The organism is Cysteiniphilum litorale, assembly GCF_003428165.1.
In the GTDB taxonomy this organism is placed as follows: Bacteria; Pseudomonadota; Gammaproteobacteria; order Francisellales; family Francisellaceae; genus Caedibacter; species Caedibacter litoralis.
On sequence record NZ_QLIQ01000010.1, the window covers coordinates 1 to 57,671 of the forward strand.

Sequence of the window (57,671 nt, forward strand, 5' to 3'; positions counted from 1 at the left end):
TTCAGAAGATCCATGAAGAAATCCCTATTTATGGTGCGCTGAAGGTTCATCAGCAATTACTTGAGGATGGATTTAGTGTCAGCGTGAATACGGTGCAGAAATACCGTCAGGAAATGGGCTTAAAAGCGGTGTTGGCTGTCAGGTTTCCTAATTTGTCCGAGCCTTGTAAACAGCATGTTAAATACACTTATAAACTGCGTGGTATTGATATTTGTCGCGTTAACCAAGTGTGGTCTACTGATATCACGTATGTGAAGCTTAAGGGTGGTATGGTTTATCTTGCTGCGATAATTGATTGGTATTCAAAAGCCGTATTAAGTTGGCGTATATCGAATACGATGGATAGTAGCCTGGTAATGAGTGTTTTGCATGAAGCCCTTGATCGCTTTGGCAACCCTGAGATTTTTAACACTGACCAAGGCAGTCAATATACCTCGCATATACATACTGAGGCATTATCCAGTAGAGGTATTACTATTTCAATGGATGGCAAGGGGCGAGCTACTGATAACATTTGTATTGAGCGTTTTTGGCGCAGTGCAAAATGCGAGCGAATTTATCTTAATGAATATGGTTCTTTACCTGAGCTTAGGACTGATCTTGCTGATTATATTGATTTTTATAATAACCGTAGATTTCATGAAAGTTTGGGATACAAAAAACCAATGAACGTGTACAAAGAAGGTGCTATTGACTTTAAAAGTCAGGCGCAAAAAACATTGCAGGTTGCATGACATGTATAGGAATAAGAATTTTTAAAAAACTGTATTGACACTTTGGGGTAGAATAAAACTCACCTGCCTTTTTACCAGAGCCTGCTGCGAATTGACCAATCAGATACTCATAGGCATCGCCAAGGGTGTCACTATCGGTTGAGAATCCTGAAATTTCTTCTGCAATTTTGCTAATGATCGTGCAAAGTTTGGCATTGCGAAGTTTATAGTCTCTGCCTAGCTTCTCAGAATCCAGATTGACCTCTGAGAACAAGCCCTGAAAGCTATTTTCAAAAGATTTAGTTTCAATGTACTTAAAGCCTTGCTGTAATGTAATTAACAAATCATTATGCTGCGTTCTGGCAAGCTCAGCGACATTGCCCCATAAATAAGTAGGCTCAATCACATAATGCACTTTACGCCGCATTTGCTTCTCAAATTCAGTAATATCATCCTTGTTTTGTTCATACCACACACATAATGGAGTGCTCTTATCGTCTTGCTCTAACGTTGGATAATCTGCTCCTAGCTCTTTTTTTGCCGCTGTCTCATAATTGTCAGACAGATAGCGTAAGAACAGGAATGACAGCATATAATCACGAAAATCATCAGCGTTCATTGCACCACGTAAATTATCGGCAATACTCCAAAGGGTTTTACCCAGATCTTTTAATTGTTGTTCGGTCATGATTTTGCCCTTTTTGTACTTTCACTAAATATTTCTGGTAGCTCAAATTGAAAGCTATTGATGAATTTTTCAAGAATTTTCCGAAATAAGTCTTGATTATCTTCACCCATTGGCGTTGGCTCATGAATAGCATATTTTCCATGACTCAGAAGATTAAGAGCACGGTTAAACAAAGCACTATTCTCATCGCCATCGATAGCCTTAAGACAAAAATTAATATCTGAGTGACCAAAGAAAGCTGCAGTTTTCTCCATAATGCTACGCAAGGCGTTGAAATGAAATGTATAAAGCATCCCACTATCGGGCTCTGCTGCTTTTTGTAGCTCCGACAGTGTGGCAACATGGTGAAAATATGGCGTATCTTCAGTAGCGCGAAGCGTATAAAGATTATCACTCTTGGCACGATGGAGAAAATAACGTTTATGCCTTACTTTTGGCTCATTTTCTTTTGTTCTACCAATCTCATTGCACATGACATTAAAGAATAGCGAATGGTGTGAAGAAACTACAATTTTCATCGGATTAGAAGCGCCGCCATCATTCTTACGATTCGCTGCGCGACGGAGAAGTTTAGCCAAATCACAGGCGACTGAGATTGCATTGTTATCGTCAAGTGACGAAACAGGATCATCAATGTAAATATATTTCACCCACTGATAAGATTCCTGACCATCAAGTACTCGCTCACAAATTGCCATAAATATGCACCAAATAAAAATACTTTCTTCACCTCGAGAAATTTTAATATTTTCTTGCCCTTCTTTACTGAATCTTACAAAGTAAGGCTTAGTAAATGATTCACTCCCTTGCCTAATTTCTTTATATTCAAAATCAAAGCCAAAGTCAGCATAGCGACTAAGATAATCATCAATTGTCGGCTCAAGCCCCAAATTAGTAAATCCATCAAAAAATTTGGAGAATTGATTCACTTTTAGCCCGCGAGCAGCGTCATTTTCCAAATCGTTATCCCACGTAAACAAATCCTCGGTAAAAGCATTAAAATAAAGCGTGTCGGGTTTTCCTGAGTTCTTTCTTTTTCCTTGATCTTTAAAATCCATCGACAATCGAGTTTTGCCTGTACGATTATATGCATATAAAAGAACAAGTTCCTTATCATTTAAATCATCACGCAGGCGAGTGACCAGTCTGTTTAAATTCTGATAGGTTTGTATTTTACTCATACACCCATCCCTCCCGTGCTAGGAAAAATCTGCTGCATTAAACCTTTTTCATCGGATTTTAGGCATTTTATATCGTTCTGTTTATTCATCACGTGTTGCCTCTCTTATTAAACGCTTCTCGCGAGCAATTTCAGCAGTTAACTCTTCTTCAGTAGGAAGTATACGCTGATACTTGGAAGCAAAAAGCTGCTGACTTTCCTTGATCACGGAGTATTTAACTGGCTGCCTTGACTGAACATGGGCAGATTGCGATGATAGCAAGCGCTGATAGCTTAGGCTTTTAATATTTCGCTCTAGTTGTCGAACACTCCATTGCTGGCTGATAACTTCTTTTAGATAATAATTTCGCGCTTCATAGTTATCAACACGCATGATCAAACGATTATGGCTCCAACTCAATTTGCTACACAATGTGTAGCAAATCTCCTGATCTGGATAGGTTAAGTAGAATTGTCGAAAATTACGCAGATTGGCATAAGAAAAACCCTTGCCAAATATCGCCGAAAGCTCAACCGAAAGGTTCTCTAATAAACGCTGACCATATTTCGCCTTTACATCTCCTTGTTGCTCTTCCTCAACGATACGCTGACCAATTAACCAATATGCCTCCACCATAGCAGAGTTTATTGCCGAGCGCGTTTTGCTACGCGCTCGCTCAAGAATAGACTTAATATCCTGATGGAATACGGTTAATCCCTTCATCTCCCCTAGTCCTCCACTGTTGGAAAAAGATGCTGCATTAAACCTTTTTTATGTACTTTTAGCGCTTCAATCTTTTGCGCCTGTGCTGTGATCAGGTTATCAACGGAAGACAAACAATCAGCGATTTTTTGTTGCTCTTCCATTCTTGGTACGATTAAAGGTAATTTTTTGAGATCGTCAAGACCTATACGCTTTCTAGTTGAACCGGTGGCAGTCTTTTCTACCAACCCCCTAAACCAATTTGAATTAATCAAAGTAAAAATAAAATATTTATTATGTTCCATCTCATCAACAACAAGTCTTATTCCATCAGAACACATCACATAACGAGAGTGAGTATTAGGTATCAAACATGCCCTACCCACAGGGTCACCCATCTTAGATAAAATAATATCTCCGGGATAGATATTATTGCTTAACAGCTCATTTGCCTTTTCTTCTGATGTGAATATCTTGTAATCATCCATGAATTCAGCATCACCAATATTCTGGAGTTGAATAATTCTTACACCATCTGAAACATAGTCAGACGATTTTAGGTTTGAGCCAAAAGGCCCACCGACGAAGCTCCACTTAACATTCTTATCCGCAGTACTAATAAGTTTTGTTCTAGTCCATCTTTCAGATTTCGCAAACTCAGAAAATCGCAATGCTGGAACAGTTTCACCTTCAGCGGGAAAAAGGTTTTGCATTAAGCCTTTTTTATAGGATTGCAGTGCTTCGTGCTTTTGGATATGCGCACTAATCAGTTCGTCAAGGGAAGATAGACAATCAGCGATTTTTTGTTGTTCTGGGAATTGGGGAAGCCTTACAGTAAAATCACTTAACACCTCTTTTGTAATAGTTTTTATTATCCCACCAGGGGCTCTTTCTTTTTCAAGTTCAAATAAATTCTGAATGATATAGGCAAAAAATAATTTTTCTGTTGGTTTATGGAACTCTTCAAAAATCAATATAGTTCTATCTACATAAGCGTCATATTGAGTAATCGCAACCCTACCAATTGAGCCCTGCAATGTGACAACCAATGTTCCTTTAAGAATAAAAACACTTTGCTCTGCCGCAAGTTTACTAATTCTTCTTTTTGTGGTTGGTTTTAATTGTAAATTGTTGTTGACGTCAAACACTTGAATGAATGGCATTCCATTCTCATCGTTAAACCATTTAGACAATCCATAAGGCTGAGGAAAACTGCCTCGGCGAAATTTTGCCAACTGAATTAGAGAAAGCTCCTCCCAACCCCCTATACCTTTAAACTCAGGAAACCGCAACTCAGGCACCAAGCCTTTTTTATCTTGCTTACTCATACGCCGCCAATCCTGAAATCTCTTGTCCTTGGGCAAATTTATTGAGTAATGGCACTAGTTCATCCATTAATGCAAGCTCTGCCTGCGTACGCGCCTTCCATCCTAAATCTAGCGGTTGCAATAAATCGCTAAGCTTTTCACCATCGAATATCATTCGATCTAAAATACTGTCAACAAAAGCCTGCAAAGCCTCTCGTGCAATACGATGCTTATCTGCTATTACGGCGAGTTCCTTGGCGGACTTTTTAGCTTTAAACTGTTGATAGCCTTCACGAATAGCCTTTTCATTCAAACTTTGATTCATAGGCAAGCTATTGATGTAGCCCACAATATCATCTCGCTCATCCATTAGATTAGCGCTTGAGCTGATTAAGTCGATCAACTGTTGACGACTCATCTTGTGTTTATTCGATTTATTGTTGTCCGTAGATTTGGCGATTAAGTTCATAATATAGTCGTAATCAATCACGCTTGATGCAAACAGCACCAACTCAAATTCTAATTGTTGCACAGGGTCATTTGGATCACCATCACCCTTACCTTGCTGCACTTTCAAGCGCTGTGCTGTTTCTAGATACATGCTTTTAAAGCCACGCAACTGCTCCTCGGGTAATAAAGCATTGACACTTGCTAACTGTGCTTCATTCAGGTCAGTATACTGATCAAGTTGGGTTTTTAAGCGCTGAACTTCTTTGAAACGGTTAATAAACTCGCTTCTAGCAGCATCTCCTTTTAGGTTATTAACGTTTTCAGGGCTACAGGCAAATCCTTGTGAATCCATGAACTTCTCTAGATCATTCATTGCACTATCTAACTTCTGAATCACTTCAGGCGCAGGATCAACTAGCCAGATTTCTTTGGCTCGACGCTTATCCTGCCCTGAAAAACGGGCAATTGCCGTATTAACAGCATCTTCTTGATGTCGAAAATCCAAGATATTACCATAGGGTTTTGTGTCATTAAGCACACGATTTGTGCGCGAAAAAGCTTGAATTAATCCATGATATTTTAGATTCTTATCAACGTATAAGGTATTGAGATATTTCGAATCAAAGCCTGTGAGTAGCATATCCACCACAATAATAATATCAATTTTGTTTTTATGCGGGTAATCCCTATTCGTATATTTCTGATCTTTAATGCGCTGCTGTACATCTTGATAATACAGATCGAATTCACTGATCGCGTGATTGGTATTATATTGCACATTGTAATCAGCAATGATGGTTTTCAATGCTGCTTTCTTTTCATCAGGCGCTTCTTGGTTATCCTCCTTTTCTTGGGGCAAATCTTCTTGTATTTGCTGAACATCTTTATTGCCTTCAGCGGGGGGTGAGAATACACAGGCGATATTCAACGGTGTATAACTCTCATCATCAAGTAGTTTTGCAGATTGCGCTTGCTTAAATAACTCGTAGTATGTAATAGCATTATTAATAGAAGCCGTTGCTAGTATGGCATTAAAACGACGCTGATTAGTTGCCGCATCATGCTTTTTAAGTATTTCATTAACAACAGACTCCGGTGATGGCAACTTAGGTTTTGACGTTTTCTTTTGATCATTTTTATCATCTTTAAGCTTTTCACCGAAATAATCGATATGAAAACGCAACACATTGCGATCATCAATAGCATTAGTAATGGTATAGGCATGTAGCTGTTTTTCAAAAATATCTTCAGTGGTTTTGTATGAACCAATGGTACCATCAATCTTCTTATAGGTTGCATTATCTTCAAAAATAGGTGTACCCGTGAAGCCAAATAATTGCGCTTTAGGAAAAAACGCTTTAATCGCCTGATGATTATCACCAAATTGAGAACGATGACATTCATCAAAAATGAATACAATTCTTTGGTTGCGTAATGGCTCAAGGCGTTCTTTATACGTTTGTTTGCCATTTCTTCTATGCTGCTGATTACGTTTACTGTTCTCATCTAGCGCAAGCCCAAGTTTTTGAATCGTAGTTACAATGACCTTATTAGCATAATCATCCGATAACATACGTCGAACCAAAGCTTCGGTATTAGTATTTTCCTCAACACAGCCTTCTTGAAACTTATTGAATTCCTCACGAGTTTGGCGGTCAAGGTCTTTACGATCTACAACAAAAAGGCATTTATCAACATCTGGATTGTCTTTTAACAATGTAGAAGCCTTAAATGACGTGAGCGTTTTACCACTTCCTGTGGTATGCCAGATATACCCATTGCCACGATTTTGATGAATACAATCGACAATCGCCTTAACTGCATAGATCTGATAAGGACGCATGATCATCAGTTTTTGCTCGCTAGCCACTAACACCATATAACGGCTAATCATTTGACCTAAGGTGCATTTAGCTAAGAAATTATCAGCAAAATCATTAAGATGGCTTATTTTTGTATTATCTTCTTTGGCAAGCTGATAAATAGGTAAAAAGCGTTCATCCGCATTAAAGCTAAAATGCTGATTGTGATTATTAGCAAAATAGAGCGTATTACTATAATTACTCACAATAAAAAGCTGCATGAAGCACAACAGTGTATTAGAGTACCCATTACCTATATCATTTTTATACTCGACGATTTTCTCCATAGCACGCCGTGGTGAAAGACCAAGTGTTTTCAGCTCAATTTGCACCACAGGAACACCATTGATCAGCAAAATGACATCGTAACGATGATGACTGTTATCGGTATTGATACGCAACTGATTAATAACCTCAAACTCGTTTTTACACCAATCCTTGATATTAACCAAGGTATAGTGCAATGGTGTACCGTCTTCACGCTGAAACGTGTTGCGTTCACGCAGCGTTTTAGCGGCAACAAAGACATCTGGATTAACGATCTCATCACGCAGACGGGAAAATTCAGCATCAGTCAATCTAACATAATTGAGCGCTTCAAATTTTTTGCGGAAATTTTGTTCAAGGGTATCTTTATCGCATATATCTTCGCGATAGGTGTATTTAAGATCTTGTAGCTTAGAAATTAAAGCATCTTCGATGTGTTGTTCTTTTGTCATATATCCGCCCCGCATTTACTCGAAAATTAAAATACATTTATCCACAATAAATCTTACGGCGATTAGATATTAACCATCCTTACTAAAATTAATCGCCACGAGTCATTATTCATAATTACAAACCAGTTTAAAACAACCCATAGATCGGTGAAATAAGCGTTACTAACAACGCAGGGAAAATACCAAGTAATAAAATAAGTGCCGCATTGATGCTTAAGCCAAACAAGGTCACTTTATTGGCGTAAACTGGCGTTTGATTTTTCGGTAGATCAAAGTACATAGACTTGATCACACGTAGATAATAGTAACAAGCAATCACTGACATAATTAAGGCATAGATACCTAATCCTAAGTGCCCTGTATCAATCAAGCCCATAATCACAAATAGCTTAGCGGTGAATCCTGATAATGGTGGGATACCTGCCATTGAGAACATCACGATTAACATAATAAAGGCAATCCATGGATTACGACGATTAAGACCCGCAAAATCCGCCAAGTTCTCAACTTCATTGCCGCGAACACTTAATACGATCAACACACCAAAGCCAGCTGCCGACATCAATACATAGATAATGACATAGAAAAGCGCTGTCGATACGGCAAAAGCCGCAGGGTTTAATATCAACGCTAATAACACAAAACCAATATGTGAGATCGTTGAATAACCAAGCATACGTTTGACATTTTTCTGTGCTAACGCCAGTAAGTTACCAAAGAAGATTGATAAAACGGCTAGTACGGTGAGTACCTTACTCCATGCAAAAGCTTGCGCTGGCATGCCAATCATTAGGATATTAACAAGCATCGCGAAAGCCGCAACCTTGGGCACTGAGGCTAAAAATGCCGTAACTGCATTAGGAGACCCTTCATAAACATCCGGCACCCACATATGAAAGGGTACCGCACCCAATTTGAAAGTCGCTGTTGCAATCATCAATACCATGGCAATTAATACGATTTGCGAATGTGCCATCTCTGGATTGGCGAGATATCTACCGATTTCCGTTAAATCCAAGCTACCGGTGACACCATAGATAAAAGACATGCCATATAACAATAAACCTGAGGCAATCGCACCTAATACAAAGTACTTAATTGCTGCTTCTGCGCCTGTGGCAAAACCGCGACGAATGGCAAGCAATGCATACAATGGCAAAGATAACAACTCTAAGCCAATATAGATGGTCAACAAGCTATGTGCTGATGTTAGAACCAGTGCACCTAGAATAGACAAGAGGGATAAGACATAAAACTCGCCTTGTGGCAGCTTTCTATCTTCAATATATTCTTTGCAGTATATAAAAACGAAAAATGCGACAAGTATGATGACTTCTTGCAAGATAAAGGTCAGCTCGTTTGATAGTGTCTGCCCTTCAAAACCAACATGAATATGTGAATTAAGTGATTTTAATAAAATCCACGCCGCAATAATCAAAAAGACTTGTGTCAGAATATAGGCAATATTTTTGACTTTCTTGCCAAAGAATAAATCCGCTAGCATCACAACCAATGCGGCAATGCCTAACGTAATTTCAGGAAGTATGGTGATAATATTTGCTAACATCATTTCTCTTTACCCTATCGTTACCGCATGCGCAGCTTGAATGATATGTGTCGAAGCTGCTGAAGAAAGTTGTAGAATTGGTTCTGGATAAACACCAAACCAGATAGTAGGAATCGCTAATAATACAAAGACAAAGATCTCAAGACCGCTAATGTCTTTTAAGTTAGCCACCTGGGTTGTGATCACCTTACCAAAGAACACGCGCTTGTACATCCACAGCGTATAGGCAGGCGCAATAACAAGTGTTAAGCCAGCAAGTAATGCCACCCATGGTGAGTATTTAAATACCGCCAAGATAATCAAGAATTCGCCGACAAAGCCACTGGTACCAGGAAGTCCGACGTTTGCCAAACAAAACAACATAAAGAATGTCGCAAATATTGGCATTGAACGGGCAACCCCTTGGAAATCGGCAATATTGCGACTTTGCATACGTAAATATAGATAGCCACAACCAATAAACATACCCCCCGATGAGAATGCATGCGCGATCATTTGAAAGACTGCACCTTGAATTGCAAGTTGCGCATCTGCCATACCTAATACTTGATCAGGATTGTTCTTCACCAATAAGAAGATAGAGAACATTGCCAACGTTACTAAGCCCATATGGGAAATTGATGAATAAGCGATAAGGCGTTTAAAATCAGTTTGCGCAATCGCAACAACACCAACATAAACAATGGCAATCAATGAAATAGCAATAAGTAACCAATCAAGGACTGCTGCAATACTCGGAATCAATGGCAATACAAAACGTAAAAAACCATAAGCACCCAACTTTAACATCAATGCAGCAAGTACAACCGAACCACCAGCTGGTGCCTCAGAATGCGCATCTGGCAACCATGAATGAAATGGCCACATCGGAATCTTAACGGCAAACGCCAAGAAGAATGCACCAAACAATAGCCATTGAGCTGTTAGCGTGATATTGACTAACTGTCCCATATCATTTGCTTGAGTTGCCCAGAAAATAAAGTTCTGAATAGAGAACGTACCACTGTCAACTAAGCTTGCACTTGGTAGACTTGCCACTTGTTGCTGGATATACAAAAACGCAACTAACAAGAAAATAGAACCGGCAAAAGTATATAAGAAATATTTAATCGCGGCATAGGCTTTCTTCTTGCCACCCCAAATCCCGATACCTAATGTGGTTGGAATTAATAGCGCTTCCCAGAAAACATAAAACAGCATCGTATCCTGCGCCATAAACACTGCATTGGTTAAACCGGTGGTAATCAGGAAAATCGCCATATATTGTCTTAAGCGCACTTTGATACTACGCCAAGCCGCAAGCACAATCACCACATTGGTGAAGCTTGTTAAGATAATAAATAGCACGGAGAATCCGTCAACGCCAAGATAGTAGTAAACCGCATCATTATTATTGAATAAACTAAACCAACGCACACGCTCAACAAACTGCATGCTAGCACTGGTTGGATCAAACTCAAGGTATAAAGGAACACACAATAAAAGCGTTAATATGGCAACCGCCAGCGCCGTCCAGCGTGCCGCTTCTTTTTTGCCATCTGGCGATTTCGCTGCTAATACAATAAAGCCACCGATAATCGGCACCCAGATTAGCAAGCTTAATAAATAGTGAGTTATAAACATAGTATTAACTTTCCTTTAACCAAAGCCTTAGTTTACCCAAAAAATTAGCCATGCGATCAATGCTAAAACACCAATCAACATCACCAGAGCGTAGTCAAACAAAAACCCACGTTGCACACGTGTCATCTTCTTGCCCGCAAAATAAATCAAATCCGCACTGCCTTGAACAGCCACCTTATCAATCATAAAGATATCAATCACCACCCATAACACTTTACTTAGCAGCACGACTCCTTTGACAAACACAAGATCATACAAGCCATCGATAAAATATTTTTTGACAAGGATATAATGCAAAACACCAAATCCTGAGCGCACATCGGCTAACGCCTTAGGAATGCTTGGCACCAACACATAGAAGATATATGCCAAAATAAGTGCTGAAATTGCCAACCAGAATGCCGGTGTATGCACAGAATGCATAATGAAATCCCACGGCGTTTTAGTGGCTGCTTCTTGCGCTAAAGTTGCGACAACCGTCATATTACCTAAAGCAGGTTCATAGTATTGCGCAATCGTATTACCAAAGAAACCGTGTGCATTGGCAAGGTTTGGTGTTAATGTCGGTTCAAAGAACAGCATCCCCGCAAATACCGATGGAATCGCTAATAAAATCAATGGAATCAAAATCGTTAATGGTGATTCTTTAACATGCGCCTTGGTGTGCGCATCCATTCGTGTTGGACCATGGAATGTCATAAAGATCATTCTAAAGGTATAGAAAGACGTAACAAACGCACAAGCCAGTACTAAATAATAAGCAAATTCATGCCCTGGCAAAGTTGTGGTTGCTGCCGCATCAATAATCAAGTCTTTTGAGAAGAAGCCAGCAAACGGTGGAATTGCAGCTAATGCCCAACCCCCAATAATCATACAGATATAGGTAATCGGCATGTATTTTCTTAAACCACCCATCTTGCGCATGTCTTGCTCGTGATGTAACGCGACAATCACCGAACCGGCTGCTAAGAATAGTAACGCTTTAAACATCGCATGTGTCATTAAATGAAACATGCCAATGGAAAAACCTGAGGCGCCTTGAGCAACCATCATATAACCTAATTGTGACAAGGTACAATAAGCGATAACGCGCTTAATATCCATTTGCACAATGGCAATGAGCCCCATAAATAAACAAGTGATGGCGCCAATAATCATCACAAAGCTTAACGCTGTTGCGGAATGGACAAACATCGGTGATAAGCGCGCAATCATAAAGACACCTGCAGTCACCATCGTTGCGGCATGGATCAATGCTGAGATCGGCGTTGGGCCCTCCATCGAGCCTTCTAACCAAGTATGTAGCGGAAATTGCGCTGATTTACCCATCGCACCGATAAACAGCAGCACACACATCAACGTGATTGGGCTAAATTGCATACCTAAGAACGAAATCATTTGGCTGTTATCAAGATTACTCACTGCAGTAAATACCGTGCTATAATCGATTGAATTACAATAGTAAATGACTGCAGCAATCCCTAATAAGAAGCCTAAATCACCGACACGGTTAACAATAAAAGCGCGTAAGCTTGCTTCATTGGCTGAGTCTTTATCAAAGTAATAACCGATTAAGAGATATGAAAATAAACCTACCCCTTCCCAACCAAAGAAGAGTAATAAGAAATTATTAGCCATAACCAAACAAAGCATGGCAAAGGTGAAGCCCGAGATATACGCAAAAAAGCGCGCGTAACCATCTTCGCCCTTCATATAACCTATTGAGTAGACATGCACCAAGGTGGATACAAATGTCACGATCAGCATCATAAAGACAGATAGTTTATCGACAGTGAAGCTGACCGTCATGCCTAAAGATGGGAACAATGCCCAGTTGAAGTAGGTTACGGTATAAACCTCATTGTGCAAATAAACGCCTAATGCCAGAACAACACTCAAAATAAAGGATAAAAGTACCAAGCCAATCGTAATGCAGTTAACACCGGTTAATTGCACCTTTTTTGAAAAAAAGCCGGCAACGATTGCACCTAATGCTGGCGCCAAGATAATAATGGCAATAATAAAATCAATTCCCATCGCCTTAGCCCTTTAATGTATTTAATTGACCGACATCGATTGTTTTGCGCGTTCTAAATAACACAACCACAATCGCCAAACCGATGGCAGCTTCAGCAGCAGCAACCGTTAGAATAAAGAAGACAAACACATCACCTGTGTTTTGTTTCAGCATGCTTGAGAAAGCAATAAAGTTCGTATTGACTGCTAGGAGCATCAACTCTATCGACATCAATAAAATCAATAGATTACGACGGTTCATAATAATACCGGCAATGCTTAACGAAAATATAATCGCACTAAAAATCAAATAATGCGTAATGGGTACCGGAATACTAGTCATTCTTAGGTTCTCCCTGATCAGAATCATCTTGTGATTTTTCTTTATTTGCTATTTTTTCTCTTTCAGAAGCGCTTTTTTCTGCTTTCATCTTAACCATTGTCAAACGATCTTTCGCCTGTGTTTGAATTTGCAGACTTGGATTAATCGATTTGTTGCCTGGTTTTTTACCACGGAAAGTCAAGGTAATAGCAGATACCATCGCCGCTAATAAGACCATACCGGCAAGCTCAAACGCATAGAGATATTTATTTGAGAACATCTCGCGCCCTAGATTTTCAACCGTGCCTAAACCACCGGTCATTGTTCTATCAGCAAAGGTATGACTAACCACAATTGAAATAAGTACGGCCAAGCACGCACATAATAAGATCACGATCGGCCAGTAGAATACTAATTTCTTCTGTTTGATGACGATATCGATATCTAGCATCATCACCACAAACAAGAACATCACCAAAACCGCGCCAACATAAACAACGATCAAAAGTAACGCCAGATACTCTTGCTGCATGGTAAGCCAAACACCAGCTGCAGCAAAGAAAGTAAAGACTTTTGCAATAACTGCACGTACTGGGTTTTTTGCACTGATCACCAATAGCGCGCCTAGCACCGTTAGTGCGGCAAATACATAAAAGATAATATTTACACTCATCGATCCCTACCTAAATGCTCTGTCTGCTTCACGATCTTTCGCGATCTCATCTTCATACTTATCACCAACCGCCAAAAGCTTTGCTTTGGTCATGATATTCTCACCACGTTTTTCAAAGTGGTATTCAAACACACGTGTTTCAACAATCGAATCCACCGGACATGACTCTTCACAAAAACCACAAAAGATACATTTGAATAAATCAATTTCATATTTTGTCGTACGTCTTGAACCATCTTCACGTGGCTCTGCTTCAATAGTAATCGCCAAGGCTGGACAAACCGCTTCACATAATTTACACGCGATACAACGCTCTTCACCATTCTCATAACGGCGCAGCGCATGCAGCCCACGAAAACGACCCGATTGCGGCGTTTTTTCATCCGGATATTGCACGGTTACTTTTCGTGTGAAAAAGTGCTTACCGGTAATTTTGAGACCTTTTAATAATTCCCATAGCAAAAAGGTCTGACAATAGCGTTTAATTGCTTTAAACATCAATAAATCTCCTACCACCAAGGACCTAAGCCAAGTTTAACCATAAATGCAACCACAATAACCCATACTAAAGTCACTGGAATAAAGATCTTCCAGCCCAATCGCATTAATTGGTCATAGCGATATCTTGGGAAAGTTGCACGAATCCATAAATACATAAACATGAAAATACCAGTTTTTAAGAACAACCAGATCATGCCTGGCACAAAGCTAAAGAACTGATCAAGCACAGGAATGTTTTCAAATGGCGAAATCCAACCACCTAAAAAGAAAACGGCAGTTAGCAAACTGATCAAAATCATATTGGCATATTCTGCTAAGAAGAATAACGCAAAGCGCGCACCGGAATACTCAACATGATGTCCGGCAATAATCTCAGATTCACCTTCGATCACATCAAATGGTGCACGTCCCGTCTCAGCAACACCTGAGATAAAATAAATAACAAACAAGGGAAATAGCGGGATAAAATACCAATGCCAAATACCACCTTGTTGTGTTTCGACAATCATGCTTAGATTAAGTGAACCTGCGGCAATTAATACACCGATGATGGCAAAACCCATTGCTAACTCATAGGATACAACCTGAGCTGCTGCACGCAATGCACCAAACATTGCATATTTCGAGTTAGATGCCCAACCAGCAATAATCACACCATATACTGCAATTGAAGTCATTGCCAAAATATACAACACACCGGCATTGATATCCGCTAAGACGATACCCTTGCCAAATGGCACAACTGCCCATGCAGTATAAGCAGGGGCGAAAGCGAGCATCGGTGCGATAAAAAACAAATAGCGGTTTGATTTCGCTGGAATAATAATTTCTTTGAGTAACAACTTAACCGCGTCAACGATGGGTTGTAGTAAACCAAAAGAACCCACACGATTTGGACCAATACGATCCTGCATATAACCAATCACTTTACGCTCTGCATAGGTGTAATAAGCTACAACCAAAATCAAAGGGATAACGATTAATAAGACTTTTAGAACAATCCAGATAATATCTAAAATCATGCGTTTACCACCGTCTGTTTAATTGGCGTGATTGTAACATTGCCCCAAGCTTTGCCACAAGTCGGCATAAGCTGAAACGGCACGATTATCGTGTCTTTGGCTAATGTTCCATCAACGATAAGATCAATCTCGTACTCTTCGCCATCAAGCTTGGCAATCACACGACCCGATGCGTTTATCTCATGCGCTACGGCATACTGAGCTGACACACGCAAGCTTTGCGCATAACAGGCATCTTTTGTTGCTTGCAATGGTTTAGCACGTCTTAATAACGCATTTGTACAATACATCGATATAGATGGCGTGACATGATAGCCCTCAGTCAATGCTGTTAAGCCTTTTTTAAATAATCCATCAACATCGACTTTTAACTCAGCTTGTTCATGTGTTGTGAACTCCTGATAAACCTCATCAACTGTCTGGTAATCAAAACCATCTAAACTTAATAGGTTTGCTAATACACGCAATACTTTCCACAAAGGTTTACTGTCTTCATATGGTTGGATAACCGCTTTAAAATGCTGTGTTTGTCCAGCGATATTAATAAAGGAGCCATCTTCTTCAAAATGTGTAGTAATCGGCAATATGATATCCGCATATTCAAACATCTCAGCAGTTGCATAGCTTGTAAATGCTGCCACGATATCAATCTCTTGTAGCTTTTGTAAGGCTTCTTGACCTAACACTGAATCAAGCTCAGGCTCAAGTGAAAAGTTCAATAGTAATTTGGTTTTATTACTCAATATCGCTTGTGTGTTCATGCCTTGTTGTAAGTTTTCATTAGCGCCTGGCAGATACTCACTCGCTGCTCCTGCAAGTAATGCACCCTTGGCATTAGCGCCAAAACTAAGTACTCCACCTTTGGCAGAGAGTAAGGTTTTAAGTTCAGCAAACAATGCGTAAATTTCAGCAAAATCTTTATTTAAGATCGCATCAAAACCTAAAATCATCACTGGTTTTTCAGAAGATACCAACGCTGTTGCCAAAGCTTCAATTTCAGGCAAAATTTCTAGTGTTTCAATAGTCTTATTAACTATCTCTGATGATATTGGTTGTGAGCTTTTTTGTGCTACGGCTTTCACTAAATTTGCCAGCGCATAAACCATCTCATTGGCTTCAACTTGTGTCGTCTGAAGTGCATAATTGAAGTCATATTCTTGGCTATTAAGCGCCAAAACCCTCGCGCCATTTTTCACTGCCTTATGCACGCGGTGATTAATCAATGGCACTTCTTTTCGCAAATAGCTACCAATAAGTAATGCAACATCGGCATTTTCAATCTCAGCTAATTCACAATCAAACCCGATACCGGTGTGTAATGTTAAGGCGTGTGCTGCTTGCATTAAGCGCGTATCAATGTTGTTTGAGCCAACTTGACGCATCAGTTTTTGGATAAGGTATAAACTCTCTGTTGTTAATGAATCTGAGGCAAGACTCGATATAGCATTAACACCGTCTTGCGCTTTGGTCTGCTCGATGGCTACTTTGACAAAATCTAATGCTTCCTCCCACGATACATCAACCCAAGCACCTGCTTTTTTAATCATCGGCTGTGTAACACGATCTTCGGCATAAACACCGGTATAAGCAAAACGATCCTTATCGGCAATCCACGTTTCATTAATGCTTTCATTTTCTTTTGGCACAACACGCATTAGTTGATTGCGACGCGTGTGCGCATAGATGTTTGCACCAACGCAATCAGCGCCTGAAATCGTTGCATATTGCATAAGCTCCCAAGCACGTGCGTGGAATCTAAACGGTTTAGACGTTAACGCACCCACTGGGCATAAATCAATAATATTACCGGATAATTCCGAATTGACGGTTTTAGCAACATAAGTACCGATTTGCGTGTGATCTCCTCTGCCCATCGCACCAAGCTCTTTATCACCGCTAATTTCCTCACCAAAACGCACACAACGCGTACATTGAATACAACGCGTCATATCAGTTGCCACTAATGGTCCTAAGGTTGGGTCATCAAATACGCGCTTAGTTTCATTATATTTAGAAACGTCACTGCCATAACCCATCGCGACATCCTGCAGCTCACATTCGCCACCTTGGTCGCAAATAGGACAATCAAGCGGATGGTTAATCAGTAAAAACTCCATGACTTTCTTTTGATAAGAAAGTGTCGTTGGCGATTTTGTAAAAACCTTCATGCCATCCATAATCGGTGTCGCGCAGGCTGGAGATGGCTTTCTTGCCCCTTCAACTTCGACAAGACACATTCTGCAGTTGGCTGCTATCGAGAGTTTCTTATGGTAACAAAAGCGCGGGATATAAATACCATGCCTATCAGCGATTTGAATAATCATCTCACCGGGCTTCGCCGCATATGGCTGACCATTGATCTCGATATTAAGTTGTTTTGTTGCTTCTTTTTCTGACACGGGAGTCACCCTTCATCAATTACGTTTATTTTTAACCCTACGCTTAAATCAGCAATAGGGTTTCACTATTTATTAAGCACCGACAATACTGCGCTTATGTTCAATCATATATTCAAATTCATGTCTGAATTTCTTAATATAGCTTTGTACTGGCCATGCCGCAGCATCACCCAAACCACAAATGGTATTGCCTTCAATATTTGAAGCAACACGCGCTAAATTATCAATATCCTCTGGCTTACCTTCACCATGCAAAATACGCTCTAAGGTTCTTGCTAACCAGCCAGTTCCTTCGCGACACGGTGTGCATTGCCCACAGGACTCTTCATAATAAAACTCAGCTAAGCGCGCTAGTAACTCAACCATACACGTATCTTCATCAAGCACAACAACAGCACCTGAGCCTAACATTGAGCCTGCTTGACCAATAGCTTCATAGTCCATGGTTAAAGATAGCATCTCATCACCAGTTAGGATCTTACATGAGCTGCCACCTGGAATCACTGCTTTGATTTTTTTATTCTCACGCACGCCACCTGCCATCGCTAGCAAGTCTTTAAATGGCGTGCCAAGACCAATCTCAAACACACCAGGAGTATTAACATGCCCTGAAACACAAAAAAGTTTAGTACCACCACTTTTCTCTGTGCCCATTTTCTGAAACCATTCACCACCGTGCTCTAGTATTGGCGGCACGGAAGCATAGGTCTCAGTATTATTAATATTAGTAGGGCAACCATATAGGCCTTTATTGGCTGGAAACGGTGGCTTAAATCGCGGTTGACCTTTACGTCCTTCAAGCGAATTTAATAATGCGGTTTCTTCACCACAGATATAAGCACCTGCGCCGATTGAGCAATATAAATTAAAATCAACACCTGAACTACGCAGATTAAAGCCGATCAAACCCATGGCACGGGCTTCATTTAAGGCAGCCTCAAAACGTGCAATCGGTTCATAAAACTCGCCACGGATATAGTTATAACCGACGGTTGCACCGGTGACATAACCGGCAATTGCCATGCCTTCGATTAATTGATGTGGATTATTGCGTAAAATCTCGCGATCTTTACAAGTACCTGGTTCACCTTCATCGGAATTGCATACAACATACTTCTGTCCTGGCAAGTTGCGCGGCATGAAGCTCCACTTAAGACCTGTAGGGAAGCCCGCACCACCACGACCACGTAGACCTGATTTTTTAAGCTCTTCAATAATAACTTCAGGTGGAATCTTCTCATCAAGAATTCTTTTCCAATAAGAGTAGCCCCCGATTGACTCGTAAGACTTCAATGACCACGGTCGCTCAAGGTGCAGGGTTCTAAAACACACTTCATTCGCCATCTGCTACTCCAAAGAATCAATAATTTGATCGACTTTTGCAATGGTTAAGTTTTCATAAAAAACCTTATCCACTTCCAACATTGGCGCACCACAGCATGCACCCTGACACTCGACAGACTTTAACGTAATTCTACCATCAGCCGTTGTTTGCCCCGCTTTAATATCAAGCTTATTTTCAATGTGCGTCATGATTTTCTTGGCACCATTTAACATACATGAAAGATTAGTACATACATTTAGCTTATGCCTGCCTACTTTTTTAAGATCATACATGCTGTAGAAAGTTGCCACTTCATAGACTGAAGCTGCTGGCACATCCAAATAAAGTGCTAATTTATCCATTAATTCTTCAGTTAAATAGCCGTTGTTATAGTCTTGCAAAACATGCAAGCCTGGGATGATGACAGAGCGCTTTTGATTAGCAGGATAGCGCTTTTCCCAATTTTCTAGCAACTCAGTGACTTGAGGTGAAAAGATTTCTTTTTTATCTAACTTATTCTCTAACATAGACAAACCTTACTTATCTATCTACATCGCCAAACACAATATCTTGTGTCGCAATAATTGCCGGAGCATCGGATAACATATGCCCGCTTAACATTTCATTCATCGCACTTAAATGGGTAAAGCCTGGCGCTCTAATCTTTAGACGATACGGTTTATTGGCACCATCTGATACCAAGTAAATTCCAAATTCACCTTTTGGATGCTCTGTTCCCACATATACTTCACCTTCAGGCACACAATAGCCCTCAGAGAATAGCTTAAAGTGATGAATCAAGGCTTCCATACTGTTTTTCATCTCATCACGCTTAGGCGGAGTCACTTTGTGATTTGGCGCCATAATAGGACCTTCGTTGTGACGTAACCACTCAACGCATTGACGGATGATTTTATTGGATTCGCGCATTTCTGCCATACGTACCAAATAGCGATCATAGCAATCACCATGGCTACCAACAGGAATATCAAAATCAAGTTTGCTATAGACATCATACGGTTGTTTTTTGCGAAGATCCCAAGCAACGCCTGAGCCTCTTAACATTGGACCACCAAAGCCTAATGCCTTAGCACGCTCTGGCGTTACCACACCAATACCAACGGTACGTTGTTTCCAGATACGGTTATTGGTTAATAGATTTTCATACTCATCAACACATTTTGGAAAACGCTCAGTAAAATCCCAAATAAAATCAAGCAGTGAACCTTGGCGATTTTTGTTAATGGCTTTTAATTTACGCTTTGATGTGAAACGAGATTTTTCATATTTTGGCATCGTCAATGGTAGATCGCGCGCAACACCACCTGGACGGAAATAAGTTGCATGCATTCGCGCCCCTGAAACCGCTTCATAGCAATCAAACAGATCTTCACGCTCACGAAACGCGTAAAGAAACATCGTCATTGCACCTAAGTCCAAACTATTAGCTGCTGTCCATAATAAGTGATTCAAAATACGCGTAATTTCAGCAAACATCACACGGATGTATTGCGCACGTTTTGGCACTTCAATCTCAAGCAACTTTTCAATCGCCAAGACATAAGCATGCTCATTACACATCATCGATACGTAATCTAAGCGATCCATATAACCAATGCTTTGGTTATATGGTTTAGATTCAGCCAATTTCTCAGTACCGCGATGCAAAAGCCCAATATGTGGATCAGCACGAACAACGACCTCACCGTCAAGTTCTAACACCAAACGCAACACCCCATGAGCCGCCGGATGCACCGGGCCAAAGTTCATTGTATAGTTTTTAAATTCTGCCATAGCATTCTCAATTACTGTTCGTCTAAGTAACGGTTATCTTGACGAATAACCTTGGGCGCATTCACACGCGGATCAATTTCTACTGGTTCGTAAACCACACGTTTTTGCGTTTCATCATAACGCATCTCAACATAACCACTTTGCGGGAAATCTTTTCTAAATGGATGCCCTACGAAGCCATAATCAGTCAATATTCGGCGCAAGTCAGGGTGCCCTGTAAAAATAAAACCAAACATATCAAAAGCTTCACGCTCGCTCCAGTTTGCCGCAGGCCAAATATCAACAACGCTTGGCAACATCAGATCAAATTCATCTAAATAAACCTTAACACGCAAACGAATATTAAGCGCCAAACTCATTAAGTGATAAACCACCGCAAAGCGTTTCTTACCCTTATTGGGTTCTTTATGCAATAACTCACCTTGCACAACACCGCGCGAAAAGCCACTACTCGTGGCACTTTGCGTTTTCCACTGATCTTCACCAAAGTTTAAGTAGTCAACGCCACTAATATCAACAAGTTGTTCAAACTTAAATACTTTTTTTAAGCGGGTCATCACTTTAATGAGATTATCTTTGGCAATTTCAACGGTAAGCTCATCGTGTTGAAAAGTTGTTGCGATAAACTGACTGTTAAAGTCATTTTTTAAATCATCGATAAATTCTTGCGTTAACGACATCGTCATTTCCTCGCAATTGTATTAGTGCGTTTGATTTTATTCTGAAGCTGAATAATGCCATAGATAAGCGCTTCAGCCGTCGGCGGACAACCCGGCACATAAATATCCACTGGCATAATGCGATCGCAGCCTCTAACTACGGAATAAGAATAATGATAATAGCCACCACCATTGGCACATGACCCCATGGAAATCACCCATTTTGGATCAGGCATCTGATCATAGACTTTACGCAAAGCAGGTGCCATCTTATTACACAAAGTACCGGCAACAATCAATACATCTGATTGACGCGGACTTGGACGAAATACAATACCAAAACGATCCAGGTCATAACGAGCAGCCCCTGCATGCATCATCTCAACGGCGCAACAGGCAAGACCAAAGGTTACCGGCCACAAAGATCCTGTACGCACCCAATTTACTAAAGAATCAGCGCTGGCAGTGATAAAGCCTTTATTATTGTTAATGCCTTCTTCTACTCCCATTCTAGCGCCCCTTTCTTCCACTCATAGATAAATCCAATTAGTAAGATGAACAAGAATATCATCATCGCAATGAAAGCTGCCCATGAAATACCACCTGCACCGCTATCGCGTACCAGCACACCCCAAGGAATCATAAAAGCAACTTCAAGATCAAAAACCAAAAATAAAATGGCAACCAAATAAAAACGCACATCGAACTTGATGCGCGCATCTTCAAATTCAGCAAATCCGCACTCAAATGGTGCGTTTTTTTCAGGGTTCGGGTTATGCACCCCAACAATAATTGATAGCATTTTGCCGCCAATCGCCATTGCTGATGCGATAGCAATCGCCACAATGAGAAAAATCAAAATCGGCAAAAACTCATGATATACACTATATTGCAACATGCCTATATCCTCGTTTTTGGTGCCAAAGGCGGGACTCGAACCCGCACGAGCTGTGCTCACCACCCCCTCAAGATGGCGTGTCTACCAATTCCACCACTTTGGCAAAATAAACTTAACCTTACTAAAACAGCCTTTGACAAATCACTACAAGCCCATAAGCATCATAGCTTTAACAATCAAAAACTCTACTTTAGCTATTTAGTTGACGCTGGTACTGCTTCTTTTTCTTTAGTTGTTGCATTCTTCACATCAACTGCCTGCTTTGACTTGTCATCAGCATTTTCAGCATTTGATGTTGTCGCTGCTGGAGTTTTTAGAAGATTGCTCACCGGAAGTGTTACTGTACCTTTGTTTTCTTTTGCATCAGTTGCTTTAGCCTGTTCAATCAAAGCCTGCTGAGCTGCTTGCTGCTTTTGGTAATCAGCTTGCGACACACCGCTTGATGCTTGAGCCTCGGCACCCTTGTTTGCATTTTGCTTGCCAATATAGCTTAAACCTATGCTTGTGACAAAAAAAACAGCGACTAAAAAAGCTGTAAACTTAAACATAAATGGCGCCGCTCCTCGGCTACCAAATACGGTTTGAGATGCGCCTGACCCAAATGAGGCGCCCATGTTTGCTCCTTTGCCTTGTTGCAACAATATCAATCCAACAATCAATACCGCAACAATAATATGTACAGTGATAACTAACGCTAACATCTACTCGTTTTGCCTATTTTACATGCTTGGCATTTTTAACCGCTTTTGCATGTTTAACAATTTCACCAAAGTCCTTCCCACAAAGAGAAGCACCCCCTATCAAACCACCATCGACATCTGCCAACTTCAATATCTCATCAGCATTCGATGGCTTAAGGCTGCCACCATATATAATTTTGATATTTTTAGCAAGCTCAACATGGAAGTTTGTGACGATCGAGCGTAAGTAAGCATGGACTTCCTGAACCTGTGATGCCGTTGCCGCAAGCCCTGTACCAATCGCCCATACTGGCTCATACGCAATGATAACATTTCTCAATTGATTTAGAGTCAGCTCATTTAATACCGTGCTAAGCTGAGTTTTTAATACTTCCTCCAATTTACCTGAAGTTCTTTCTTCTAATGTCTCACCAACACAAACAATGGCACAAAGCCCTGCTTCAGTTGCTTTTTTAGCTTTCAATGCAACATCGATATTACTTTCACCAAATAGCGCGCGACGCTCAGAATGTCCAACAATAGCGTATTGACAATTAAAATCCTTAAGCATGCTCACACTAATTTCGCCCGTGTAAGCACCATCATCATATTGGCTAACATTTTGCACACCAAGAGCAACACCTTTGATATTGTCGCTAACATAGGACAAATAAACATTAGGCACACACACTGCCATATCGGCAGAAAGCGACTCTGTTGATAATTTATTTAATGACTCACATAGACTTTTAATCGATAATAGTGAGCCATTCATCTTCCAGTTGCCAATAATAATTTGCTTTCTCATCGTTACTCCATATTAAGCATTTAACTTTTCTTTAACTTTTTCAACCAAATAATCTACCCACTTTTTGGTTAGATCAACTGTTTTTGCCTCAACCATTACACGCAATACGGGTTCGGTACCTGAGGGGCGCAATACCACACGACCATCATCACCTAAGGTTTTCTCGACAAAGCTAACATCTTCAATCAATAGACTCATATCATTCGCATCAAGTTTCTTTGTCAACGGCACATTGATCATCAACTGCGGCATTTTTTGACTATCAACCAGCATTGACAAAGGTTTATTTGCTTTTGTTAATAATGCCAAAATTTGCAATGCTGCCATTAATCCATCTCCGGTTGAATTATAACGAAGATCAATAATGTGCCCCGAAGATTCACCACCAAGCGCCCAATCATTCTCAAGCAACAACTCCATCACATAGCGATCCCCCACTTTAGCACGCTTAAATGGTAAATTAAGCTTTGAAAATTCCTGCTCAATCGCAAGATTCGTCATCACCGTACCGACCACACCGGGTATGTTTTCATTGTGTTTTGCTAAAGCCAATAAAATATCATCGCCATCAACCACACATCCTGTTTCATCAACAAGCATAATCCGATCACCATCACCATCAAAGGCAATACCTAAATCAGCGTTTTGATTGATAACTGCGGTTTTTAATGCATCTAGATGTACTGCACCACAATTTTCATTAATATTTAAACCATCCGGAGTTGATGCAATGTTAACAGTGTTCAAATTCAAGCGCGAAAATACTTCTTTGGCAACACGAAATAGCGCGCCATTAGCACAATCAACAATGATTTTTTTGTCACTCAAATCAATCTGATCCGCAAATGACGTCAGACAATGCTTGATATAAGGCTGAACTTCATTGATTTGACTATAAATCTCACCAAACTCACCTTCTGGCTGATAGTAAAACTCTTCATCAATATAGCGTTCGATCTGATATTCAACATCATCAGGCAACTTATGTCCTGCAGATGAGAATAGCTTAATCCCATTATCATAAAACGGGTTGTGTGACGCACTTAAAACAACGCCGGCGCCAGCTTTAAAAATTGGTACCATAAAAGCAACAACGGGTGTCGGCACCATCCCTAAATTAATCACATTGACACCAACTGCAGTGATCCCTGCAATAAACCCCGCCTTTAACATATCTGAGGAGCGTCTAGTATCCTGACCAATCACGACGACAAGTGGTAAGCACTTTTCGCGCAGCGCTTGCCCCACCGCATTACCCATCTTCATTGCAAACTCAGGTGTGATCGGATTAACACCTACTTTCCCGCGCACACCATCGGTGCCAAAATATTTCCTTGCCATGTATTTAGTGCTTTTTGCTTTTTAGATTTAAAACGCTCTACATTATGCGCTACTAAATAGAAATCGTTAAGTGATTTTCTTGGCGAAAGTCGTATTTTCGCTGTGATGGGGCTTTAAAAACACTTATCCACAGATTATCCACCACAAAAAACAAGGCAAATAGCAATTGCTGTTATTTTTCACTCTATTGCTCACGTTCGTTTCACTTGAGTCTATAAGGGTAACACGATAAGATTGCTGATAATTTTTTAAAAAGCCAGTATAGATCACATGAAAAAACTTCCAATTGGTATCTCAGGGATAGAAAAAATTATCAATGGCAATTACTTGTATGTTGATAAAACAAAGCTTATCAACACTCTCATAAATAATGGCGGTGGGTTTTACTTCCTATCACGACCACGACGCTTCGGGAAATCGCTACTTATCGACACCATCAGACAACTTTTTCTAGGCAATAAAAAATTATTTACAGGTCTACATATAGAAAAACACTGGGACTGGCAAGTGCAACACCCTGTACTGCACTTTACCTTTGGCGAAGGCAATGCCGCCTCAACAGAAGAGTTAGATGCTAAAATCATGCGCTTTTTAGATGAATATTACCAAAGTTATGAAATAGACAATGTCTACAGCGAAATCAGCAGTCGCTTTGCTTATTTGATTGAACAACTTGCCAAAAATCACCGTAAAGTTGTCATTCTTGTTGATGAATATGACAAACCAGTACTGGATAATATCGACAATACCGAAATGGCAAAAGCGATGCGCCAACGCCTTAGAAACTTCTATAGCGTGATCAAATCTCAGGATGTTAATATTCAATTTGCAATGTTAACCGGCGTATCACGCTTTACTAAAATCAGTATTTTTAGTGAACTCAATAATTTAAAAGATATTACTCTTGATCCACGTTATGCAGATATCTGTGGCTACAATCAATCTGAGTTAGAACATTCTTTTAAAGACTATTTAACCGCTGGCAATGTCGATCTAGACCAGCTTAAAAAATGGTACAACGGCTATAACTTTGCTGGTGACAAGACGCAAAGAGTTTACAACCCTTTTGATATTCTACTATTCATTGATGGTGGCTATCGTTACCAAAGCTATTGGTTTGAAACGGCGACACCCGCTTTTTTGGTTAAGATGATCCAACAAAATCGCTACTTTATCCCTAATTTAGAAGATCTTGTTGTCAGTGAGACCATGTTGTCGAAGTTTGATATTAACGATATGCCGATCGCCACTTTACTCTTTCAAACGGGTTATTTAACCATCAAAGAAATAACAGCACGCGGCAATCGCATGGCATATCGCTTGGGTTATCCCAACTATGAAGTAAAATCAAGCCTAAATGAATCTCTTGCCAATATTGGCACAACCACAGATAACAAAGACTTTATACTTGGTCGCTTGGTTAGCAGTTTTGAAGAAGGCAATTTTGACGACTTAAAGATGATTTTAAGCAGTCATTTTTCCTCTATTCCACATGATTGGTATCGCAACAACCAGATCGATCAATATGAAGGGTTTTATGCCAGCATTGTCTATAGTTTCTTAAGCGCTTTAGGCTATGACACAATACCAGAGGACGTTACTAACCATGGTAAACTCGATTTAACGATAATAATGGATGACAAAATTATCATTATCGAGTTTAAACTCGCCAAACTAGGTGACGCTAAGACCGCAATAGAACAGATCAAATCAAGGAAATACCCTGAAAAATATCTTGCTCTGGCTAAGCCTATTTATCTTGTTGGCATAAGCTTTGATACCGAAGAACGCAACGTTGCTGAATTAGAGGCTGAGCTGTACCAATCGTAAATTATTTGCAGATGAGATAAACAAGTGACATTCTCCACTAGCTGCGCCACAACGTTGTTAGATCGAACTCATAATTTGTTAGCCTGATTTCCCGAAAACACATACCCTTTTAACCCCACAATTGTTACAATACTGGCGATTTTCAACAAGCACTGGATTCTTTGTAATCATTTTGGCAGTGCATATACAAACTAAGGGATAGAATAATGGATCGTAATTTAGCATTAGAAACCGTTCGCGTTACCGAAGCTGCTGCTTTGTCTGCTTGGCGCCAAATGGGTCGAGGAGATGAAAAAGCAGCTGATCAAGTTGCTGTTGATGCTATGCGTCGCGCTTTAAATGGTCTAGATATCGATGGCACTGTCGTCATTGGTGAAGGTGAGCGAGATGAGGCGCCAATGCTTTATATTGGAGAGAAAGTCGGCAAAGGCGGTCCCAAGGTTGACATCGCACTTGATCCACTAGAAGGGACAACCATCACAGCTAAAGGTGGACCTAACGCCTTAGCAGTCATCGCCATGGCAGAAGATGGTGGATTTTTAAATGCCCCTGATGTTTATATGGAGAAAATTGCCGTGGGTGGACATGGCATGCCGGCAGATATTATCGACATCAATGCGACACCTGCTGAGAATTTGAAAAACCTGGCTCAATTTAAAAAAGTCCCTATTGAAGCGCTAGTTGTCTGTATTTTAGATCGCCCACGCCATGAAGAGATTATCCGTCAAGTCAGAGAAGCCGGTGCACGCATTGCTCTTATTGGCGACGGTGATGTTTCCGCAGTCATTGCTACCGCACAAGAAGATACTGGCATTGATATGTACATGGGCACAGGAGGGGCACCCGAAGGTGTTCTTGCTGCTGCCGCGCTTCGTTGTTTAGGTGGACAAATGCAAGGTCGCCTTATTTTCAGAAATGATGATGAAAAAGCACGTGCTAAGAAATGGGGCATTGATGATTTAAATAAAATCTATCATCTAAATGACCTAGCTTCTGGCAATGTGTTGTTTGCTGCAACAGGTGTCACCGATGGACAGATGCTCAAAGGTGTCAAGCGCAAAGGTCAATTTGCACAAACACACAGCCTTGTCATGCGTTCATTGTCAGGCACAGTAAGACATATTGAAGCCGAGCACAATTTCAACTTCAAGAAAGGCTTTGAGTACTTATAACCGAAATTAGGTAAAATATGCTTTCACACAAACAATTACTGATCTTTGCTGCCATTGCCAAACATGGCAGCATTACCAAGGCATCGGAGAGCTTAAGTCTCACGCAACCGGCATTAAGCACGGCACTATCATCACTTGAGACACAGCTTGGTGTTAAGCTCTTTGATCGCATTGATCGCAAAATCGTGCTTAATCATCATGGGCAACAGCTTTACCCCAAAGCAATGGCACTTTTAGAAGCTACTGATAAGATTGAGCATTTCTTCAAATACACACAAGCATTAATTGGTAGTTTGCATATTGCCGCAAGTAACACGATTGGTAATTATATCTTGCCGACACTTATGTCTTCCTTTAAACAACAGCACCCTGAAGTGGAGCTATCTCTTAACATTGGCAATAGTGAACAAGTTATTGAATCGGTGATTTCCCATCAAGCAGATTTGGGATTCATTGAAAGTGCTAGCTTAAGTAATCAGACCAACTGTTTTGCTTTTGCTAAAGATAAATTGAAACTTTTTGTGCATAAAGATCATCCTTTAGCCAAAGAAAAAACGGTCGATATTAAAACACTGAAAAAACACCCATTTATTCTCAGAGAAAAAGGCTCAGGCAGTCGCACGCTGATCGAGCAGACCATGCTGCCATTATTTGATTATCAATTGAATTTATTCTTGGAGCTTGGTAGTAGTGAGGCCATTATTCTTGCGGTATTAAATAGCAATGCCATTGGCTGTGTTTCAATATCTGCCTTACACAATCAATCAAACATTCACATCCTTGAATGCCCTGAAATGAAACTTGAAAGAGACTTGCTCATTGTACAAAACAAGCGCGCGCACATCTCAGAGCTTACCGAAGAGTGGCTCGATTGGGTCACTAATAAATAATTTAAATCCATCCCATAAAATTTAAAAAATTTTATTTATATAAGAGTCAACATAAACTAACACCATAACAATATTCATAAAGGTGTTTATCATGACTCAGAAATTACATGGCTTTTTAGAAAAAGTCCCTACCCCAATGGCTGGTTTAGCTCTTGGTATTTCAGGTTTGGGCTGGTGTGCTGAAAACGCATTACCAGCTAACCATAGCTTACAAATCGCTTCAGCAATTATTGCTGGCATTTTATTATTATTTGTTGCTGCTAAATTTATTGTTTGGCCACAAAAGCTGCGTCAAGACCTTGCCCACCCTGTTGTTGGCAGTGTGGTACCTACTTTTGCCATGGCTTTAATGATTATCTCCAACAGCATTAATTACGTAAGTCATCTTGCTGCTGAACTTGTATGGGTTTTTGCGGTGACTATTCATTTGCTCTTTTTAGCGGCATTTATTTATCATCGCATGCGTGAATTTAAACTACACCATATGGTGCCATCGTGGTTTGTGCCACCTGTTGGTATTATCGTTGCCGATGTTGCTTTCCCTGGTGGTGTACTACAACCATTGGCAAGTGCACTATTGTATTTCGGCTTAATCAGTTATGCCATCTTATTACCATTAATGCTATATCGCGTGATGTTTACGCATGAGATTCCTGATGCAGCCAAACCAACCATTGCGATTTTTGCAGCCCCTGCCAGCTTATCATTAGCAGGATACTTAACCGTTACCCAGGATCCATCACCTGTTATTGTGATGCTACTATTTGGTATCGCCATATTAATGACTGCAATGATCTATTTAAGCTTCGTTAAATTAATGAGCTTAAGCTTCTCTCCTGGGTTTGCGGCATTTACTTTCCCGATGGCTATCGGTTCAACCGCCTTATTTAAAACCGCTTACTGGGCAGAGCATACCTTAAACCTTGCACCGCAATATGTTAGCCAAATCCATTACTTGGCAGTATTTGAACTCATTATTGCTGCACTCGTTATTGGTTATGTTGCATGGAAATACTTCTATCACCTTGTCATTGAGAACCTATTTGTTGCTCAAACTGTTTCTTCTACTAACTAGCATCCAACATCCAGCATCCAGCATCCAGCATCCAGCATCCAGCATCCAGCATCCAGCATCCAGCATCCAGCATCCAGCATCCAGCATCCAATCAATTATTTCTGAAAAAACATAAAAACCAACTATATTAAATAGCACAGCATAAAACGGAGTTTAAGCGTGCACATTAAAAATAACAGTCGCCTTACCACTACATTGGCTTGATTATTTTGTTGATATTGTCGTGAAGATTTCACTCACCACAGCTGCTATTCAACTAATGCTTGCGGCAGTTATGTGGTATATATTAAGAAAAAGATGATTATTTACTGGTGTTACGCACTTTAGAAAAAACTATGATTTTATAAACACCCCGTCAGCCTACGGCTGCCACCCCTCTTGAAAAGAGGGGAATTGGGTAACGGTGATTTTAATTCCCCTCTTTTCAAGAGGGGTGCTTAAGCTTGCGAGGCGGGGTGTTGAAATAGAAACAGTGCGTAACCTCAGTTATTTATCTGAATCGTTATAGTAGGCGTTAACACCTTTAAGAATTTTAAGCGCTTTTAAGCGTGCTTCAGCTTCCGCCAGCATTTGACGCGCTTCTTCGACTTCTACTTTGTCACTATCACGCGCTTTCTTTAATGCTTCTTCGGCTTGTTGGCGCGCCTTTTCAGCAGCAGCTTCATTAAGATCCTTAGCACGTTCCATCACATCAGAGAGAATAATCACTTGATGTGGCTGAACTTCTAAGATGCCACCAGAGATATAAAGCGTATCTTTTTCATTATTTTCACGTTCAATGCGGACAACACCAGGCGGCAAGGTCGATAAGAGTTGTGTATGACCAAAGGCAATACCCATCTCCCCTTCCGTGCCTCTGAGGCTTACCATTTTGGCACGCGCCTCATAGACTGAACCTTCTTGGCTAACCACATTGACTTTCAGTAGTTTATCAGACATTACTGATACCTCTTAGATTGACTTTGCTTTTTCAATCGCTTCTTCGATGGTTCCAACCATATAGAAAGCCTGTTCAGGCAAGTGATCATACTCACCTGCAACAATCGCCTTAAAGCTTGCAATCGTATCTTTCAATGGCACGTATTTACCAGGGTTTCCGGTAAAGACTTCCGCCACGTGGAATGGTTGTGATAAGAAACGTTGGATTTTACGCGCACGTGATACGATCAATTTATCTTCTTCAGATAATTCATCCATACCTAAAATCGCAATAATATCTTTTAGCTCTTTATAACGTTGTAGCGTTTGTTGAACACTGCGCGCTACTTCGTAATGCTCTTGACCAACCACTAATGGATCCAACTGACGAGATGTTGAGTCTAATGGGTCAACCGCAGGGTAAATACCTAACTCAGCAATTTGACGTGACAATACGATCGTTGCATCCAAATGCGAGAAAGTTGTTGCAGGTGATGGATCTGTTAAGTCATCCGCAGGTACGTATACGGCTTGAACAGAGGTAATTGAGCCTGTTTTTGTTGAGGTAATACGCTCTTGCAATACACCCATTTCATAGGCAAGTGTTGGCTGATATCCTACAGCTGATGGCATACGTCCTAAAAGTGCAGATACTTCTGTACCTGCTAATGTGTAGCGATAAATGTTATCGATAAACATCAATACATCACGATTCTCATCACGGAAGCTCTCAGCAATTGTCAAACCTGTTAATGCCACACGTAAACGGTTTCCTGGTGGCTCATTCATTTGCCCGTAAACCAATGATACTTTATCTAGTACGTTAGAGTCTTTCATCTCATGATAAAAGTCATTACCTTCACGTGTACGCTCACCAACACCCGCAAACACAGAGAAACCACTATGCTCTTTAGCGATGTTATTGATAAGCTCCATCATAGTAACGGTTTTACCAACACCAGCACCACCAAACAAGCCAACCTTACCACCTTTTGCAAATGGACAAATAAGGTCGATTACTTTAATCCCTGTTTCAAGGATTTCAGCACTTAACGCTTGATCTTCAAATGCAGGGGCTTTTTTGTGAATTGGTTGTCTTTCATCACACTTCACAGGACCGCATTCATCAATTGGATTACCCAATACATCCATAATGCGCCCCAAAGTGCCATGCCCTACAGGCACTGAAATTGGCGCATTGGTGTTTTTGACTTCTAAACCACGCTTTAAACCATCAGATGAGCCCATCGCGATACAACGCACGACACCGTCACCGATTTCTTGTTGCACTTCTAACGTTAAACCTGTTTCGTTAACAATCAGTGCATCATAAACTTTTGGTACATTATCGCGCGGGAAAGTTACGTCAATCACCGCGCCGATAATTTGGCTAATTTTACCCATACTCATTTTTATGTCCTCTTAAATTTAAACTGCCGCAGCACCGGAGACAATCTCCGCGAGCTCTTGCGTAATCATTGCTTGACGTGCTTTGTTATATTGCAACTTCAGTGAGTTAATAATATCACCAGCATTATCAGTTGCATTTTTCATCGCGAGCATTCTGGCTGCTTGCTCACATGCGAGATTCTCAACCACACCACAGTAAACTTGCGACTCGATATAACGCACTAACAACACATCTAATACGCGCTTAGCACCTGGCTCATACAGATAATCCCAATGTCCTGTAATCGATTTATCTTCTTTTACAGCGCCCTCTTTCGGTTTAAGGATTGGTAATAACTGCTCTTTAGTCGGCTGCTGCTTGATGGTGTTGACAAACTTATTGCTAAACAGCATTAAGTTATCAATTGTATTCTCATCAAACGCCTTAACCATTACCGATACTGCACCGGTAATTGAGCTTACTGTATCACCATCGTGAAAGTTGGCGACAGAGACGATATTGACCTTACGTAAGCGCTTAAAAAAGCTCTCAGCTTTAGAACCAATCAAACATAGATCAACTTCAACTTTTTGCTCTTGGTAATGCTTAATTGACTTTAACACTTCTTTAAACAAGTTAATATTCAAGCCACCGCATAAACCGCGATCCGTCGAAACAATCACCATACCGACACGCTTAACTTCACGCGCCTGGAAGTATGGATGTGTATACTCCATACTGGCTCGCACAACGTGATGAATAATATCAAGCGCATAATGAGCGTAAGGTCTTGCTTCTTCCATACGATCACGTGCTTTGCGCATCTTACTAGCGGCAACTAACTCCATCGCACGCGTAATTTTCTGGGTATTCTTAACGCTGTTAATTTTAGTACGTATTTCACGACTACCAGACATGATACCCTCCTATTACCAAGATTGCGTTTCTTTGCACTCTTTGATCACTTTTTCAAGTTGAGCGGCAATCTCATCGTTGTAGTTGCATGTCTTATTGATTTCATCCATCAATGCCTTGTGCTGACTTTCAGCAAAAGCATGCAAGGCTGCTTCAAATGATCCAACTTTACTTAGTTCAATCTCATCTAAGTGACCTTTATCAACTGCATATAGTGATAATGCCATTTTAGCGATGCTCAGTGGTGAGAATTGCTTTTGCTTCATCAATTCCATCACACGCTCACCACGCTTTAATTGCGCGCGCGTTGCATCATCTAAATCTGAGGCAAATTGTGAAAATGCTTCAAGCTCACGGTATTGCGCTAGTGCCAAACGCACACCGCCACCTAGCTTTTTAATGATCTTAGTTTGCGCTGATCCGCCAACACGCGATACTGAGTTACCGGCGTTAATCGCTGGACGAATACCCGCATTAAATAAATCTGTCTCTAAGAAAATCTGACCATCGGTAATTGAAATCACGTTAGTTGGAACGAATGCTGAAATATCCCCAGCTTGCGTTTCAATAATAGGTAATGCAGTTAAAGAACCTGTTTTACCTTTGACTTCACCGTTTGTTGCTTTCTCAACGTATTCAGCATTAACACGTGCTGCACGCTCTAACAATCTTGAATGAAGATAAAAAACATCCCCTGGATAAGCTTCACGCCCTGGTGGACGACGTAACAATAATGAAATCTGGCGATATGCCCATGCTTGTTTTGTCAAATCATCATAAATAATCAAAGCATCTTCACCGCGATCACGGAAATACTCACCCATCGCACAGCCGGCATAAGGTGCTAAGTACTGAAGTGCTGCTGAATCAGCTGCATTAGCAGCAACAATGATTGTATGCGCTAAAGCATCATGTTCTTCTAGTTTACGAACAACATCGGCTACTGATGAAGCTTTTTGACCAACCGCCACATAAATACATTTTACACCCGTATCTTTTTGGTTGATGATCGCATCGATTGCTACTGCTGTTTTACCAGTTTGTCTATCACCAATAATCAATTCACGTTGACCGCGACCAATTGGCACCATCGCGTCAATTGCTTTAATACCCGTTTGCACTGGCTGATCAACTGATTGACGCCAAATCACCCCAGGGGCTACTTTTTCAACCGGTGAAGTGACCGTTGTTTTGATATCACCTTTGCCATCGATTGGATTACCCAAGGCATCAACAACACGACCTAATAACGCTTCACCCACTGGGACTTCTAAAATACGCCCTGTGCAATACGCTTTTTGACCTTCTTGAATATGCTCGTAATCACCTAAGACAACGGCACCAACTGAATCTTGTTCAAGGTTAAGTGCTAGACCATAAACACCGCCTGGCAGCTCGATCATCTCACCTGCGGCAACTTCATTTAAGCCATGAATACGAATAATACCATCGGAAACAGATACGATAGTACCTTCTGTTTTTGTTTGTGGCGCATTGTCAAACTTGGCAATACGCTCTTTTATTAATTCACTAATTTCTGCTGGAGTAAGCTGCATAGTCTTTATTCCTATTAATCTTGTTTAAGCTTGTAGCTCGTGCTGTAATTTTCGAAGCTTGCCTTTGATAGAACCATCAATAATATGATCCCCTATCTCAATCGTTGCTCCACCAATTAAACTTGCATCAACTGCCACGTCAATTTCAATTGCGCACTGATATTTTTGCTCAAGTTTTGTTTTTAATTTTTGAATTTCTGCATCAGAAGTTTCAAATGCCGTCGTGATCTTCGCCTTTTTGGCTTTCTCATCTTCGGCTTTATGTAATAAAAACAACTTATAAATCGTTGGAATAACTGTCAAACGATTATGCTCTGCAGCCAGTTTGACAAAATTCTTACCATGCTCATCAAGCACGTCTTTTAAGACATCAAATATCAATACGGATACATCTGACTGAGAATAGGCAGGGTTATCAAGCAACAATGCCACCTGATTATCTGTCACACATTCCGACAGATTAAGTAGCATAATATTCCAGTTTGCAACGGCATTATGTGCTTTAGCATACTCGTAAGCAGCTTGCGCATAAGGTCTTGCAATCGGCGTTAAGTCTGCCATGATCGTACCTCTTAAAGTTCAGCTGCCATTTCTTCCAATAAATGATTATTGGTTGTCATATCAATGTTTTTACTAATAAGCTTTTCAGCACCAGCAACAGCAATGCCTACGACTTCTTTGCGTAGTTTTTGCTTCATTGCAATCATATGTGCTTCAGCTTCATCATTAGCCGCTTTACGAATACGATCTGCATCAACACGTGCCGCTTCTTTGGCTTCTTCATCGATTTGCATCGCACGCATATTCGCTTGCTCAATAATTTTCGTTGCTTGTGCTTTTGCTTCATGAATAAGCTCTTGGGCTTTTCTTTTAGCAACTTCTAGCTCTTTTTCCGCGCGATCAGCAGAAGCCAAGCCATCAGCAATTTTTGCACGACGCTCGTCCATTGCTTTTTTCAACGGCGGCCAAACGAACTTCATGGTAAAACCGACAAAGATGATAAAGGTGATCATCTGGCCGATTAGCGTAATATTAATATCCATGATTTCTCCTTGTGGATATGTTCAGGATTTATCGTTAATTATGCACCTAGTGCTTTTGTTGCAGCTTCTGCTAAACCGTTAATTGCTAATGGGTTTGCATAAAGAACCAAGAAACCGATTGCAATTGAGATTGCCGCGAACGCATCAACGAAAGCCGCTACGATAAACATGCGCCCCAGTAACATACCGCTTAATTCAGGTTGACGTGCCACACCTTCTAGGTACTTACCACCTAACACACCAAAGCCGATCGCAGTTCCTAATGCAGGCAAAGCAATCAATAACGCAACGGCAATTGCTGTTAGACCGTTTAATTGACCTAGTACTTGTAATGACATTTCCATTTTTTTCTCCTTAGTTGGTTTGTTTAATGTTTAATTCTTAATTCTTAACTCTTAACTCTTAACTCTTAACTCTTATTAATGGTCATCTTGTGCAAGATTCAAATAAACCACTGTTAGCATCATAAATACAAACGCTTGGATCACGATAACTAAGATGTGGAAGATCGCCCATAATCCGCCCAATGTCCATTGAATCCACCATGGTAATAAAGCGATCAAGATAAAGATCAACTCCCCTGCGAATAAGTTGCCGTACAAACGCAGTGATAATGACAACGGTTTAACAACTTCATCAATAATTCTAAAGGCGATATTTAATGGGAAAGCCCAGATACCAAATGGTGCACTTAAGATTTCTTTTAATAAACCAAAGCCACCTTTAGCCTTAAGGTTATAACCAATAATCAAAATAAAGACGCTCAATGATAACGCAAAGGTTAAGTTAGGATCAGCCGTTGGCACGATCTTAAAGTATGCTTCAGACGAACCACCAAAAAGCACGATCAAACGCCCTGCCAAGTCTACTGGAATCAGATCCATAAAGTTCATCAACAATACCCATACGAAAATGGTAATCGCAAGAGGGGTTACAAAGTCACGCTTATGATGATAAGTATCAGCTACTGCGCCATCGATCCATTCACATATGAGCTCCACCCCATTTTGGAATTTACCTGGAGTATCTGAGCTTGCTTTTCTTGCTGCTAAATACATTAAGCTTAAGAAAAACACGCCCAATACAATACTTACTATAAGGGTGTCTAAGTTTAGCGTCCAGAACGAAGAATCGCCCAAGCTCACCTGCCAGTGGTGAAGATGGTGTCTTACATATTCTGAAGAAGTTAAGCTTTCTCCTGCCATATCACTCTTCTCTTATTTGTTTAGGGTTTATTTTAAATGGGTTAACTTCATAAAAAGCGGCATAAACCACATTGCCAGTTGCAGCACCAAAAGCCCCGCGATATACGGCAGAAACTTCGGTTGCACATAAATTGCAATCAACACAGTGCCGACAGCAACCATGACTAATTTTGCAAACTCACAGGCATATAAAATGCACACTTCTTTGAAAGGATGATATTGCGCTTTGCGCAAAAAAAGACGTAATAAAAAAACAACATTGGCTACAAACATCAAACACGAGCCTAAGAGGAATCCAACAGCATAGCTTTTACCCCACAAAAGACACACCAAACTCCCTAGGATCACAAGGATCATTTGGAAAGCAAAAAAGTGCCTTTTATATAGTTTTCGGTTTGCTAGCATCGTTAGACTTTATCCCTTAATTTTACGCCAAGCAGTATATAGAGCGTAAGCTATCGGCGCAAGCGAAAAGTGTTCTTTTTGTGTAAAGGCTATTAACACAAGCAACAGGCTCTTTTCTAATGCTTTGAACCCTGAAAAAGTGACAACAATAAACAGATGATAAACACAAGCCATGGAATGACTATCGTCACCTCACCAAGCAAAATCGCAAGATTTGATTGCTTCAATAGTGGGAAGTAATACGCCAAAGTCATGGCAAAAACGATAGCAATTATTCCAATAAAAAGTGCATAGATAGAGACCTTATCTAATCTTTTAACTTGCATACAATACATTCCCGCCAACGATGTTTGTGCACTAAGTATGCCGAGCATTGGCAGATGTGTCCAGTGTGTTATATACACCATACCCATCGCAAACCATTTTGCGGTGTTTAATGTTGAGGAAGTTTTTGATAATTTTGGGTGATTGGGTTGCAGCTAATAGCTAGGACTATTAGCAAGAGCCAACCACCCAAAAGTGCGAGAAATTCAATGGCAGAAATACTGTAAGATGGTTTGCGATGGGTATATGCTTTTCAGATTTTATTCACCAATGAAATCGATCGCTTTTTGTAAACGTGAAATAACACGCTCTTTACCAAGCCACTTCAAGGTTAAGCCGATATCCGGCGACTGCCCAGATCCGGTGACAGCAACACGTACGGGCATGCCAACTTTCCCCATGCCAAGATTTAACTCACTCGCGGTGTCCTTTAATAAATGATGCAATGCAACTTCATCTTGCCAACTTTTATCATCTAACTCACTTGCTTTGTCTTTAACATATTGAAGCACACTTGCAGCAGCTTTAACTAAATGCTTAGCGGCAGCCTTTTCATCAAACTCATCGAAGTCGCGATAAAAATAAGTAGATTGCTCTGTGAGCTCTTTTAATGTTTTTACTTTCTCCGCCATCACCGGAATAAGCGCATCAAACGCAGGTCCGTTATTGACATCTAAGCCTTGAGTTTGAAAGTGATAAACAAGCTCTTTTGCAACCTCTTGTGTTGGCAAATGACGCATATAGTGCTGATTAAGCCAGTTTAATTTTTCGGTATTAAATGCTGACGCTGAGGCATTGATATCATCTAGCTCAAAATATTCCAAAATCTCATCCAGACTAAAAACTTCTTGATCACCATGCGACCAGCCTAAACGAATAAGGTAATTAATCAGCACTTGCGGCAAATAACCATCTTCTTTGTATTGCATCACACTCACCGCGCCATGGCGCTTGGAGAGTTTTTTGCCATCATCGCCTAAAATCATTGGCACATGTGCAAATACGGGCACTTCAGCATTTAAAGCGTGATATAAATTGATCTGACGTGGCGTATTATTAACATGATCATCACCACGCACCACATGGGTGATTTGCATATCGCGATCATCGACAACCACACAAAAGTTATATGTCGGCGCACCATCTGAGCGCTTAATAATTAAATCATCCAACTCACTATTGGCAATTGTGATTTCGCCTTTCACCGCATCGATCCAGCTCACCACGCCTTCTTCTGGATTCTTAAAACGAATAACGTGAGGCTTTGAAACATCTTGCTCACCAGCATCAAGGTGGCGACAATGCCCATCATAACGTGGCTTTTGTTTATTCGCCATTTGCGTTTCTCTTAACTCATCCAAACGCTCGCGCGAGCAATAGCAGCGATAGGCTTTGCCCTCTGCTAACAGCTGATCAACAACCTCTTGATAGCGATCAAAATGCTCAGTTTGATAGTATGGTGCACTATCGGCATGTAATCCCAACCAATCCATACCATCTAGAATTGCCTGTACAGCTTCTGGCGTTGAACGCTCAAGATCAGTATCCTCAACACGCAATACAAACTCACCGTTATTTTTACGCGCATAAACCCACGAAAAAAGTGCAGTTCTTGCACCACCAACATGCAAATACCCCGTCGGACTCGGGGCAAAACGCGTTTTTACTCTTTTAGTCACGTTATTTACCTATTTACCTTAATTTATTGTCTCTTTAATCAAAAAATAGTACTTACACCACTCACCAACCATTTTACGAGCGGTATATTGAAAAACGCTGACTAGTGTACTGGAAAACACCGTGCGAATAAACCATGATGTTATTGCTAAGATTTGCATTTTTGCTTTCATCTTTTAGCAAGGAGCTGCTACAATGAGCCACTTTTAAGCAATTTTCGGCATAACACTACGCCACCTTTATATGTCTTTCATCTACAGTTGCCATATCAACAATAGTTATTCATTCTCACGTATTATTTATTTGCTCAAAAATCCTTAGCGTTTTTTTGCTGTAACTTTCAGCTTCTCCATCTATAAATTCAATTGTAAATATAAAACCAACACCACCACGCTTAAGGTAGAATTATGAGTACTCAAACTTCACAAATAATTGAGGCCAAAACCCTCAAAGTTAATTTTATTCTTTCCATTGTTTACGTGCTTTTTAGCCTAGTCATTGTCTATTTCGCACAGTCCTTAACTGTACTATTAGACGTTGGCTATTCCGTCATTACGCTATTGATCTATGCAGCCTCACTCTATGTCATCAAGAAAATTAATCAACCTGCTAATAAGCGTTACCCTTACGGTTATCATCGTTTAGAGCCTGTATTTGTCCTTTTACAGGCTGGATTTATTTTAATCGTTGCCGCAAGCGTTATCATTATGGCGATTGTTAACCTTATGACTCATGCCGTCACACCTAACTATTTATTTGCCTTTATCGCTTCTATCACTGGCACGCTTACTTGCAGCATAATGTATTTTTATGTGCGTAATGCTGCGCGCAAAACAGGTTCAAAAATTTTGCATGCTGATGCTGAATTATGGAAAGCGGATGCCTTACTCAGTGCTTCTGTTGATATCTCTCTTGCTATCGCTTTAATATTGGTGTTTTTTGGCTTGCCACATATTGCCATCTATATCGACCCGATTATTGCTATTATCATGGGACTTGTGATCACGATCAAACCATTAAAACTGATTAAGGAAGCAGGGCTTAACTTATTAGATGCATCCGTTGCACCTGAATTACGTGAAAAAATCACTAGCGCTGCTAATTTGATTTGCTCTAACCAAGGGCTAACCATTCAAAACAGTATCGTCACCCAATCTGGACGTTTTTTATTTGTTGATGTGCATTTAAAGCTTCCGCAAACTTTGCCAACTCAAGAACTACGTCATTTGAAAGCAACTTTACTTAAGCACTATAAAGATAATCATAAAGAAAATGTCGTTTATGTTTACCTAAGTATTTAGACTGATACTTTTCTAGCAACAAAGCTAGTTGACTGAACCTCTAAAATCTCAACTTCATCACCCACCTTGGCATCCTCGACCAAGACACGCCATTCAGTATCACCAATTTTTGCCTTGGCAACACCTGAGTGGCTTCTTTGTGTGATCACAACGATCTTACCGATATAACGCCCCAAGCGATCATTGACATCAAGTTGCACATTATTTTTTTGCTTACGCTTTTTCAGAAAAAAACACCCCAACAGCATCGAGCCTAAGGCAAAGACACCTGCTAGTAGCAATTGCCAATTGATCGGCAACTCAGGATAAAACCACATAATCACCCCCAACAGCAAGGCTGATATCGCAAAAAACAAGAAAAACATCGTTAAAGTAAAAATTTCAATAATCAGCAAAATCCCCATTAAAACCCACCAATGCCAATACAACATATTCTATCCACCTTAATTTGTTATGCCTTAACCTGCATGGACTTTAACAACTCGCTGATCCCGCCAACAGAACCAATGATATTAGATGCCTCTAATGGCATCATAATCGTTTTACTATTATCCGAGGACGCAATCGCGCCCACGGCTTCAATATACTTTAATGCCACAAAGTACTGAATCGCTTGAATGTCACCCTTGGCAATGGCATTAGAAACGGTTTCAGTGGCAACTGCCTCAGCTTGCGCTGTCCGCTCGCGTGCTTCGGCTTCACGAAATTGCGCTTCTTTGTAACCTTCGGCCTCCAAAGCCTGTTTCGTTTTTTGTGCTTCTGCGGCAAGAATCTCAGATTGTTTCTCACCTTCGGCCTTTAATATAGCCGCTTGACGCACCCCTTCAGCACGCAAGATCTCAGCGCGCTTCTCACGCTCTGCTTTCATCTGCTGCGCCATTGCGTCTAACAAGTCACGTGGAGGTGTAATATCCTTAATCTCAACACGGACGATTTTGACACCCCATGGATCCGTCGCCTCATCTAAAACTGACAATAACTTGGCATTCATAAAGTCACGATTAGATAGCATCTCATCCAAATCAATCCCACCTAACACCGTACGGATATTCGTCATGATTAGGTTTTCTAATGCTAGAGGTAAATCATTGATCACATAAGTAACCTTCTTTGCATCAAGCACTTGGAAAAAAGCAACACCATCAACTTGGACACTGGCGTTATCACGACTAATCACTTCCTGCTTTCTGACATTGAGCACGGTCTCTTTTAAACTCACGCGACTACGCACGCGATCGATTAGCGGGAAAATGATATTTAACCCCGGATGCAAGGTTTTATAGTAACGCCCAAAGCGCTCGACCACAAACTCTGATGCTTGTGGCACCACCTTGACTGAGGCAAAAAAAAATACAATTGCTAAAACAATAATCACGATAGGAATCAATGCGTGAAGTGCCATGTTACTACTCCTGTAAAGCTAACTTACGCACCAAAGTGTAGTTAGTTTCGCTTAACTTTCCAAGCATTTGCAGTAAATCAATCTGATTTGTTTTACAACTCAAAAAAAACATCTACACTAAAGATCACAATCATGTACGATATATACGCTTGCTTATGGATACTATTGCAATTATTGATGATGAACGAGACATTCGCGAAGGACTTGCTAGCTATCTTCAACAAAACCACTTTGATACTGCTGTATTTGAGGATGGTCTAACCTTTTTAGAGGATTTTCAAAAACGTGATTTTTCCTTGGTGATCCTTGATGTGATGATGCCTAAAATCGATGGTCTTGAGGTCTGTCGTGAACTAAGAAAAAAATCTGGCATACCCGTGATCTTCTTATCGGCAGCTGGAGAAGCATTTGATCGCATTTTAGGACTTGAAGTCGGTGCGGATGATTATATTAGTAAACCCTTTAATCCACGTGAGGTGCTTGTGCGTGTTAAAACAGTTTTGCGCCGTCGCGGCAATACCAGCAATAGCACCCATGGCGCAATTGAAACAAACGACTGGGTGATATCCCCTAATAAGCGCACATTAACCTACCCTAATGGCGAAGAAATCAAGTTTACACCGGCTGTTTATGAGCTTTTTGAATACCTGTATCAGCACAAGGGTGAAACCGTCTCGCGCGAGCAAACCTTTGAAGCGCTTTTGAAGCGTCCCTTTGAAGAGTTTGATCGCACAATTGATATTCGTATTAGCCGCCTACGTAAGATGCTTGATAACAACCCTCAAGATGGCACCAGCTATATCCAGACAGTTAAAGGCGCTGGTTATTTATTTGATTTAAAAGACTAAAAATATGAATATCAACCTTCGCAAAGTCATTCGCAGTCAAAAAAAGGCTTTTCATATCGGCATAAGTTGTGCATTTTTTTTAATCTTCCTGCAATTTATTACCTCAAGTTACTATGTTTATTCCGGCATCAACTTTCAACGCTCAGCTGAGATTAAAAACTACGACCCGACAAAACAAAATGGCATATCAACCTTAAGCTTATTTGATCTAGCTAACATCGAAACTAATGAGGACAACTATATTCATGATCGCTTTGCTTTTTATTCAACCTTTCCATCATGTACTCAGTTAGGCATTTCACAATTATTGAATAAAGTTGAAAAACCAATTAATAAATGTGAGAGTTTCTTAAATAGCAACGGGACGTGGCTTAATGTCGTTTATTACTCAAAATTCCAACTGAACACCCCCGTTAGCATTGTCTTTGGCGTTGTTGTCAGCGTGTTGTTTTTATTTATTTTGTTATTTTTAATTCAAATTAAATGGAGTATTCCTTTTTTTGAATTCCAACGCTTCGCGCAAGATATGGGACTTCGTCTTGAAGCCACACCAATTCAAATGCAACACGGGATTTTTGCTAAGGAAACTGCCGATACCTTTAACTTTATGCAAGATCGTATCAATCATGTATTAACCTATCAAAACAAGCTTCTTGCAATGACCTGTCATGATATCAGAACACCATTAGCACGTATCCAAGGACGTCGCTTGCAAGATCAAAGTGAGCTATCAATCAAGGATCAACGTGATATTCACGAAATTAATCATATGCTTGATGATCTTGTCCTTTTCTCCAAAGAAAACTGGCTAAGCGGTATTCAGTTTGAGCAGACCAATGTTTGTGATTTTTTTGATGAACTTATTGCTGAATACATCGAAAATAATAAAAATGTACGTCTTATCAATCAAATGGATGATGATTTAGAGCTCGATCTTAAGCGCCCAGCGTTCAAGCGCGCTATTAACAATATCATTAATAATGGGCTTAAACATGGCACCGAAGTGATGATCACTTTACAAACACGTTTAAAAGAATCATCCAAGCCATCACTGATTATTGATATTTCAGATAATGGGCCAGGCATTCCAGAAAATGAAATCCACAATATATTCACCCCTTTTTATACAGGCTCCTCCAAGAAAAAAGGCAATGGCTTGGGACTTGCTATTACCAAAGAAATTATCGATATTCACCAAGGAAAACTGAAGGTCAGCAATGCTACAAATGGAGGACTTAATGTTCAGATTGTTATCTAAAACATGGCAGCTTAATGCATTATTGCTGCTTTGCTGCTTAATTTTTTCAGGTATTGCTTTTACCTTATACTCTGCTTTTATCATTCAAAAAGTTGCTTTGCACGATGTTTATTACAATAGCCGCCTGTACACATCCACCTATCACTTTTTACTGGTGAGTTTGTTTTCACTGGGCTTTTTCTTGCTGCCTTTTTTAAATATCTTCTCACGTAGCTTTAACCATAGGCGGCTACTCACGATTTGCCTTGCAGTACAATTTATCTCAATACTTATACTTTATTATCACTTCAACTTTATGAGTCTTTTGTTCTCTGTCGTATCGATGTCCTTAACAAATATTATCTTTGTGCTGATCATCTTAAATTTATGGGCAATAACCCCTGCTAAATATCGTTTTTTTGTCATCTCAATCAGCTACGCAATTAAAACGGCTATTCTGACGGCTTTTTTTAATGCCACCTATAGCTACCATCAAACCATTGATAATCCTTACTTTCTATTGGTTTGCACTATTTTTATTATTATCAGTGCTACTTCCTTATTATTTTGCAGCTTAAATATTCAAAAAAAAGTAGCATATCATAGCTATACCGATCATTTATTTATCAATATCTTTTATCTTATGCGTCACTCGCGTGTTTTTTTCAAAACCACCGCAATTGCGATTATTATCACGGTAGTCTCTATTTATTTAGATAAAATAAAATTTCAGGCACTTGTACATTATAGCGATTACTTAACACCTAGTTTGTTTTTAAAAACAGCCCCAATTAACCTCTTACTAGCAGCGATTATTTGCTATATCGCCAGTATCAAGAGGCTCAAAACTCAGCTTGCCAGCTTACTTATTGTGATCTTTTGTGTTAGTTCTATTAGTTTGCTCACCATGCTGTATTTAAGTAGCAATATCAGTATTAATTTATTTTTTAGCTCATTATTTATTACTGATCAAGCCATTGGCTTTCTTGCCTATGCTTTTATTATTGGCATTTGTATCGATAAATTACTCAATGAGTTCAAGCGCAGTCAAGTGTTTGCCTTTAGCGTCTTTTATGTCCTCACCGGTGTGATGGTGTGGACGATTCTACAGATCTTAAATGCAGTATTTTAGGACGTATATACTCAAGCTACACACTTGCTCCGCTTCGCAAGCTTAGCACTCCTCTGGCAATGGATAGGTTTGTTACCTCTCTCCTCGCGGGATTGCTCGTACAGCTCAATTGTGCGGGTGAGGGGTAATTTAAACTTAACTTAGTTTGTTTGATTACTATTCTTCATCGCTCTCAGCCACCCAATTCTCAGGTGGCATCAGGTAAACGACGCGCCAACCTGCTTCAGGCGTGTATTGGCTATCAGGAGAAACGACGTGAATTTGTGATTTTTTATTGATATAAAATAATGGAATTGCCTGTTGATTGAGGGATAAAAACTGCTCCCAATTAAACTCATTACTAATGGTTGTCGTTTTAACTTGTCCGCCTTGTTTGATAATACTTCTTAATGTTTGGTAAGACAGATCTTTACTAAACAAGCGCTTTGCGTATTTTTTAGTAAGATACGTGAGCTTAGAATTTGCTTTGTTTTGCGCTGTTGGCAAGACAAATACAGACGCTCGCCCTTCAAACTCACGATAGTATTTGACTGCTGCCAAAGTATTCATCTGCTCACTGGAAGAGCAACCAAGCATTCGCCCAATGCCCACCAGATTCAAATGCCAATCAGCATGCTCTGATACGGAGCTGCCATAATAACAGGTCAAGCCTTGCAAACGACACGCCTGAACACTACGCCAACTAGTATCAGCAAGTACGACATGGACATCGTTATTATGAAGCTCCTTAGCAATGCTTCGAGCTAAAGTATTACCACCAATGACTAAAAAACCGCGTGGCTCGGGTGCCGATGCATGTAATATTTTTGCCAAAAATGGCGACGTGAGACTCTGGATAATCACGGTACCCAAGATAATCATAAAGACAATAAGAACGAGTAGCTCCCCCTCTTGTGGCAAGCCCAAATTTTCAATGACCTTGATTGAGAATAATGCAGCCACGGCAGCGGCAACAATCCCGCGAGGTGCGATCCACCCCACCATCACACGTTCACGCCAATTAAGCTCACTGCCTAAAGTTGAGAAGCCCGCAGCAATTGGTCTGACAATAAATTGCAATATCAGCACCAACACAATGGCTTTCCACCATACGGCTTCTAAGTACTCAAAACTAACATTCGCACCTAAAATGATAAATAAACTTGATATTAAGATAAGGCTTAAGGATTCTTTAAAATCAAGAATTTCCTCAATATGGGCATTAGGCATGTTACCGACGATAATCCCCATAATAGTGACAATCAAAAGCCCGCCACCTTCAACAATATGCTCAGCAATCACAAAGCTGGTAATCACAAATGACAGCACAAACATATTATTTAAATAGCTTGGCACCCATTGTTTTTTAAGCACAGTACCCAAAAGAAACCCAGCAACCAATCCGCCGATACCACCAACGAGGAATACTAATAAAATATGCACGGTGATATGCCAAAAGGCATTGTATTGTGAAGCAGTAATCGCGGTAAAAACAATCACAGCTAACAGCGCACCAATCGGGTCAACCAACATCCCTTCCCAACGGATGATATTGGCAAGTTTCTCTGTTGGGCGCACACTACGCAAAATCGGCACAACAACCGTAGGACCACTGACTGAAGATATTGCACCAATAAGAGCTGCAACTTTCCATGAAATATCAAAGAGGTAGTGCACTAAAAAAGTCGTTAAAATCGCGGTAATCAAAAGCCCAATGGTCACAATATTTCTTACTGTTCCACCCAAGCCTTTGATTTCTCTGAACTTCAAGCTCATACAGCCTTCAAAAAGAATAATTGCCACACAAATTGAAACAATCGGGTATAGCATATCCTTAAAAACAAGTGTCGGACGCAAGAACTGGTAATGATCACCCAAAACTAATTGACTGACAGGTCCTAACAAAATCCCGACAATCAATAAAAATAAAATTGCCGGCAGACGCAAACGCCACGCCAACCATTGACAAGCAAAGCCCAATAATAAAATAACCATTAACACAATAGGGATATAGGTTGTTGAGGCAAAAAAGTTACTAACTTCCACGTAGGTCGTCTTCCTTGTTGGTTTAATTCCGGATAATTGTAGCAAACAACTTGATAAGCGAAAGTACTTTTTCACCGTCTTTGATTATCGAATAGCTATAGATACCCACGTGCTAGTCCGTGAGTATCTATTTTTGATTAAAGAACGAGTACAGATTATATATATCTCCAACTTCTTCTTTATTAGGGAAAGTAAATCCCTTAAATAATGAGCTTAGAGTTTGACCATCACTTTCAATACTGGCATTTCTAAGATCTATCTTAGTATATCTGCCATTTGATTGTATATAGTATACATAATTTTCATTGCCAAAATTAACCATTTGATCATCTATGATGGCACAATTAGTAGTGTGTGAACCCAAGAACGATTTTAGTGCCAAATTCAAAACATAATCTTGGTTACTTTTAATAGAAAAGTTATTTCCATCATAGGTATAATCTGAGACATTTATTGATGAATTATTGCAAGAGTCAGTCATATCTACAGACACGTAAATGCTACCTAAAGGATAACTAAAAGTTACATCACTATGATTGTATTGCGGGCGTTCATCATTGCTGTTTGTCACTATATCTGGATAGTCTATTAAAGATGAAGTAATCTCGTGTGTTTTTTCATTATAGATGTAATTTACAGGTTTATTTGATTTTGGATCTGTAGTATGAATTAATAAATAATTTTCCCCTTGGTATATATGAGTAATCATTTTATCTAAAATACCTTTAAATAAATCATGAGTGTAGCCAACATCTGATACAGTCTTATTATTAAAATCAATACTTATATAATAAGGACCGTATAATAAATATGTTTTTTTATCGATAGTATTATAAAAACTTATTAGTTTCATTGTCCCCGGTAATGCATAAGTGGCAGCAGAATCATCCACAAATTGTTGCGCATCATTCTGAGTAGGAAATCTTTTCATTAATTCATATTTAATCCAACTTAATTTATTCGAGATACGTGCAAAATCTCCTGATGAGTGAGTTACAGCTGAAAGTTTGTCATAATCTTTACCAATTAACAAAGCAGAACCAGAATCTCCAGGTTGGCTTGAGCCATTAACCTGTGAAACCTCTACGCTATTTGGAGACGCATACACTACAGGATTAATCACCTGCCATAAGCCTTGTGCTGACGACGAATCACTTGAAGAATGACCAAGCTGCATAGTATTGTCACCTTGTGATAGATTCGTATCATAAAAGTATGAAGACAACCCAATACTTTCCTGCTTTGACAGGCTTAATAAGAATTTATCTAATGCACTTTGACCATATATCGACGAACCATCAGAGGAATACCGGACAGTATACGGACTATAATGAACCATATTTTTAAGCTGATCTTCTGTTGGGATAAATATTATCCCAACATCATCATTTTTTTCAGTAGAATAGTTACTCCATTTAGAGGATAAATCATAACTTTGAGTAGGATCGGCATAATATGTAGATATCATAAAATATGCTCCTGGATTATCACTATTTGGGTAGTATATTTTATAGTCATCTATGACTTGATCAGGGTGATTATCACTCCTAAGGCAATGACTAGCAGTTAATATGGCATGTTTGCTAATGAAACTCCCACTACAAGTTCCTAATAATGTACTAGGAAGCATTGTATATACTTCAACTGCCCATGCTTTAGTATTTTCTTCTACCTTTTTAACACCCGTACCTGTTAATGCAAAAGATAGTACAGGAAAAGATAAGGCACACGATAGTAAAGATAATTTTTTCATTCTTTCACTCCATTTTGGCATATTAACCTTTAATTGAACTGACAATCGATAGATTTAAGGAAATTTCAGAACCAGTTATTTGTTTTAATATGACGCATAACAACATCGCTACATTTACTCGCCCCGTGAGACACCCCCAAAAACTATACAAGCATAGATACTAACAAAACAATATGTAGATAGTATGTATATAAAATTAATAACCATATTTAAATGATAAAACTTTCACTGAGAGCTAGAAAGCTGTTCAAGAACGAAGTGACCTCCCCCATACCATGATCTCTACAATGTAGGCTTCTAGGTGATAGAATTGCAGGAAACAACCAGGATTATTAGCAAAATTGAATCAGCCGAAAGGGTGTAAAGTTCATGGTTTATGTGCGATATATGGAGACAATACCCGTAGGGGTAATTCATGAATTACCCCTACACTGCCATAAAAATACTCAACAAGGTAATACTGACAATAGAAAATATAAACATCTTGCGCGCCCAATGTGCCTTATCTTCAGCATTAAACCCTTTAATACTCAACGCAATCCATGCAATCCCTAAGATAAAGGCAACAGCTAAATACAACAAATGGACATGTGCAACCACTGCTAACATTAATGTCGCAATAACATATAACACAACAAAAATAAGCGCATTAACTTGGGTGTATAGCATACTGCGCTTAAGCGGTAAGACAGGGATATTCGCTGCGGCATAATCATCCTTGCGATAAATTGCAATCGCAAAGAAGTGTGGCATTTGCCAGCAGACTAAAATAATAAATAGCGTCAATGCGACTGCATCAAATCGATTGGTCACTGCGGTATAGCCAATCACTGGCGGAACAGCACCAGAAATAGCACCAACCACTGTGCCAAAAATTGAGCTTCTCTTAAACCATAATGTATAAGCCACGACATAGGCAAATAAGCCAATGGCGGCAATAATTACCGTTAGGTTATTTGTTCCTAGATACAATGCGACAAAACCAACAATGCCTAAGATAAATGAATAACTTACAGCAAAACGTAACGATACTAAACCACAAGCAGATGGTCGCTTTTGTGTACGCTTCATGAGCTGATCAATATCGCGATCGATATAGTTATTCAAAACACAGCCACAAGCAATAACAAATGCCATACCAATGAGCGCACTTAAAAAAACGACCCAAGAAAAATTACCTTGTACCGCAACAAAAAAGCCACCGCACAAGGTAACGATATTACCGAAAATAATTCCCGGCTTGATAAGTTTAATGAGTTTCATTAACGTTACATGACCATCATCATGCTGTAAAGATTGAACATAATCCATAACGTACCGATAACTAGAATTAATACAACAATCACTGCAAATATGAAGCTAATCATATTCCAGCGTGCTTTTGAGTCTGTACTTAAGTGCAAAAAGAATACTAACTGCACATACAATTGGATAAGTGCCAAAATCGCTACCGAGATATACAGCCCAACTGGAGAGAAGACTTTAAACCCAACTAAGCTAAATGCGATAACGGTAATAATGATCGATAACACAAACCCAGTGATATAAGTTTTGTGCGTGCCATATGCCGCACCCGTTTCGTGATCGTATAAATGTTCGCCTGCCATATTAGATTGCTCCCATTAAGTAGACAACTGAGAATACAAAAATCCACACGATATCCAAAAAGTGCCAGAACAAACCTAAGTAGGTTAGCTTTGTTTTGCTCATTGGCGTGATACCATGCTTACGGATTTGAAAAATCATACTCACAATCCAGATTAAACCAATGCTTACATGCAAACCGTGCGTTCCAACTAAGGTGAAGAACGACGATAAAAATGCACTTGTCGCCCAAGTATGACCTTCCATATATAAGTGATGGAATTCATACAGCTCCATAATGATAAATCCTAGACCAAATAGGAATGTCACCCATAGCCAACCCGTAATCACTTTGATGTTACCTGAGTTGCGCGATAGCATTGCCAAGCCAAAGGTAAAGCTACTGATCAATAAGAGCATGGTTTCAATAAATACAAATGGTAAGCTAAATAACTCTTTGGCACTAGGGCCACCAAATGTATGGGTGTGAAATACCGCGTATACTGCAAACAAAGTCGCAAATAATACGCAGTCACTCATAATATAAATCCAAAAACCAAATACGCTTTTGGAACCATCATAGTGGTGGTGATGTTCACCGTGATGGTTTTCTACTGCTGTAGTACTCATGCGCCCACCTTCTTCATTTTTTCAATTTCAGCTTCAATTTCTTCAACTTCTTTTGCTTTCACATAGTAGTCGATATCGTAATTAAACGAACGTGAAATCACGGAAGCAAGAATACCTAACAACCCAACGCCAGCTAACCACCAGATATGCCAAACCATAGCAAATCCAAAAGCCAAGCTAAACGCACCGATAATAAAGGCAACACCGGTATTGCGCGGCATATGGATATTTTCATATGGGCGCTTTTCAGCTTCAGGGCGATTCTCGATATTTAAGCCCTTTTTTTTGTGCTCCCAAAAGCCATCTAATGAATCAACCACAGGATCATGCGCAAAGTTATAAAAAGGTGCAGGAGATGCTGTTGCCCACTCTAGTGTACGTCCATCCCAAGGATCACCTGTTAAGTCACGGTTTTTATGACGATCTTTGATACTTACAATAATCTGAATGATTTGCAACAACACACCAATAGCAATCAGCATTGAACCAACCCAAGCCACAATCAACCATGGTTGGAATCCAGTTGACGCATCATAATGATATAAACGGCGAGTCATACCAATAGCACCTAAATAGTAAAGCGGCATAAAGGCAACAAAGAAGCCAACAATCCAGAACCAAAATGACCATTTACCTAAGCGCTCGTTAAGCTTAAAGCCAAACATTTTAGGGAACCAATAGATAAGTCCGGCAAAATAACCAAACACAACACCACCAATAATGACATTATGGAAATGCGCAATCAAGAATACACTGTTATGCATCTGGAAATCAACACCTGGCACGGATAGCAATACACCGGTCATACCACCAATGGTAAATGTTACCAAAAAGCCCATTAACCAGTACATTGGTGTGGTAAAGGTGATGCGTCCGCGGAACATAGTAAACAGCCAGTTAAAGATCTTAACCCCTGTTGGAATCGCAATCACCATTGTCATAATACCGAAAAAGGCATTCACATTGGCGCCCGCCCCCATCGTGAAGAAGTGATGCAGCCATACCGAGAAGGCAAGAATCGTAATAACAATACTTGCGCCAACCATAGTGGCATAACCAAATAGCTTCTTTTTAGAGAATACTGAAACAACTTCTGAGAAAATACCAAAGGCTGGCAGAATCAAAATATAAACTTCAGGGTGTCCCCAGATCCAGATCAAATTAACATACATCATTTGATCACCGCCACCACTGACAGTAAAGAAATTTGTACCTATATAACGATCTAAAGTCAATAATGCTAACGTCACCGTTAAAACTGGAAATGCCGCAATGACCAAAATAACAGAACAAAGTGATGTCCACGTAAATACCGGCATCTTCATTAATGTCATGCCTTTACAACGCATTTTAATGATGGTGACAAAGAAGTTAACACCCGTCATCAAGGATCCTATACCGGATATCTGCAGTGCCCATATCCAGTAATCAACCCCGACCCCGGGGCTAAAAGCGGTCTCCGAATAAGGTGGATAAGCCAACCAACCTGTATGCGCAAAATCGCCGATTAATAGCGACATATTAACCAAAACCACACCAACTACAAAAAGCCAAAAGCTTAATGAATTAAGATATGGGAATGCCACATCGCGTGCGCCAATTTGCAAAGGAATTGCAATATTCATCAAACCAAACATCAATGGCATTGCCACAAAGAAAATCATAATCACACCGTGAGCGGTAAAGATCTGATCAAAATGCTGTGGAATCAAATAACCAGTGCTGTCACCTGATGCTAAGGCTTGCTGCGTACGCATCATTGCCGCATCGACAAAACCACGAAATAGCATAACGAGCGCGACAATGATATACATAATACCAATTTTTTTATGGTCTACTGTCGTGAACCATTCACGCCATAAGTAGCCCCATTTTTTGAAGTAGGTCAAACCGCCTACCAATAATAACCCACCAACAACAATAAAGATAAACATTCCAAGAATGATTAACTGCTGGCTTACGGGTTCCCACAAATACGGGAAGGCTGTGTGTGGATCACTCAGTCTTCCAATCAATGCTTCTAACATATTCGTTCCCTATTTATTCACACTTAGTGGCTCATTTCTGACATATGATGCATATGTCCCATCATGCCAGGTTTGTAGTTTGGCATCATGTAGTACATAACAATGTCATTAAACAAATTCTTATCGACTTGACCATAATAGGTCACTGGATTATTAATGGATTGTTTTACCAAATGATCCCAGAAATAATCCCACGTCAGATCTTTCTTAGCCGTTTTCACTTCAGTGACCCACTTATTGAAATCAGCTTCAGAGGTAGCATCTGCAAAAAACTGCATATGTGCAAAGCCTTCACCTGTGTAGTTAGCTGAGAAGCCACGATACTCACCTGGATTAGTTGCCAATAAATGAAGCTTAGTGATCATGCCAGTCATCGCATAAATTTGTCCACCTAGTTGCGGAATAAAGAACGAATTCATAGGTGCTGCTGATGTGATTCTAAAGTTAATCGGGTGCCGAACAGGAATAACGATTTTATTAACCGTTGCAATATCGTATTGCGGATAAATAAACATCCACTTCCAATCTAATGCCACGACCTCAATTTCAACAGGAGATTTATCAGATTCCAGTGGCTTATACGGATTAAGCGAATGCGTTGTTATCCAAGTTACAATCCCTAAAATCAGAATAATCACACATGGTATTGCCCACCAGACGATCTCAAGTGCTGTGCTGTGCGACCATTCAGGGCGATACTTTGACTTAGTTGCAGAGTCGCGATAACGCCATGCAAACCAAAATGTCAAAAAAATCACTGGAATTACCACGATTAACATTAGCAAAATAGCAAATATCAATAGCCTAAGCTCGTGATGTGCAATAGGTCCTTGCGGATCTAACACCCCTGAGGAGCACCCCCCAAGCAACACTGCTGGCAATAATACCAACAATGCAACAAACGGCTTAGCTAAAGGCTTTTTGCGCTTTATTTTTCTGCCTCCAACACCCAATAAAAACAATGGATTACCCATCCTTTTTAGTGTGGATACAAAAAAGTGCAAGTACTTGATCATATCGATTTCCTTAGTTCCTTTATATCTAGCTAAGTTATTGGAAAATAACTTAGCGCATAGTATAACTATTTTTTTCCTAATTAAAACTGGCATGATTGACTTTATGGCTAAAAGGTATTTATCACACTTAAAACATGAATGATTATTAGCCACAACTATTTAGTATTCATAACTTACCTCTAATTTTTTATTTGAACAATATATTGTTCAACTCTATAATGTCATTAACAATCATAATTTAAGAGGTGATCTATGAGAATCGTAAATTTTTCATCCGCTCGGAACAACTTTAATCGCATCCTTGATCAAACAGTTGAGGATTATGACTATACGGTAATAACAAGACGTGACAAAGAAGATGCTGTTGTTTTGCCTTTAAGTCTTTTCAACAGCTATTTAGAAACTATGCACTTACTACAATCACCCAAAAATGCTGCTCATTTAATGAAAGGTATTAAAGAGTACAAAGAAGGTAAATCTCAAGAACGAGATCTGCTTGATGAATAAGATTATTGCATTCGTTAGCGATGCTTGGGAAGATTACCTTTACTGGCAAACACAAGATAAAAAAACGTTAAAACGTATCAATAAACTGATTATAGATTGCAAACGTTCTCCTTTTGATGGTTTAGGGAAACCAGAGCCGCTTCTTGGAAACTTAAGCGGCGCTTGGTCAAGACGCATCGATCAGGTGAATCGCCTTGTATATATGGTTGATGCATCACACATCACGATTATTTCATGCAAAGGGCATTACGATTAAAGTAGACAAATTGAGTTTCTTAATGATTAATTAAAAATCCAACCATAGCACCGTAATCACTCTGGTGACATAAATTAAATTATTCATTAGAAACCATACATCAGCACACATTTCCCATTGTATTAGCCATCCACTGCTTAAAATACATATTAAGTAAATAATTTTACAAACTTAAAACATATTAGTTAGATAAAATATCATTCAATATAAGAATTATCATGGTCATCATTTCAATGAATTAACTGAAAGGGAAGAAAGCAATCCATTTCCGCTGAATTACTTTTTTGCATACTTGAGTACGATACCTTTTACAACATGTAATTACTTTAAAAGGTCACTCAGATATAAACATTTATTCAACAAAAATACAAAATTTTATGTAGGGAACTATGACAACTGCAAAATTTTTCTTACAAGAGGCTATACCAAGCTTGCTGCATTCAATACAAGACATACATCTTCAAACACATGACACCCCAGTTTCGCAAGAATTGCTCGCCCGCTTATATCTCTTACTTAAAAATGCTGAAGATGATCAAACCGTGCTAGAAATCATTAGCAGTCAAATAGATATCGCATTTAAGCAAGAGAAAGCCAGTCAACTCAAGAATAGTAATGAAAATTTTCTGGTAAAGTCTGGAAATCAATGGATGATCAAATCTGCCACAGATATCGTAAAAAACAACTACATGACCTATCGCTTTGAAAAAAAATCTCAAGATTTTTCAAAAATTAATCTAGTTAGCCTATGGGAAAAGTTCAAAGGCAAATTGACTTATTTAATATTGCTATCCTTTATTATCAATCTAACTTATTTATCTATTCCCCTTTATATGAATGCAGTTTATAGTCGAGTGTTGCCTGCCTTTGCGACTGCATCTCTTTGGACGCTGTCAATTATCGTTTTATTGCTATTAGGACTTGAGTTTATTCTTAAAAAGCTACGACTTGAAAGCAGTATCAAGCTATCTAGCGAAGTAATACAGTTCATTGAACCTACCACACTCAAGAACGCTATTGACACAGTAGCATCAGAGCACAATCAATGGGGTAAGAATCAACAAGCGATTATTCATAGTTTAGGACAATTAAGAACGCTAGCATGGCGTATAATCAGCAGCAACTACATTGATTTACCCTTTTTCTTTCTATTTTTATTTTGCATCTGGTTAGTTGGTGGTTATCTTGTATTAGTCCCACTGGTTATTAGTACAATCCAAGTTATACTGATTTTTTACTTCCTTGGTACCCGTCAAAAAAAATATGTTTCAACACATATTCCAACTGATGGAATCTTAAGCTTCATTGCCAATGGACTAAAAAATACCTTTTTATCTATATACCGCCAAAGATATGAAGCATATGATATTGCTGAAAGCACGCAAACCAAACAAAATAGTCACCTTAACGCTATTCTTTTTTTGCTAAGTTCAGCACAGACGATATTTACCGTCATTCTAGCATTCTACCTACTCCAAGAAAATGTCATATCACAGGGCGCTCTATTTGCTGTTATTTTATTGACAGGCAAACTGTCTCAACCTGTCATGAATTTATTAGGTGCAATTCCCACATTTAAACAGGTAAAAGATTTAACCCATGCTATAAATGATTTTCAAGCATCCCAAAATAATAAGCAACAGCCGACCTCTATCACTTATAGCCCTCAGCGACCAACAGCAAATGGTTGGACCCTTAGCAAAGTTAATCTATCTTTTGATGAAAGATCAGCTGTATTTGAAAACGTCAGCTTAGATATTCCATTACACTCTAGATTATTGATAGTAGCTAGACCAGGCACTGGAAAAACATCACTATCAAAGATATTAATGGGTATTATGTATCCCAACAGTGGTCATGTAAACTTTCAGTGCAACCAAAATTATGGCTTTGATGATCTACATATAAATACTTACTATTCAAGTTATCCATACGTTTTATTCCATGAAACAATCTTTAGCTATTTTTGGGAATCCAAAGAAAAGTGTAAATCTGCTTTATCTTTGGATTTTATGCAATGGATCATCCCCTATCTAAAAGATGGCATTTATACACCCTTCAATCAATTTAGTCAGCTGCTTTCGGATGAAAAACGGCAAATGTTAGATCTAGCAAGAATGCTGACAAGTGGCAAAAAAATATATGTTTTGGATGACCCTACAACATTTTTGCCTAACAAGGCGCACAATACACTTATCGAGCACATGCACAAATTGTTGAGAGATAAAAGTATTACTCTTGTAATCTTTTCAAATCGTACCAGCCTACTTGAATTAGTTGATCAGGTTTCAATTTTAACTTCAACAGGTATTTCATTTTCAGATA

The 57,671-nt window shown here is 39.7% G+C and carries 54 protein-coding genes and 1 tRNA gene (1 of these 55 running past the window's edge); 12 read left to right on the forward strand and 43 right to left on the reverse strand.

The window, feature by feature from the left end:
- The coding region (locus DNJ75_RS05790; RefSeq protein ID WP_117002249.1) for an IS3 family transposase at nt 1-734 on the forward strand (734 nt) is incomplete at its 5' end.
- Here the strand turns inward: DNJ75_RS05790 and DNJ75_RS05795 are convergent.
- From DNJ75_RS05795 to glmM, 23 genes are all read right to left on the reverse strand, one after another.
- Complete coding sequence (locus DNJ75_RS05795) at nt 697-1,401, reverse strand: type I restriction-modification system subunit M N-terminal domain-containing protein (RefSeq protein ID WP_229667679.1); 705 nt, start codon at nt 1,399-1,401, stop codon at nt 697-699. The genes DNJ75_RS05790 and DNJ75_RS05795 overlap by 38 nt on opposite strands.
- Nucleotides 1,398-2,582: an AAA family ATPase gene (locus DNJ75_RS05800; RefSeq protein WP_117002250.1), complete on the reverse strand. Its 1,185-nt coding sequence runs from the start codon at nt 2,580-2,582 to the stop codon at nt 1,398-1,400. The genes DNJ75_RS05795 and DNJ75_RS05800 overlap by 4 nt, the downstream gene beginning before the upstream one ends.
- A gap of 81 nt (nt 2,583-2,663) precedes the next feature.
- Nucleotides 2,664-3,284, reverse strand: a complete 621-nt coding sequence (locus tag DNJ75_RS05805) for a DUF1016 N-terminal domain-containing protein (protein WP_117002251.1) — start codon at nt 3,282-3,284, stop codon at nt 2,664-2,666.
- Between the two features lie 5 nt (nt 3,285-3,289).
- On the reverse strand, nt 3,290-4,591 hold the full coding sequence (locus DNJ75_RS05810) for a restriction endonuclease subunit S (RefSeq protein WP_117002252.1): 1,302 nt from the start codon (nt 4,589-4,591) through the stop codon (nt 3,290-3,292).
- Entirely contained in the window at nt 4,584-7,601 is a 3,018-nt protein-coding gene (locus tag DNJ75_RS05815; protein WP_117002253.1) for a type I restriction endonuclease subunit R, read from the reverse strand. Before DNJ75_RS05815 ends, DNJ75_RS05810 begins: the two co-directional genes overlap by 8 nt.
- 127 nt (nt 7,602-7,728) lie before the next feature.
- The gene (gene nuoN, locus DNJ75_RS05820; protein ID WP_224742287.1) at nt 7,729-9,171 is read right to left on the reverse strand and encodes an NADH-quinone oxidoreductase subunit NuoN; all 1,443 of its coding nucleotides are present in this window, start codon (nt 9,169-9,171) and stop codon (nt 7,729-7,731) included.
- A gap of 6 nt (nt 9,172-9,177) precedes the next feature.
- A complete protein-coding gene (locus tag DNJ75_RS05825) occupies nt 9,178-10,791 on the reverse strand; it encodes a complex I subunit 4 family protein (RefSeq protein WP_117002255.1) in 1,614 nt (537 codons plus the stop codon).
- 27 nt (nt 10,792-10,818) lie between these two features.
- The gene (gene nuoL / locus DNJ75_RS05830; RefSeq protein ID WP_117002256.1) at nt 10,819-12,828 is read right to left on the reverse strand and encodes an NADH-quinone oxidoreductase subunit L; all 2,010 of its coding nucleotides are present in this window, start codon (nt 12,826-12,828) and stop codon (nt 10,819-10,821) included.
- Nucleotides 12,829-12,832: 4 nt separating this feature from the next.
- Nucleotides 12,833-13,150, reverse strand: a complete 318-nt coding sequence (gene nuoK, locus DNJ75_RS05835; RefSeq protein ID WP_117002257.1) for an NADH-quinone oxidoreductase subunit NuoK — start codon at nt 13,148-13,150, stop codon at nt 12,833-12,835.
- Entirely contained in the window at nt 13,143-13,802 is a 660-nt protein-coding gene (locus tag DNJ75_RS05840) for an NADH-quinone oxidoreductase subunit J (RefSeq protein WP_117002258.1), read from the reverse strand. Before DNJ75_RS05840 ends, nuoK begins: the two co-directional genes overlap by 8 nt.
- Before the next feature lie 6 nt (nt 13,803-13,808).
- On the reverse strand, nt 13,809-14,300 hold the full coding sequence (gene nuoI, locus DNJ75_RS05845; protein ID WP_117002259.1) for an NADH-quinone oxidoreductase subunit NuoI: 492 nt from the start codon (nt 14,298-14,300) through the stop codon (nt 13,809-13,811).
- 11 nt (nt 14,301-14,311) lie between these two features.
- Nucleotides 14,312-15,325 carry an NADH-quinone oxidoreductase subunit NuoH gene (gene nuoH / locus DNJ75_RS05850; protein ID WP_117002260.1) on the reverse strand — a complete coding sequence of 338 codons (1,014 nt, stop codon included), beginning with the start codon at nt 15,323-15,325 and terminating at the stop codon, nt 14,312-14,314.
- Nucleotides 15,322-17,724, reverse strand: coding sequence for an NADH-quinone oxidoreductase subunit NuoG (gene nuoG, locus DNJ75_RS05855; RefSeq protein WP_157968228.1), 2,403 nt, complete (start codon nt 17,722-17,724; stop codon nt 15,322-15,324). Before nuoG ends, nuoH begins: the two co-directional genes overlap by 4 nt.
- 72 nt (nt 17,725-17,796) lie before the next feature.
- Nucleotides 17,797-19,068, reverse strand: coding sequence for an NADH-quinone oxidoreductase subunit NuoF (gene nuoF / locus DNJ75_RS05860; RefSeq protein WP_117002262.1), 1,272 nt, complete (start codon nt 19,066-19,068; stop codon nt 17,797-17,799).
- 3 nt (nt 19,069-19,071) lie between these two features.
- The gene (locus tag DNJ75_RS05865) at nt 19,072-19,575 is read right to left on the reverse strand and encodes an NADH-quinone oxidoreductase subunit NuoE family protein (RefSeq protein ID WP_117002263.1); all 504 of its coding nucleotides are present in this window, start codon (nt 19,573-19,575) and stop codon (nt 19,072-19,074) included.
- A 13-nt stretch (nt 19,576-19,588) separates the two neighbouring features.
- Nucleotides 19,589-20,842 (reverse strand): NADH-quinone oxidoreductase subunit D, encoded by a 1,254-nt coding sequence (locus DNJ75_RS05870; protein WP_117002264.1) that lies wholly within the window; start codon nt 20,840-20,842, stop codon nt 19,589-19,591.
- A gap of 11 nt (nt 20,843-20,853) precedes the next feature.
- Nucleotides 20,854-21,522, reverse strand: coding sequence for an NADH-quinone oxidoreductase subunit C (locus DNJ75_RS05875; RefSeq protein ID WP_117002265.1), 669 nt, complete (start codon nt 21,520-21,522; stop codon nt 20,854-20,856).
- A 2-nt stretch (nt 21,523-21,524) separates the two neighbouring features.
- The gene (locus DNJ75_RS05880) at nt 21,525-22,010 is read right to left on the reverse strand and encodes a NuoB/complex I 20 kDa subunit family protein (protein WP_117002266.1); all 486 of its coding nucleotides are present in this window, start codon (nt 22,008-22,010) and stop codon (nt 21,525-21,527) included.
- Nucleotides 22,001-22,396 carry an NADH-quinone oxidoreductase subunit A gene (gene ndhC, locus DNJ75_RS05885; RefSeq protein WP_170137198.1) on the reverse strand — a complete coding sequence of 132 codons (396 nt, stop codon included), beginning with the start codon at nt 22,394-22,396 and terminating at the stop codon, nt 22,001-22,003. The genes DNJ75_RS05880 and ndhC overlap by 10 nt, the downstream gene beginning before the upstream one ends.
- Nucleotides 22,397-22,416: 20 nt before the next feature.
- Nucleotides 22,417-22,502: transfer RNA gene (locus DNJ75_RS05890), tRNA-Leu, on the reverse strand.
- A 91-nt stretch (nt 22,503-22,593) separates the two neighbouring features.
- On the reverse strand, nt 22,594-23,100 hold the full coding sequence (gene secG, locus DNJ75_RS05895; protein ID WP_117002268.1) for a preprotein translocase subunit SecG: 507 nt from the start codon (nt 23,098-23,100) through the stop codon (nt 22,594-22,596).
- 13 nt (nt 23,101-23,113) lie between these two features.
- Nucleotides 23,114-23,887 (reverse strand): triose-phosphate isomerase, encoded by a 774-nt coding sequence (tpiA, locus tag DNJ75_RS05900; protein ID WP_117002269.1) that lies wholly within the window; start codon nt 23,885-23,887, stop codon nt 23,114-23,116.
- A 12-nt stretch (nt 23,888-23,899) separates the two neighbouring features.
- A complete protein-coding gene (gene glmM, locus DNJ75_RS05905) occupies nt 23,900-25,228 on the reverse strand; it encodes a phosphoglucosamine mutase (protein WP_117002270.1) in 1,329 nt (442 codons plus the stop codon).
- A 270-nt stretch (nt 25,229-25,498) separates the two neighbouring features.
- Here glmM and DNJ75_RS05910 point away from each other — a divergent pair, with 270 nt between their 5' ends.
- From DNJ75_RS05910 to DNJ75_RS05925, 4 genes are all read left to right on the forward strand, one after another.
- Nucleotides 25,499-27,058 (forward strand): ATP-binding protein, encoded by a 1,560-nt coding sequence (locus DNJ75_RS05910; RefSeq protein ID WP_117002271.1) that lies wholly within the window; start codon nt 25,499-25,501, stop codon nt 27,056-27,058.
- A gap of 206 nt (nt 27,059-27,264) precedes the next feature.
- Nucleotides 27,265-28,230 carry a class II fructose-bisphosphatase gene (glpX, locus tag DNJ75_RS05915; RefSeq protein WP_117002272.1) on the forward strand — a complete coding sequence of 322 codons (966 nt, stop codon included), beginning with the start codon at nt 27,265-27,267 and terminating at the stop codon, nt 28,228-28,230.
- Nucleotides 28,231-28,247: 17 nt separating this feature from the next.
- The gene (locus DNJ75_RS05920) at nt 28,248-29,120 is read left to right on the forward strand and encodes a LysR substrate-binding domain-containing protein (protein WP_117002273.1); all 873 of its coding nucleotides are present in this window, start codon (nt 28,248-28,250) and stop codon (nt 29,118-29,120) included.
- A gap of 91 nt (nt 29,121-29,211) precedes the next feature.
- Nucleotides 29,212-30,195, forward strand: coding sequence for a TDT family transporter (locus DNJ75_RS05925; RefSeq protein ID WP_117002274.1), 984 nt, complete (start codon nt 29,212-29,214; stop codon nt 30,193-30,195).
- 486 nt (nt 30,196-30,681) lie between these two features.
- On the opposite strand, the gene DNJ75_RS05935 is transcribed toward DNJ75_RS05925, so the two are convergent.
- The 11 genes from DNJ75_RS05935 to gltX form a co-directional block, all read right to left on the reverse strand.
- Complete coding sequence (locus tag DNJ75_RS05935; protein WP_117002275.1) at nt 30,682-31,134, reverse strand: F0F1 ATP synthase subunit epsilon; 453 nt, start codon at nt 31,132-31,134, stop codon at nt 30,682-30,684.
- A 12-nt stretch (nt 31,135-31,146) separates the two neighbouring features.
- Nucleotides 31,147-32,523 carry a F0F1 ATP synthase subunit beta gene (gene atpD / locus DNJ75_RS05940; protein ID WP_117002276.1) on the reverse strand — a complete coding sequence of 459 codons (1,377 nt, stop codon included), beginning with the start codon at nt 32,521-32,523 and terminating at the stop codon, nt 31,147-31,149.
- A gap of 18 nt (nt 32,524-32,541) precedes the next feature.
- Complete coding sequence (gene atpG / locus DNJ75_RS05945) at nt 32,542-33,420, reverse strand: F0F1 ATP synthase subunit gamma (RefSeq protein WP_117002277.1); 879 nt, start codon at nt 33,418-33,420, stop codon at nt 32,542-32,544.
- 12 nt (nt 33,421-33,432) lie between these two features.
- Nucleotides 33,433-34,974, reverse strand: coding sequence for a F0F1 ATP synthase subunit alpha (gene atpA / locus DNJ75_RS05950; protein ID WP_117002278.1), 1,542 nt, complete (start codon nt 34,972-34,974; stop codon nt 33,433-33,435).
- 24 nt (nt 34,975-34,998) lie between these two features.
- The gene (locus DNJ75_RS05955; RefSeq protein WP_117002279.1) at nt 34,999-35,535 is read right to left on the reverse strand and encodes a F0F1 ATP synthase subunit delta; all 537 of its coding nucleotides are present in this window, start codon (nt 35,533-35,535) and stop codon (nt 34,999-35,001) included.
- A gap of 11 nt (nt 35,536-35,546) precedes the next feature.
- Nucleotides 35,547-36,017 (reverse strand): F0F1 ATP synthase subunit B, encoded by a 471-nt coding sequence (locus DNJ75_RS05960; RefSeq protein WP_117002280.1) that lies wholly within the window; start codon nt 36,015-36,017, stop codon nt 35,547-35,549.
- Nucleotides 36,018-36,055: 38 nt separating this feature from the next.
- A complete protein-coding gene (locus tag DNJ75_RS05965; protein WP_117002281.1) occupies nt 36,056-36,361 on the reverse strand; it encodes a F0F1 ATP synthase subunit B in 306 nt (101 codons plus the stop codon).
- 75 nt (nt 36,362-36,436) lie between these two features.
- The gene (gene atpB, locus DNJ75_RS05970; protein ID WP_117002282.1) at nt 36,437-37,222 is read right to left on the reverse strand and encodes a F0F1 ATP synthase subunit A; all 786 of its coding nucleotides are present in this window, start codon (nt 37,220-37,222) and stop codon (nt 36,437-36,439) included.
- 27 nt (nt 37,223-37,249) lie between these two features.
- Nucleotides 37,250-37,627: an ATP synthase subunit I gene (locus DNJ75_RS05975; protein WP_117002283.1), complete on the reverse strand. Its 378-nt coding sequence runs from the start codon at nt 37,625-37,627 to the stop codon at nt 37,250-37,252.
- Between the two features lie 116 nt (nt 37,628-37,743).
- Complete coding sequence (locus DNJ75_RS05980; RefSeq protein WP_157968230.1) at nt 37,744-37,953, reverse strand: hypothetical protein; 210 nt, start codon at nt 37,951-37,953, stop codon at nt 37,744-37,746.
- Between the two features lie 258 nt (nt 37,954-38,211).
- Nucleotides 38,212-39,630 carry a glutamate--tRNA ligase gene (gene gltX / locus DNJ75_RS05985; protein WP_117002285.1) on the reverse strand — a complete coding sequence of 473 codons (1,419 nt, stop codon included), beginning with the start codon at nt 39,628-39,630 and terminating at the stop codon, nt 38,212-38,214.
- A gap of 405 nt (nt 39,631-40,035) precedes the next feature.
- Here gltX and DNJ75_RS05990 point away from each other — a divergent pair, with 405 nt between their 5' ends.
- Nucleotides 40,036-40,929: a cation diffusion facilitator family transporter gene (locus tag DNJ75_RS05990; RefSeq protein WP_117002286.1), complete on the forward strand. Its 894-nt coding sequence runs from the start codon at nt 40,036-40,038 to the stop codon at nt 40,927-40,929.
- Here the strand turns inward: DNJ75_RS05990 and DNJ75_RS05995 are convergent.
- A complete protein-coding gene (locus DNJ75_RS05995; protein ID WP_117002287.1) occupies nt 40,926-41,360 on the reverse strand; it encodes an NfeD family protein in 435 nt (144 codons plus the stop codon). The two genes, DNJ75_RS05990 and DNJ75_RS05995, sit on opposite strands and share 4 nt — an antisense overlap.
- 20 nt (nt 41,361-41,380) lie before the next feature.
- Entirely contained in the window at nt 41,381-42,331 is a 951-nt protein-coding gene (locus tag DNJ75_RS06000) for an SPFH domain-containing protein (protein ID WP_117002288.1), read from the reverse strand.
- A 155-nt stretch (nt 42,332-42,486) separates the two neighbouring features.
- Between DNJ75_RS06000 and DNJ75_RS06005 the strand changes: the two genes are divergently transcribed.
- Genes DNJ75_RS06005 through DNJ75_RS06015 form a run of 3 tightly spaced genes read left to right on the forward strand, consistent with a single transcriptional unit; the run spans nt 42,487 to nt 45,548 of the window.
- On the forward strand, nt 42,487-43,179 hold the full coding sequence (locus DNJ75_RS06005) for a response regulator transcription factor (protein WP_117002289.1): 693 nt from the start codon (nt 42,487-42,489) through the stop codon (nt 43,177-43,179).
- 4 nt (nt 43,180-43,183) lie between these two features.
- Nucleotides 43,184-44,437, forward strand: a complete 1,254-nt coding sequence (locus tag DNJ75_RS06010; protein ID WP_117002290.1) for a HAMP domain-containing sensor histidine kinase — start codon at nt 43,184-43,186, stop codon at nt 44,435-44,437.
- Entirely contained in the window at nt 44,418-45,548 is a 1,131-nt protein-coding gene (locus DNJ75_RS06015; protein WP_117002291.1) for a hypothetical protein, read from the forward strand. Before DNJ75_RS06010 ends, DNJ75_RS06015 begins: the two co-directional genes overlap by 20 nt.
- 156 nt (nt 45,549-45,704) lie before the next feature.
- On the opposite strand, the gene DNJ75_RS06020 is transcribed toward DNJ75_RS06015, so the two are convergent.
- From DNJ75_RS06020 to cyoA, 7 genes are all read right to left on the reverse strand, one after another.
- Nucleotides 45,705-47,573: a cation:proton antiporter gene (locus tag DNJ75_RS06020; RefSeq protein ID WP_117002292.1), complete on the reverse strand. Its 1,869-nt coding sequence runs from the start codon at nt 47,571-47,573 to the stop codon at nt 45,705-45,707.
- Nucleotides 47,574-47,700: 127 nt separating this feature from the next.
- Nucleotides 47,701-49,326 (reverse strand): trypsin-like serine protease, encoded by a 1,626-nt coding sequence (locus DNJ75_RS06025; RefSeq protein ID WP_157968231.1) that lies wholly within the window; start codon nt 49,324-49,326, stop codon nt 47,701-47,703.
- A gap of 426 nt (nt 49,327-49,752) precedes the next feature.
- On the reverse strand, nt 49,753-50,637 hold the full coding sequence (gene cyoE, locus DNJ75_RS06030) for a heme o synthase (RefSeq protein WP_117002294.1): 885 nt from the start codon (nt 50,635-50,637) through the stop codon (nt 49,753-49,755).
- Nucleotides 50,595-50,933: a cytochrome o ubiquinol oxidase subunit IV gene (gene cyoD / locus DNJ75_RS06035; protein WP_117002295.1), complete on the reverse strand. Its 339-nt coding sequence runs from the start codon at nt 50,931-50,933 to the stop codon at nt 50,595-50,597. Before cyoD ends, cyoE begins: the two co-directional genes overlap by 43 nt.
- A gap of 1 nt (nt 50,934) precedes the next feature.
- Complete coding sequence (gene cyoC / locus DNJ75_RS06040) at nt 50,935-51,540, reverse strand: cytochrome o ubiquinol oxidase subunit III (protein ID WP_117002296.1); 606 nt, start codon at nt 51,538-51,540, stop codon at nt 50,935-50,937.
- Entirely contained in the window at nt 51,537-53,567 is a 2,031-nt protein-coding gene (cyoB, locus tag DNJ75_RS06045; protein ID WP_117002297.1) for a cytochrome o ubiquinol oxidase subunit I, read from the reverse strand. Before cyoB ends, cyoC begins: the two co-directional genes overlap by 4 nt.
- Nucleotides 53,568-53,590: 23 nt before the next feature.
- The gene (gene cyoA / locus DNJ75_RS06050; RefSeq protein WP_224742285.1) at nt 53,591-54,583 is read right to left on the reverse strand and encodes a ubiquinol oxidase subunit II; all 993 of its coding nucleotides are present in this window, start codon (nt 54,581-54,583) and stop codon (nt 53,591-53,593) included.
- A gap of 252 nt (nt 54,584-54,835) precedes the next feature.
- Between cyoA and DNJ75_RS06055 the strand changes: the two genes are divergently transcribed.
- The 3 genes from DNJ75_RS06055 to DNJ75_RS06065 all read left to right on the forward strand — a co-directional run.
- On the forward strand, nt 54,836-55,090 hold the full coding sequence (locus DNJ75_RS06055; protein ID WP_117002298.1) for a type II toxin-antitoxin system Phd/YefM family antitoxin: 255 nt from the start codon (nt 54,836-54,838) through the stop codon (nt 55,088-55,090).
- On the forward strand, nt 55,083-55,346 hold the full coding sequence (locus DNJ75_RS06060) for a Txe/YoeB family addiction module toxin (RefSeq protein WP_117002299.1): 264 nt from the start codon (nt 55,083-55,085) through the stop codon (nt 55,344-55,346). Before DNJ75_RS06055 ends, DNJ75_RS06060 begins: the two co-directional genes overlap by 8 nt.
- A 542-nt stretch (nt 55,347-55,888) precedes the next feature.
- Nucleotides 55,889-57,671 carry the 5' portion of an ATP-binding cassette domain-containing protein gene (locus DNJ75_RS06065; protein WP_157968232.1) on the forward strand. The gene runs 38 nt beyond the window's last position, so the window shows 1,783 of its 1,821 coding nt (coding positions 1-1,783); the start codon lies at nt 55,889-55,891; its stop codon lies off the right edge, out of view.

Excerpts from the sequence above, each read along its gene's own strand:
- nuoL (WP_117002256.1), bottom strand. The coding sequence starts at position 12,828 with ATGGGAATTGATTTTATTATTGCCATTATTATCTTGGCGCCAGCATTA.
- DNJ75_RS05800 (WP_117002250.1), bottom strand. The coding sequence starts at position 2,582 with ATGAGTAAAATACAAACCTATCAGAATTTAAACAGACTGGTCACTCGC.
- glmM (WP_117002270.1), bottom strand. The coding sequence starts at position 25,228 with ATGGCAAGGAAATATTTTGGCACCGATGGTGTGCGCGGGAAAGTAGGT.
- cyoE (WP_117002294.1), bottom strand. The coding sequence starts at position 50,637 with ATGGATTATGTTCAATCTTTACAGCATGATGATGGTCATGTAACGTTA.
- DNJ75_RS05975 (WP_117002283.1), bottom strand. The coding sequence starts at position 37,627 with ATGCTAGCAAACCGAAAACTATATAAAAGGCACTTTTTTGCTTTCCAA.
- atpG (WP_117002277.1), bottom strand. The coding sequence starts at position 33,420 with ATGTCTGGTAGTCGTGAAATACGTACTAAAATTAACAGCGTTAAGAAT.
- DNJ75_RS06025 (WP_157968231.1), bottom strand. The coding sequence starts at position 49,326 with ATGAAAAAATTATCTTTACTATCGTGTGCCTTATCTTTTCCTGTACTA.
- DNJ75_RS05935 (WP_117002275.1), bottom strand. The coding sequence starts at position 31,134 with ATGTCTGATAAACTACTGAAAGTCAATGTGGTTAGCCAAGAAGGTTCA.
- secG (WP_117002268.1), bottom strand. The coding sequence starts at position 23,100 with ATGTTAGCGTTAGTTATCACTGTACATATTATTGTTGCGGTATTGATT.
- DNJ75_RS05880 (WP_117002266.1), bottom strand. The coding sequence starts at position 22,010 with ATGGGAGTAGAAGAAGGCATTAACAATAATAAAGGCTTTATCACTGCC.
- DNJ75_RS05840 (WP_117002258.1), bottom strand. The coding sequence starts at position 13,802 with ATGAGTGTAAATATTATCTTTTATGTATTTGCCGCACTAACGGTGCTA.
- tpiA (WP_117002269.1), bottom strand. The coding sequence starts at position 23,887 with ATGAGAAAGCAAATTATTATTGGCAACTGGAAGATGAATGGCTCACTA.
- nuoI (WP_117002259.1), bottom strand. The coding sequence starts at position 14,300 with ATGTTTAAAGCAATTAAACGCTATTGTCAGACCTTTTTGCTATGGGAA.
- DNJ75_RS05955 (WP_117002279.1), bottom strand. The coding sequence starts at position 35,535 with ATGGCAGACTTAACGCCGATTGCAAGACCTTATGCGCAAGCTGCTTAC.
- DNJ75_RS05825 (WP_117002255.1), bottom strand. The coding sequence starts at position 10,791 with ATGTTTATAACTCACTATTTATTAAGCTTGCTAATCTGGGTGCCGATT.
- DNJ75_RS05980 (WP_157968230.1), bottom strand. The coding sequence starts at position 37,953 with ATGCAAGTTAAAAGATTAGATAAGGTCTCTATCTATGCACTTTTTATT.
- DNJ75_RS05925 (WP_117002274.1), top strand. The coding sequence starts at position 29,212 with ATGACTCAGAAATTACATGGCTTTTTAGAAAAAGTCCCTACCCCAATG.
- DNJ75_RS06015 (WP_117002291.1), top strand. The coding sequence starts at position 44,418 with ATGTTCAGATTGTTATCTAAAACATGGCAGCTTAATGCATTATTGCTG.
- glpX (WP_117002272.1), top strand. The coding sequence starts at position 27,265 with ATGGATCGTAATTTAGCATTAGAAACCGTTCGCGTTACCGAAGCTGCT.
- DNJ75_RS05810 (WP_117002252.1), bottom strand. The coding sequence starts at position 4,591 with ATGAGTAAGCAAGATAAAAAAGGCTTGGTGCCTGAGTTGCGGTTTCCT.
- cyoC (WP_117002296.1), bottom strand. The coding sequence starts at position 51,540 with ATGAGTACTACAGCAGTAGAAAACCATCACGGTGAACATCACCACCAC.
- nuoN (WP_224742287.1), bottom strand. The coding sequence starts at position 9,171 with ATGATGTTAGCAAATATTATCACCATACTTCCTGAAATTACGTTAGGC.
- DNJ75_RS05995 (WP_117002287.1), bottom strand. The coding sequence starts at position 41,360 with ATGTTGTATTGGCATTGGTGGGTTTTAATGGGGATTTTGCTGATTATT.
- DNJ75_RS05865 (WP_117002263.1), bottom strand. The coding sequence starts at position 19,575 with ATGTTAGAGAATAAGTTAGATAAAAAAGAAATCTTTTCACCTCAAGTC.
- cyoB (WP_117002297.1), bottom strand. The coding sequence starts at position 53,567 with ATGTTAGAAGCATTGATTGGAAGACTGAGTGATCCACACACAGCCTTC.
- DNJ75_RS05795 (WP_229667679.1), bottom strand. The coding sequence starts at position 1,401 with ATGACCGAACAACAATTAAAAGATCTGGGTAAAACCCTTTGGAGTATT.
- DNJ75_RS05870 (WP_117002264.1), bottom strand. The coding sequence starts at position 20,842 with ATGGCAGAATTTAAAAACTATACAATGAACTTTGGCCCGGTGCATCCG.
- atpA (WP_117002278.1), bottom strand. The coding sequence starts at position 34,974 with ATGCAGCTTACTCCAGCAGAAATTAGTGAATTAATAAAAGAGCGTATT.
- DNJ75_RS06005 (WP_117002289.1), top strand. The coding sequence starts at position 42,487 with ATGGATACTATTGCAATTATTGATGATGAACGAGACATTCGCGAAGGA.
- DNJ75_RS05815 (WP_117002253.1), bottom strand. The coding sequence starts at position 7,601 with ATGACAAAAGAACAACACATCGAAGATGCTTTAATTTCTAAGCTACAA.
- atpB (WP_117002282.1), bottom strand. The coding sequence starts at position 37,222 with ATGGCAGGAGAAAGCTTAACTTCTTCAGAATATGTAAGACACCATCTT.
- cyoD (WP_117002295.1), bottom strand. The coding sequence starts at position 50,933 with ATGGCAGGCGAACATTTATACGATCACGAAACGGGTGCGGCATATGGC.
- nuoK (WP_117002257.1), bottom strand. The coding sequence starts at position 13,150 with ATGACTAGTATTCCGGTACCCATTACGCATTATTTGATTTTTAGTGCG.
- DNJ75_RS06010 (WP_117002290.1), top strand. The coding sequence starts at position 43,184 with ATGAATATCAACCTTCGCAAAGTCATTCGCAGTCAAAAAAAGGCTTTT.
- DNJ75_RS05920 (WP_117002273.1), top strand. The coding sequence starts at position 28,248 with ATGCTTTCACACAAACAATTACTGATCTTTGCTGCCATTGCCAAACAT.
- DNJ75_RS05965 (WP_117002281.1), bottom strand. The coding sequence starts at position 36,361 with ATGGAAATGTCATTACAAGTACTAGGTCAATTAAACGGTCTAACAGCA.
- DNJ75_RS06000 (WP_117002288.1), bottom strand. The coding sequence starts at position 42,331 with ATGGCACTTCACGCATTGATTCCTATCGTGATTATTGTTTTAGCAATT.
- DNJ75_RS05805 (WP_117002251.1), bottom strand. The coding sequence starts at position 3,284 with ATGAAGGGATTAACCGTATTCCATCAGGATATTAAGTCTATTCTTGAG.
- cyoA (WP_224742285.1), bottom strand. The coding sequence starts at position 54,583 with ATGATCAAGTACTTGCACTTTTTTGTATCCACACTAAAAAGGATGGGT.
- DNJ75_RS06060 (WP_117002299.1), top strand. The coding sequence starts at position 55,083 with ATGAATAAGATTATTGCATTCGTTAGCGATGCTTGGGAAGATTACCTT.
- DNJ75_RS05960 (WP_117002280.1), bottom strand. The coding sequence starts at position 36,017 with ATGGATATTAATATTACGCTAATCGGCCAGATGATCACCTTTATCATC.
- DNJ75_RS06055 (WP_117002298.1), top strand. The coding sequence starts at position 54,836 with ATGAGAATCGTAAATTTTTCATCCGCTCGGAACAACTTTAATCGCATC.
- DNJ75_RS05910 (WP_117002271.1), top strand. The coding sequence starts at position 25,499 with ATGAAAAAACTTCCAATTGGTATCTCAGGGATAGAAAAAATTATCAAT.
- atpD (WP_117002276.1), bottom strand. The coding sequence starts at position 32,523 with ATGAGTATGGGTAAAATTAGCCAAATTATCGGCGCGGTGATTGACGTA.
- DNJ75_RS05990 (WP_117002286.1), top strand. The coding sequence starts at position 40,036 with ATGAGTACTCAAACTTCACAAATAATTGAGGCCAAAACCCTCAAAGTT.
- nuoH (WP_117002260.1), bottom strand. The coding sequence starts at position 15,325 with ATGATTTTAGATATTATCTGGATTGTTCTAAAAGTCTTATTAATCGTT.
- nuoF (WP_117002262.1), bottom strand. The coding sequence starts at position 19,068 with ATGGCGAATGAAGTGTGTTTTAGAACCCTGCACCTTGAGCGACCGTGG.
- DNJ75_RS05875 (WP_117002265.1), bottom strand. The coding sequence starts at position 21,522 with ATGTCGTTAACGCAAGAATTTATCGATGATTTAAAAAATGACTTTAAC.